General features: G+C 61.0%; 63 protein-coding genes and 1 tRNA gene (1 of these 64 cut by a window edge). 50 read left to right on the top strand and 14 right to left on the bottom strand.

Going from position 1 to position 54,689, the window contains the following annotated elements; translation table 11 throughout:
• Positions 1–179: 179 nt before the first annotated feature.
• Positions 180–425: a hypothetical protein gene (locus OSJ75_RS14025; protein ID WP_252597185.1), complete on the top strand. Its 246-nt coding sequence runs from the start codon at positions 180–182 to the stop codon at positions 423–425.
• Between the two features lie 511 nt (positions 426–936).
• Here OSJ75_RS14025 and OSJ75_RS14030 read toward each other — a convergent pair.
• A complete protein-coding gene (locus OSJ75_RS14030; protein WP_267228501.1) occupies positions 937–1,173 on the bottom strand; it encodes a hypothetical protein in 237 nt (78 codons plus the stop codon).
• Positions 1,174–1,522: 349 nt separating this feature from the next.
• Between OSJ75_RS14030 and OSJ75_RS14035 the strand changes: the two genes are divergently transcribed.
• The 32 genes from OSJ75_RS14035 (at position 1,523) to rplQ (ending at position 22,593) form a co-directional block, all read left to right on the top strand.
• A complete protein-coding gene (locus OSJ75_RS14035; protein ID WP_267228502.1) occupies positions 1,523–2,644 on the top strand; it encodes a SagB/ThcOx family dehydrogenase in 1,122 nt (373 codons plus the stop codon).
• A 1,225-nt stretch (positions 2,645–3,869) separates the two neighbouring features.
• Complete coding sequence (gene rpsL, locus OSJ75_RS14040; protein WP_008121760.1) at positions 3,870–4,241, top strand: 30S ribosomal protein S12; 372 nt, start codon at positions 3,870–3,872, stop codon at positions 4,239–4,241.
• A gap of 57 nt (positions 4,242–4,298) precedes the next feature.
• On the top strand, positions 4,299–4,769 hold the full coding sequence (gene rpsG / locus OSJ75_RS14045) for a 30S ribosomal protein S7 (protein ID WP_250020288.1): 471 nt from the start codon (positions 4,299–4,301) through the stop codon (positions 4,767–4,769).
• A 33-nt stretch (positions 4,770–4,802) separates the two neighbouring features.
• Positions 4,803–6,890 carry an elongation factor G gene (fusA, locus tag OSJ75_RS14050; RefSeq protein WP_250020289.1) on the top strand — a complete coding sequence of 696 codons (2,088 nt, stop codon included), beginning with the start codon at positions 4,803–4,805 and terminating at the stop codon, positions 6,888–6,890.
• Between the two features lie 62 nt (positions 6,891–6,952).
• Positions 6,953–8,128: an elongation factor Tu gene (gene tuf, locus OSJ75_RS14055; protein WP_252597184.1), complete on the top strand. Its 1,176-nt coding sequence runs from the start codon at positions 6,953–6,955 to the stop codon at positions 8,126–8,128.
• A gap of 60 nt (positions 8,129–8,188) precedes the next feature.
• Positions 8,189–8,497 carry a 30S ribosomal protein S10 gene (rpsJ, locus tag OSJ75_RS14060; protein WP_008124902.1) on the top strand — a complete coding sequence of 103 codons (309 nt, stop codon included), beginning with the start codon at positions 8,189–8,191 and terminating at the stop codon, positions 8,495–8,497.
• A 25-nt stretch (positions 8,498–8,522) separates the two neighbouring features.
• A complete protein-coding gene (gene rplC / locus OSJ75_RS14065; RefSeq protein WP_250018574.1) occupies positions 8,523–9,269 on the top strand; it encodes a 50S ribosomal protein L3 in 747 nt (248 codons plus the stop codon).
• Entirely contained in the window at positions 9,269–9,889 is a 621-nt protein-coding gene (rplD, locus tag OSJ75_RS14070; RefSeq protein ID WP_250018575.1) for a 50S ribosomal protein L4, read from the top strand. The genes rplC and rplD overlap by 1 nt, the downstream gene beginning before the upstream one ends.
• Positions 9,886–10,179, top strand: a complete 294-nt coding sequence (locus tag OSJ75_RS14075) for a 50S ribosomal protein L23 (RefSeq protein WP_250018576.1) — start codon at positions 9,886–9,888, stop codon at positions 10,177–10,179. The genes rplD and OSJ75_RS14075 overlap by 4 nt, the downstream gene beginning before the upstream one ends.
• Before the next feature lie 20 nt (positions 10,180–10,199).
• A complete protein-coding gene (gene rplB / locus OSJ75_RS14080; protein WP_250018577.1) occupies positions 10,200–11,033 on the top strand; it encodes a 50S ribosomal protein L2 in 834 nt (277 codons plus the stop codon).
• A 15-nt stretch (positions 11,034–11,048) separates the two neighbouring features.
• Positions 11,049–11,327 (top strand): 30S ribosomal protein S19, encoded by a 279-nt coding sequence (gene rpsS / locus OSJ75_RS14085; protein ID WP_008124912.1) that lies wholly within the window; start codon positions 11,049–11,051, stop codon positions 11,325–11,327.
• 2 nt (positions 11,328–11,329) lie between these two features.
• Positions 11,330–11,719 carry a 50S ribosomal protein L22 gene (rplV, locus tag OSJ75_RS14090; RefSeq protein WP_250018578.1) on the top strand — a complete coding sequence of 130 codons (390 nt, stop codon included), beginning with the start codon at positions 11,330–11,332 and terminating at the stop codon, positions 11,717–11,719.
• Positions 11,719–12,426, top strand: a complete 708-nt coding sequence (rpsC, locus tag OSJ75_RS14095; RefSeq protein ID WP_250018579.1) for a 30S ribosomal protein S3 — start codon at positions 11,719–11,721, stop codon at positions 12,424–12,426. Before rplV ends, rpsC begins: the two co-directional genes overlap by 1 nt.
• A 41-nt stretch (positions 12,427–12,467) precedes the next feature.
• Entirely contained in the window at positions 12,468–12,881 is a 414-nt protein-coding gene (gene rplP / locus OSJ75_RS14100; protein WP_099999160.1) for a 50S ribosomal protein L16, read from the top strand.
• Between the two features lie 11 nt (positions 12,882–12,892).
• Positions 12,893–13,093 (top strand): 50S ribosomal protein L29, encoded by a 201-nt coding sequence (rpmC, locus tag OSJ75_RS14105; RefSeq protein WP_250018763.1) that lies wholly within the window; start codon positions 12,893–12,895, stop codon positions 13,091–13,093.
• Between the two features lie 11 nt (positions 13,094–13,104).
• Positions 13,105–13,347, top strand: coding sequence for a 30S ribosomal protein S17 (rpsQ, locus tag OSJ75_RS14110; RefSeq protein ID WP_250018580.1), 243 nt, complete (start codon positions 13,105–13,107; stop codon positions 13,345–13,347).
• Between the two features lie 79 nt (positions 13,348–13,426).
• Complete coding sequence (rplN, locus tag OSJ75_RS14115; protein WP_008124924.1) at positions 13,427–13,795, top strand: 50S ribosomal protein L14; 369 nt, start codon at positions 13,427–13,429, stop codon at positions 13,793–13,795.
• Between the two features lie 10 nt (positions 13,796–13,805).
• Complete coding sequence (gene rplX / locus OSJ75_RS14120) at positions 13,806–14,117, top strand: 50S ribosomal protein L24 (RefSeq protein ID WP_250018581.1); 312 nt, start codon at positions 13,806–13,808, stop codon at positions 14,115–14,117.
• Positions 14,110–14,667 carry a 50S ribosomal protein L5 gene (rplE, locus tag OSJ75_RS14125; RefSeq protein WP_250018582.1) on the top strand — a complete coding sequence of 186 codons (558 nt, stop codon included), beginning with the start codon at positions 14,110–14,112 and terminating at the stop codon, positions 14,665–14,667. The genes rplX and rplE overlap by 8 nt, the downstream gene beginning before the upstream one ends.
• A gap of 25 nt (positions 14,668–14,692) precedes the next feature.
• A complete protein-coding gene (rpsN, locus tag OSJ75_RS14130; RefSeq protein ID WP_099999155.1) occupies positions 14,693–14,998 on the top strand; it encodes a 30S ribosomal protein S14 in 306 nt (101 codons plus the stop codon).
• A gap of 12 nt (positions 14,999–15,010) precedes the next feature.
• A complete protein-coding gene (rpsH, locus tag OSJ75_RS14135) occupies positions 15,011–15,409 on the top strand; it encodes a 30S ribosomal protein S8 (RefSeq protein WP_250018583.1) in 399 nt (132 codons plus the stop codon).
• A 38-nt stretch (positions 15,410–15,447) separates the two neighbouring features.
• Complete coding sequence (gene rplF, locus OSJ75_RS14140; RefSeq protein ID WP_250018584.1) at positions 15,448–15,981, top strand: 50S ribosomal protein L6; 534 nt, start codon at positions 15,448–15,450, stop codon at positions 15,979–15,981.
• Between the two features lie 12 nt (positions 15,982–15,993).
• On the top strand, positions 15,994–16,356 hold the full coding sequence (gene rplR, locus OSJ75_RS14145) for a 50S ribosomal protein L18 (RefSeq protein WP_250018585.1): 363 nt from the start codon (positions 15,994–15,996) through the stop codon (positions 16,354–16,356).
• 77 nt (positions 16,357–16,433) lie between these two features.
• A complete protein-coding gene (rpsE, locus tag OSJ75_RS14150) occupies positions 16,434–16,997 on the top strand; it encodes a 30S ribosomal protein S5 (RefSeq protein ID WP_091922984.1) in 564 nt (187 codons plus the stop codon).
• Positions 16,998–17,063: 66 nt separating this feature from the next.
• Positions 17,064–17,264, top strand: a complete 201-nt coding sequence (rpmD, locus tag OSJ75_RS14155; RefSeq protein WP_250018586.1) for a 50S ribosomal protein L30 — start codon at positions 17,064–17,066, stop codon at positions 17,262–17,264.
• 16 nt (positions 17,265–17,280) lie between these two features.
• A complete protein-coding gene (gene rplO, locus OSJ75_RS14160; protein ID WP_250018587.1) occupies positions 17,281–17,757 on the top strand; it encodes a 50S ribosomal protein L15 in 477 nt (158 codons plus the stop codon).
• 134 nt (positions 17,758–17,891) lie between these two features.
• A complete protein-coding gene (gene secY, locus OSJ75_RS14165; protein ID WP_250018588.1) occupies positions 17,892–19,232 on the top strand; it encodes a preprotein translocase subunit SecY in 1,341 nt (446 codons plus the stop codon).
• A complete protein-coding gene (locus OSJ75_RS14170) occupies positions 19,229–19,879 on the top strand; it encodes an adenylate kinase (protein WP_250018589.1) in 651 nt (216 codons plus the stop codon). The genes secY and OSJ75_RS14170 overlap by 4 nt, the downstream gene beginning before the upstream one ends.
• A 206-nt stretch (positions 19,880–20,085) precedes the next feature.
• Positions 20,086–20,454: a 30S ribosomal protein S13 gene (gene rpsM / locus OSJ75_RS14175; protein ID WP_267228503.1), complete on the top strand. Its 369-nt coding sequence runs from the start codon at positions 20,086–20,088 to the stop codon at positions 20,452–20,454.
• 129 nt (positions 20,455–20,583) lie between these two features.
• Positions 20,584–20,973, top strand: a complete 390-nt coding sequence (gene rpsK, locus OSJ75_RS14180) for a 30S ribosomal protein S11 (protein WP_008124952.1) — start codon at positions 20,584–20,586, stop codon at positions 20,971–20,973.
• Between the two features lie 109 nt (positions 20,974–21,082).
• Positions 21,083–22,096, top strand: coding sequence for a DNA-directed RNA polymerase subunit alpha (locus tag OSJ75_RS14185; protein WP_250018591.1), 1,014 nt, complete (start codon positions 21,083–21,085; stop codon positions 22,094–22,096).
• A 68-nt stretch (positions 22,097–22,164) separates the two neighbouring features.
• A complete protein-coding gene (gene rplQ, locus OSJ75_RS14190; protein WP_250018592.1) occupies positions 22,165–22,593 on the top strand; it encodes a 50S ribosomal protein L17 in 429 nt (142 codons plus the stop codon).
• A 98-nt stretch (positions 22,594–22,691) separates the two neighbouring features.
• Here the strand turns inward: rplQ and OSJ75_RS14195 are convergent, their stop codons facing one another.
• A complete protein-coding gene (locus OSJ75_RS14195; RefSeq protein ID WP_267228504.1) occupies positions 22,692–23,306 on the bottom strand; it encodes a LysE family translocator in 615 nt (204 codons plus the stop codon).
• A gap of 72 nt (positions 23,307–23,378) precedes the next feature.
• Entirely contained in the window at positions 23,379–24,161 is a 783-nt protein-coding gene (locus tag OSJ75_RS14200; protein ID WP_267228609.1) for an AraC family transcriptional regulator, read from the bottom strand.
• 183 nt (positions 24,162–24,344) lie between these two features.
• Between OSJ75_RS14200 and OSJ75_RS14205 the strand changes: the two genes are divergently transcribed.
• The 4 genes from OSJ75_RS14205 to OSJ75_RS14220 all read left to right on the top strand — a co-directional run bounded on the left by OSJ75_RS14205 (position 24,345) and on the right by OSJ75_RS14220 (position 30,092).
• Positions 24,345–25,769 carry a DegQ family serine endoprotease gene (locus tag OSJ75_RS14205; protein ID WP_371929511.1) on the top strand — a complete coding sequence of 475 codons (1,425 nt, stop codon included), beginning with the start codon at positions 24,345–24,347 and terminating at the stop codon, positions 25,767–25,769.
• A 1-nt stretch (position 25,770) separates the two neighbouring features.
• Positions 25,771–27,081, top strand: a complete 1,311-nt coding sequence (locus OSJ75_RS14210; protein ID WP_267228505.1) for a replication-associated recombination protein A — start codon at positions 25,771–25,773, stop codon at positions 27,079–27,081.
• 136 nt (positions 27,082–27,217) lie between these two features.
• The gene (gene thrS, locus OSJ75_RS14215) at positions 27,218–29,212 is read left to right on the top strand and encodes a threonine--tRNA ligase (protein WP_267228506.1); all 1,995 of its coding nucleotides are present in this window, start codon (positions 27,218–27,220) and stop codon (positions 29,210–29,212) included.
• Between the two features lie 19 nt (positions 29,213–29,231).
• Positions 29,232–30,092 carry a lysophospholipid acyltransferase family protein gene (locus OSJ75_RS14220; RefSeq protein ID WP_267228507.1) on the top strand — a complete coding sequence of 287 codons (861 nt, stop codon included), beginning with the start codon at positions 29,232–29,234 and terminating at the stop codon, positions 30,090–30,092.
• A gap of 15 nt (positions 30,093–30,107) precedes the next feature.
• On the opposite strand, the gene OSJ75_RS14225 is transcribed toward OSJ75_RS14220, so the two are convergent.
• Complete coding sequence (locus tag OSJ75_RS14225; RefSeq protein ID WP_267228508.1) at positions 30,108–31,124, bottom strand: hypothetical protein; 1,017 nt, start codon at positions 31,122–31,124, stop codon at positions 30,108–30,110.
• 147 nt (positions 31,125–31,271) lie between these two features.
• Here OSJ75_RS14225 and OSJ75_RS14230 point away from each other — a divergent pair, with 147 nt between their 5' ends.
• Positions 31,272–31,859: a nitroreductase gene (locus tag OSJ75_RS14230; protein WP_250018765.1), complete on the top strand. Its 588-nt coding sequence runs from the start codon at positions 31,272–31,274 to the stop codon at positions 31,857–31,859.
• Between the two features lie 16 nt (positions 31,860–31,875).
• On the opposite strand, the gene OSJ75_RS14235 is transcribed toward OSJ75_RS14230, so the two are convergent.
• Both OSJ75_RS14235 and OSJ75_RS14240 read right to left on the bottom strand, forming a co-directional pair.
• Positions 31,876–32,739 carry an HpcH/HpaI aldolase/citrate lyase family protein gene (locus OSJ75_RS14235; RefSeq protein WP_267228509.1) on the bottom strand — a complete coding sequence of 288 codons (864 nt, stop codon included), beginning with the start codon at positions 32,737–32,739 and terminating at the stop codon, positions 31,876–31,878.
• The gene (locus OSJ75_RS14240; RefSeq protein ID WP_267228510.1) at positions 32,739–33,194 is read right to left on the bottom strand and encodes a MaoC family dehydratase; all 456 of its coding nucleotides are present in this window, start codon (positions 33,192–33,194) and stop codon (positions 32,739–32,741) included. The genes OSJ75_RS14235 and OSJ75_RS14240 overlap by 1 nt, the downstream gene beginning before the upstream one ends.
• A gap of 396 nt (positions 33,195–33,590) precedes the next feature.
• On the opposite strand from OSJ75_RS14240, the gene OSJ75_RS14245 reads away from it, so the two are divergent.
• The 4 genes from OSJ75_RS14245 to lpdA are packed head-to-tail and all read left to right on the top strand — an operon-like array spanning position 33,591 to position 38,553.
• Positions 33,591–34,823 (top strand): 3-methyl-2-oxobutanoate dehydrogenase (2-methylpropanoyl-transferring) subunit alpha, encoded by a 1,233-nt coding sequence (locus OSJ75_RS14245; protein WP_267228610.1) that lies wholly within the window; start codon positions 33,591–33,593, stop codon positions 34,821–34,823.
• A gap of 3 nt (positions 34,824–34,826) precedes the next feature.
• Positions 34,827–35,840: an alpha-ketoacid dehydrogenase subunit beta gene (locus OSJ75_RS14250; RefSeq protein ID WP_267228511.1), complete on the top strand. Its 1,014-nt coding sequence runs from the start codon at positions 34,827–34,829 to the stop codon at positions 35,838–35,840.
• Between the two features lie 11 nt (positions 35,841–35,851).
• Complete coding sequence (locus tag OSJ75_RS14255; protein ID WP_267228512.1) at positions 35,852–37,156, top strand: dihydrolipoamide acetyltransferase family protein; 1,305 nt, start codon at positions 35,852–35,854, stop codon at positions 37,154–37,156.
• A gap of 5 nt (positions 37,157–37,161) precedes the next feature.
• On the top strand, positions 37,162–38,553 hold the full coding sequence (gene lpdA / locus OSJ75_RS14260; protein WP_267228513.1) for a dihydrolipoyl dehydrogenase: 1,392 nt from the start codon (positions 37,162–37,164) through the stop codon (positions 38,551–38,553).
• A gap of 109 nt (positions 38,554–38,662) precedes the next feature.
• Here lpdA and trmFO read toward each other — a convergent pair whose 3' ends face one another.
• Positions 38,663–40,072 (bottom strand): methylenetetrahydrofolate--tRNA-(uracil(54)-C(5))-methyltransferase (FADH(2)-oxidizing) TrmFO, encoded by a 1,410-nt coding sequence (gene trmFO / locus OSJ75_RS14265; RefSeq protein ID WP_267228514.1) that lies wholly within the window; start codon positions 40,070–40,072, stop codon positions 38,663–38,665.
• Positions 40,073–40,330: 258 nt separating this feature from the next.
• On the bottom strand, positions 40,331–40,477 hold the full coding sequence (locus OSJ75_RS14270; RefSeq protein ID WP_250018606.1) for a DUF1127 domain-containing protein: 147 nt from the start codon (positions 40,475–40,477) through the stop codon (positions 40,331–40,333).
• Positions 40,478–40,695: 218 nt separating this feature from the next.
• Between OSJ75_RS14270 and OSJ75_RS14275 the strand changes: the two genes are divergently transcribed.
• The 7 genes from OSJ75_RS14275 to OSJ75_RS14305 all read left to right on the top strand — a co-directional run bounded on the left by OSJ75_RS14275 (position 40,696) and on the right by OSJ75_RS14305 (position 45,524).
• Entirely contained in the window at positions 40,696–41,802 is a 1,107-nt protein-coding gene (locus OSJ75_RS14275) for a DUF2157 domain-containing protein (RefSeq protein WP_267228515.1), read from the top strand.
• Entirely contained in the window at positions 41,799–42,368 is a 570-nt protein-coding gene (locus OSJ75_RS14280) for a GDYXXLXY domain-containing protein (RefSeq protein WP_250018608.1), read from the top strand. Before OSJ75_RS14275 ends, OSJ75_RS14280 begins: the two co-directional genes overlap by 4 nt.
• A 131-nt stretch (positions 42,369–42,499) precedes the next feature.
• Positions 42,500–42,582 (top strand) — tRNA-Leu (locus tag OSJ75_RS14285).
• Positions 42,583–42,734: 152 nt separating this feature from the next.
• Positions 42,735–43,061 carry a hypothetical protein gene (locus tag OSJ75_RS14290; RefSeq protein WP_267228516.1) on the top strand — a complete coding sequence of 109 codons (327 nt, stop codon included), beginning with the start codon at positions 42,735–42,737 and terminating at the stop codon, positions 43,059–43,061.
• Positions 43,062–43,184: 123 nt separating this feature from the next.
• Positions 43,185–44,405: a helix-turn-helix domain-containing protein gene (locus OSJ75_RS14295; RefSeq protein ID WP_267228517.1), complete on the top strand. Its 1,221-nt coding sequence runs from the start codon at positions 43,185–43,187 to the stop codon at positions 44,403–44,405.
• A 40-nt stretch (positions 44,406–44,445) separates the two neighbouring features.
• Complete coding sequence (locus OSJ75_RS14300; protein ID WP_267228518.1) at positions 44,446–45,084, top strand: glutamine cyclotransferase; 639 nt, start codon at positions 44,446–44,448, stop codon at positions 45,082–45,084.
• Between the two features lie 110 nt (positions 45,085–45,194).
• Entirely contained in the window at positions 45,195–45,524 is a 330-nt protein-coding gene (locus OSJ75_RS14305) for a GCG_CRPN prefix-to-repeats domain-containing protein (protein WP_267228519.1), read from the top strand.
• 199 nt (positions 45,525–45,723) lie between these two features.
• Here the strand turns inward: OSJ75_RS14305 and OSJ75_RS14310 are convergent, their stop codons facing one another.
• The 3 genes from OSJ75_RS14310 to OSJ75_RS14320 all read right to left on the bottom strand — a co-directional run bounded on the left by OSJ75_RS14310 (position 45,724) and on the right by OSJ75_RS14320 (position 50,405).
• Positions 45,724–45,861, bottom strand: a complete 138-nt coding sequence (locus OSJ75_RS14310) for a hypothetical protein (protein WP_267228520.1) — start codon at positions 45,859–45,861, stop codon at positions 45,724–45,726.
• Between the two features lie 177 nt (positions 45,862–46,038).
• Complete coding sequence (locus tag OSJ75_RS14315; RefSeq protein ID WP_250018615.1) at positions 46,039–49,203, bottom strand: efflux RND transporter permease subunit; 3,165 nt, start codon at positions 49,201–49,203, stop codon at positions 46,039–46,041.
• The gene (locus tag OSJ75_RS14320; protein ID WP_371929498.1) at positions 49,200–50,405 is read right to left on the bottom strand and encodes an efflux RND transporter periplasmic adaptor subunit; all 1,206 of its coding nucleotides are present in this window, start codon (positions 50,403–50,405) and stop codon (positions 49,200–49,202) included. Before OSJ75_RS14320 ends, OSJ75_RS14315 begins: the two co-directional genes overlap by 4 nt.
• Positions 50,406–50,970: 565 nt before the next feature.
• Here OSJ75_RS14320 and tig point away from each other — a divergent pair.
• Positions 50,971–52,392 carry a trigger factor gene (tig, locus tag OSJ75_RS14325; protein WP_250018616.1) on the top strand — a complete coding sequence of 474 codons (1,422 nt, stop codon included), beginning with the start codon at positions 50,971–50,973 and terminating at the stop codon, positions 52,390–52,392.
• Between the two features lie 47 nt (positions 52,393–52,439).
• Here the strand turns inward: tig and OSJ75_RS14330 are convergent, their stop codons facing one another.
• The 3 genes from OSJ75_RS14330 to map form a co-directional block, all read right to left on the bottom strand.
• Entirely contained in the window at positions 52,440–53,162 is a 723-nt protein-coding gene (locus OSJ75_RS14330; RefSeq protein WP_267228521.1) for a 3-keto-5-aminohexanoate cleavage protein, read from the bottom strand.
• 91 nt (positions 53,163–53,253) lie between these two features.
• The gene (radC, locus tag OSJ75_RS14335; protein ID WP_267228522.1) at positions 53,254–54,060 is read right to left on the bottom strand and encodes a RadC family protein; all 807 of its coding nucleotides are present in this window, start codon (positions 54,058–54,060) and stop codon (positions 53,254–53,256) included.
• Between the two features lie 12 nt (positions 54,061–54,072).
• Positions 54,073–54,689: the 3' portion of a type I methionyl aminopeptidase gene (map, locus tag OSJ75_RS14340; RefSeq protein ID WP_267228523.1), read on the bottom strand. 214 nt of this gene lie beyond the right edge of the window; only the last 617 of its 831 coding nucleotides appear in the window; the start codon falls outside the window, past its right edge — the gene reads right to left on this strand; the stop codon is at positions 54,073–54,075.

Here is a 54,689-nt window from a genome sequence, read left to right on the forward strand (position 1 = left end):
GCGGGTGAATTCGAGGGCGACGCTGATGGAAACGGTGCGCGCCAGCCGGTCGCGCAGCGCGGACAATGCGCTCATTCCGCCCCTGATCCACGAACTGATCGCCCGGCAGAGCGCCAATCTCATCGACTCGCTGCGCCGCGAGCTTGGTCGCTGAGCTCGCCGCCAGAGTGGAAATCCGGGTGCGATTTCAGGCCGCCACGAACGCGATGCTCGGCGGCTATGCCATGGTGCATACGCCCAATGGCTGGTCATTCGCCTCGATCATCGTGCAGCGGGTGAATTCGAGGGCGACGCTGATGGAAACGGTGCGCGCCAGCCGGTCGCGCAGCGCGGACAATGCGCTCATTCCGGGCCCGATCCACGAACTGATCGTCCGGCAGGGCGCCAATCTCATCACACCGCTGCGCCGCGAGCTTGGTCGCTGAGCTCGCCGCCAGGCTGGAAATCCCGGTGCGATTTCAGGCCGCTGGCGCCCCGTGTCGCCAAGGCATTTCGTGGCAGGGCGTTGCGAACTGGCGCGGGCTCTGCATGCCAAGGCGCTTTCTCTGCCTCCGTGCCGCTCCGGCTATACGCACTTTGGCTTCAATCGCGCTTCGGACGCAATTATAGGCGAATTCAGCAGCCGGCCTGGCCGCCACGCTGGAGGTCCGTGCCATTCAAACTGATGACAGCAAACTGATGACAGCAAATGCCTTCAGCCGGTTCGTGGCAGGGCGCCCGGAGCCTCCGGCTTACGCGCCTGTCTCTACCATGCACCGCATCGCAGATGCCAATCCGGGTTCAGAGGCCTCCATCTACTTATATCCCCGTCTCCTTATGTTCCGTCTCCTTATATCAGGGGTGTTCTATGCTCCCGAAGCCACTTCGAGTCTCGGAGCATCGCCGCCGCGAGGCCTCATCCCTCGGCAATTTCGGCCGAGATCATCCTCGCCAATCCTACTGCTGGATGTCCATCTCCTCGGTGGCGCAGCCCTGCGCCTGGAGCAACGCCATTTCCAAAAGATAGCTCAGCGGGGCATTCCCGCGCGCCTTCGACATCGACACCATCCATCGCAATAGCTCTACCATGCAACCATGCTCATTGGCTTGAGCGCCCAACATGCCGTCCTCGGCTTCGGCAGGATAGCGTAAAGGAATCTCGATGCGCCGCTTCGAATCGGAATTGCTGTCCATCACAGGTCCTCATGAACGGTATTATCAGCGCCAGTCTATACACTATTCTATATATAGCAACATTATATATTCATATAAATCAATTTATAGGACATTAAACTTCAGAAGCTTAAGGTAATAAGCTAATTAAGCTAGGTCATGTTGTAGAAAGTGGCGAATCTATACTTTAATCCTATATTATAATATCGCCGGGCGTGGTAGCGTTCCCTTGTCACGTTAAGGAGGCATTTCATGCAGAACAAATCTCCCAAGACCATTGGCGCGAAGCCCGATCTTCGCGTTTCGATCGCTGTGCGCAAGCCGTTCATCACCGTTGGAATGAGTTTCCGTCCCGAATAGCCCACCGGCCATGCGATTGCGCTGCGCCAGGACACTCATCTTCCATATAGGCGATGGCGGCCTGATAGGGTGCAACTTCCTGGGCAGGTCGGTCTTCAACTGCGCGCCTGATCTGCTTGCCTTCCTCTGCCGGCTGGAGGAATGGGCCGATGAGGGCGAGGTGGCGGAGTTGATGTCGGCGTTGGACGTCGTAGAGGCGGCGGTGATATTACGCGATCTGCTCGCAGCTGGCGCGCTCGTCGCGGAACATTCGGAACTCGCTGTCCGCGAGGCGGCTTATGCGGGCAGCTGGCGCTGGGGCATTCCGGCTGCCGCCATGCATTTCTGCGTGCAGGATGCGGATTTCATGTCGCTGCAGGAGGCGAGGGCGCTGCAGCTGGAACGTCTGGAGCAGGAGGGATCGATCGCTCTATTCGAGGTTCACGGTGCCGAGAGCGGTGAGCATCGTGACGCCTTGCGGCGTTCTATTATGCAATTGCCGAAAGTGCGTCATTCCTCGGCATTGCTTGAGCTCATGGCGCGGCGGCGGTCATCGCGCCTTGCGTCGGGGCGGCCGTTGCAGCTCAGATCGCTTGCCGAATGCCTGTTTGCCGGATTGGGCATCACCGGGAGGATCAGCACTGCGGCGGGCGATCTGCCGCTGACGATGACGCCGTCTGGCGGGGCGCGCAATCCATATGAGGCCTATGTCTTGGCGCGCAATGTCGAAGGGCTCGTAGCCGGAATCTACCATTACTCCGCGGCGCAGCACAGTCTCGCGCGCCTGGATGTCGACGACCAGCCTGCCTATTCGCTGCTCACTGGCGGGCAGGAATGGGTGGACACCATGCCATGCCTGGTGGTGCTCTGCGCGCTGATGGATCGTACCATGTGGAAATATGTCGATGCGAACGCCTATCGCGTCGTGTTGATGGAGGCGGGCCATATAGGCCAGAACATCATACTGGCCGCTACAGCGCGTGAGCTTGCCGCGTGCCCGACGGCGGCGCTTGCGCATTCGCGCCTCGCCAAGCTGTTCGGACTGACCAACCCTACCCACGCGCCCATCTATGCCGTTGCCATCGGCAATCGCGAACCGCACGCCGGCAAGATCCTGAACGGCGAGCCGCATCTGGCTGATGTCCCGCCATGACGAAAAAGCGCCGACCACGGGAGGAGGCGGCAACGACCACAATCGCCTGGGCTGCTCGGACCTGATTATTCAAACCTATATTCGCTCGGGGCGATAGGTGGTGATGGTCGCTCCGCTCTTCGGCCAGGATTGCATCCTAGGCGCACACGACACGTGCGAGTTGCAGATGGCGGGGGTTTTTGCTGGGCCAAGCTGGATCAAGCCGATGATCGCTGTGAAGGGCGCCACGCCGGCGTTGGAACCAGCCAAACGGCGAGCCGCATCTGGCTGACGTCCCGCCATGACGAAAAAGCGCCGACCGCGGGAGGGAGGCGGCAACGACCACAATCGCCCGGGCCGCTCGGACCTGATTATTCAAACCTATATTCGCTCGGGGCGATAGGTGGTGATGGTCGCTCCGCTCTGAGGCCAGGATTGCATCCTAGGCGCGCACGACACGCGTCAGTTGCACATGGCGGGGGTTTTTGCTGGGCCAGGCTGATCAAGCCGACGATCGCTGTGAGGGGCGCCACGCCGGCGTTGGAACCAGCCAAACGGCGAGCCGCATGGCTGACTTCCGGCCATGACGAAGAAGCGCCCGGCGCTGGAACCGATCGCCACCGCTGACTACACGTCGGCTGCACCGTGGCCCGGGAACTGGATCCCGATGAGAATCCCAGTGAGCGGTAACGCTCGTCGCTGGAACCGGCGGCACCATGACCTAAATCTCGAAGCTCATCCCTCGGACGGGGAACGCGATGGCTGAAACGGGCTGAACGGCGAGCCGGATCCGGGCGATGATTCCCTCCGGCAGGGAATCGCCGGCCCTTGGACCCCGCTGCCGCGTGGAAAATTGTGCAATGATTGAAATATTTCTTGATTCCGGACCGCTGCGGCGAAACTATCGCTCATCGAGGCGGGCGAATGCCCCGGAAATGCTGTGTTCCTTAATAATATTTGACCTTCAGGCTTGACGAAAGCCCGGGGACAAAGTATCAGCAGCCCATCTGAGCCGATGTGAGATTGGCGGTTTCGGAGCGACACGCTCTGGAGTTCATCTCAAACAGGGTTCGTTTTACGATCGAAATGCAATTTGCAGGTCGCATGAAGCTCAGTCGGCTTCCTCTGCTTTCAATCGGGCAACCACCCGCGAGGGTGGTCTATTTGCCCGAATTCGTGCATGAGCATGGCGCTGAAACGGCCCTGACGGGCGAAGATACGAGATTTGTGAAAGAGGGAAGGTTGAATGCCTACCGTAAACCAGTTGATCCGCAAGCCGCGCACTGCGCCGGTAAAGCGCAATAAAGTCCCTGCTCTGCAGGAAAACCCGCAGAAGCGCGGCGTTTGCACACGCGTCTATACGACGACCCCGAAGAAGCCGAACTCGGCTCTCCGTAAGGTCGCCAAGGTGCGCCTGACCAACGGCTTCGAGGTCATCGGATATATTCCGGGTGAGGGTCACAACCTTCAGGAACACTCCGTCGTGATGATCCGCGGCGGCCGTGTAAAGGATTTGCCCGGCGTTCGTTACCACATCATCCGTGGTGTTCTGGATACGCAGGGCGTCAAGAACCGCAAGCAGCGCCGTTCCAAGTACGGTGCGAAGCGTCCGAAGTAAGTTTTATCCGGTTCCAGGCTTCAACCGCCGGACCGAACAAGCGAAGAGACAGAAGATATGTCCAGACGCCATAGTGCAGAAAAGCGTGAGATCAACCCGGATCCCAAGTTCGGCGATCTCGTTCTGACCAAGTTCATGAATGCCGTCATGCTTCATGGCAAGAAGTCGGTCGCAGAGCGTATCGTTTACGGTGCGCTCGAATCCGTCGAGACGAAGAGCAAGCAGGAGCCGGTGGCCGTGTTCCATCAGGCTCTCGATAACATTGCGCCGCACGTCGAAGTGCGTTCGCGCCGTGTCGGTGGTGCGACCTACCAGGTGCCGGTCGACGTTCGTCCGGAGCGCCGCCAGGCTTTGGCCATCCGCTGGCTGATCAACGCCGCTCGCGGCCGCAACGAGTCGACCATGGTCGACCGTCTGTCCGGCGAACTTCTCGATGCCGCCAACAATCGTGGCTCGGCCGTCAAGAAGCGCGAAGACACGCACCGCATGGCGGAAGCCAACCGCGCATTCTCGCATTACCGCTGGTAATCGTCGAAACCCTATTCTTGAAGGCAGCTTATCATGGCCCGCGAATATAAAATCGAAGACTACCGTAATTTCGGTATCATGGCGCATATCGACGCCGGCAAGACGACGACCACCGAGCGTATCCTTTACTACACCGGCAAGTCGCACAAGATCGGTGAAGTTCATGATGGCGCCGCCACGATGGACTGGATGGAGCAGGAGCAGGAGCGTGGCATCACGATCACTTCGGCTGCTACCACCACCTTCTGGAAGGGTCGTGACGGCAAGATGCGCCGTTTCAACATCATCGACACCCCGGGCCACGTCGACTTCACCATTGAAGTCGAGCGTTCGCTGCGCGTTCTCGACGGTGCAATCGCGCTTCTCGACGCCAATGCCGGTGTCGAGCCGCAGACCGAGACCGTCTGGCGCCAGGCCGAGAAGTATCATGTCCCGCGCATGATCTTCGTCAACAAGATGGACAAGACCGGCGCCGATTTCTATCGCTGCGTCGACATGGTCAAGACCCGTCTCGGTGCGAAGGCGCTTGTCATGCAGCTGCCGATCGGCGCCGAAAGCGATTTCAAGGGCGTCGTCGACCTGATCGACATGAACGCTCTCATCTGGCGCGACGAGTCGCTCGGTGCGCAGTGGGATGTCGTCGAGATCCCTGCCGACCTCAAGGAAAAGGCCGAGGAATATCGCGAGAAGCTGATCGAGACCGCCGTAGAGGTCGAAGAAGAGGCGATGGAAGCTTATCTGGAAGGCAACATGCCCGACAATGACAAGCTGCGCCAGCTGATCCGCGTCGGTACCTGCCGCGTCGATTTCCATCCGGTATTCTGCGGTTCGGCGTTCAAGAACAAGGGCGTTCAGCCCCTGCTCGACGGCGTCGTCGAGTATCTGCCTTCGCCGATCGACGTACCGGCGATCAAGGGCATCGACCCGAAGACCGAAACCGAAACGACGCGCAAGTCCTCAGACGAAGAGCCGCTGTCGATGCTGGCATTCAAGATCATGAACGACCCGTTCGTCGGTTCGCTCACCTTCTGCCGCATCTATTCCGGCAAGCTCGCCAAGGGCGTTTCGCTCGACAATACGGTGAAGAACAAGCGTGAGCGCATCGGCCGCATGCTGCAGATGCACTCCAACTCCCGCGAAGACATCGAAGAAGCCTATGCCGGCGACATCGTTGCGCTTGCAGGCCTCAAGGAAACCACGACTGGCGATACGCTTTGCGATCCGCTGAAGCCGGTTATCCTGGAGCGCATGGAGTTCCCCGATCCGGTCATCGAGATCGCGATCGAGCCGAAGACCAAGGCCGACCAGGAAAAGATGGGCATTGCGCTCAATCGCCTCGCTGCCGAGGATCCTTCCTTCCGCGTCAAGTCGGACGAAGAATCCGGCCAGACCATCATCGCCGGCATGGGCGAACTTCACCTCGACATCCTCGTCGACCGCATGCGTCGCGAGTTCAAGGTCGAGGCCAATGTCGGCCAGCCGCAGGTTGCCTACCGTGAATCGATCACCCGCGCCGCGGAAATCGATTACACCCACAAGAAGCAGTCCGGTGGTTCGGGCCAGTTCGCCCGCATCAAGGTTATCTTCGAGCCGCATGAAGGTGATGATTTCATCTTCGAATCGAAGATCGTCGGCGGTGCTGTTCCGAAGGAATACATTCCGGGTGTTCAGAAGGGTATCGAAAGCGTCATGGGTGCGGGTCCGCTCGCAGGCTTCCCGATGCTGGGCGTGAAGGCCACGCTCATCGACGGCGCCTACCACGATGTGGACTCTTCGGTGCTCGCCTTTGAAATCGCAGCCCGCGCTGCATTCCGCGAAGGTGCGCAGAAGGCCGGCGCCCAGCTGCTCGAGCCGATCATGAAGGTCGAGGTCGTGACGCCTGAGGATTATGTCGGTGACGTTATCGGCGATCTGAATTCGCGTCGCGGACAGATTTCCGGCACTGAAGCACGTGGTATCGCCACGGTCGTCAATGCAAACGTGCCGCTGGCCAACATGTTTGGCTACGTCAACACGCTGCGTTCGATGAGCCAGGGTCGTGCACAGTACACGATGCAGTTCGATCACTATGAGCCGGTGCCGACAGCTGTCGCGCAGGAAATTCAGAAGAAGTTTGCGTAACCAAGGGGTTACGCGGGAAATTTAAGACGCCTGAGCAGGCGAACATGTAACGGAGAGCTCAGATGGCTAAGAGCAAGTTTGAACGTAACAAGCCGCACGTTAACATTGGCACGATTGGTCACGTCGACCATGGCAAGACGTCGTTGACGGCAGCGATTACGAAGTATTTTGGTGAGTTCAAGGCGTATGACCAGATTGACGCTGCGCCTGAGGAAAAGGCTCGCGGCATCACGATCTCGACGGCGCACGTCGAATACGAGACGGAGAACCGCCACTACGCCCACGTCGACTGCCCCGGCCACGCCGATTATGTTAAGAACATGATCACCGGCGCTGCGCAGATGGACGGCGCGATCCTGGTCGTTTCGGCTGCCGATGGCCCGATGCCGCAGACGCGCGAGCACATTCTTCTCGCCCGCCAGGTTGGCGTTCCTGCGATCGTGGTTTTCCTGAACAAGGTCGACCAGGTTGACGATGCCGAGCTTCTGGAGCTGGTCGAGCTCGAGGTTCGCGAGCTGCTGTCGAAGTATGATTTCCCGGGCGACGACATTCCGATCATCAAGGGTTCGGCGCTTGCCGCGCTGGAAGATTCCGACAAGACGATCGGCGAAGATGCGGTTCGCGCGCTGATGGCTGAAGTCGACAAGTACATCCCGACGCCGGAGCGTCCGGTCGACCAGCCGTTCCTGATGCCGATCGAAGACGTTTTCTCGATCTCCGGCCGTGGTACGGTTGTGACGGGCCGCGTCGAGCGTGGCATCGTCAAGGTTGGCGAGGAAGTCGAGATCGTCGGCATCCGTCCGACCTCGAAGACGACGGTTACCGGCGTTGAAATGTTCCGCAAGCTGCTCGACCAGGGCCAGGCTGGCGACAACATCGGTGCGCTGCTGCGCGGTGTTGACCGTGAGGGCGTCGAGCGCGGGCAGATCCTGTGCAAGCCGGGTTCGGTCAAGCCGCACACGAAGTTCAAGGCGGAAGCCTACATCCTGACCAAGGACGAGGGTGGCCGTCATACGCCGTTCTTCACCAACTACCGTCCGCAGTTCTACTTCCGCACGACGGACGTGACGGGTGTGGTGACGCTGCCGGAAGGCACGGAAATGGTCATGCCGGGCGACAACATCGCCGTCGACGTGACGCTGATCGTGCCGATCGCCATGGAAGAGAAGCTGCGCTTCGCTATCCGTGAAGGCGGCCGCACCGTCGGTGCCGGCATCGTCTCCTCGATCATTGAATAAGTTAAGGTTTTATGCGGGAGACGCTGATAAAGCGTCTCCGCTAAACAAGGAAAAGATGAAATGAACGGTCAAAACATCCGCATTCGCCTCAAGGCGTTTGATCATCGGATCCTTGACGATTCGACGCGGGAAATCGTGTCGACTGCCAAGCGTACCGGTGCCAATGTGCGCGGACCGATCCCGCTTCCCACGCGGATCGAGAAGTTCACGGTTAACCGCTCGCCGCACATCGACAAGAAGAGCCGCGAGCAGTTCGAGATGCGCACTCACAAGCGTCTTCTCGATATCGTAGACCCAACCCCGCAGACTGTAGACGCGCTGATGAAGCTCGATCTTTCCGCTGGTGTTGATGTCGAGATCAAGCTGTAAGGCTTGAGGACGGAAGGACGAACCGATGCGTTCAGGTGTAATTGCACAGAAACTGGGCATGACTCGCGTCTATAACGACGCTGGCGAGCATGTGCCGGTCACAGTTCTCCGGATGGAGAATTGCCAGGTCGTGGCTCAGCGTACTGTTGAGAAGAATGGCTATACAGCCGTTCAGCTCGGCGTTGGGCTGGCCAAGGTAAAGAATACGACGAAGGGCTTGCGCGGTCATTTCGCGGCGGCTTCTGTCGAGCCAAAGGCGAAGGTCGCGGAGTTCCGCGTCTCGGCTGACAATCTTCTCGATGTCGGCACCGAGATCACCGCCGATCATTATGTTGCCGGCCAGAAGGTCGATGTGACGGGTACTTCGATCGGTAAGGGTTTTGCCGGTTCGATGAAGCGCCACAATTTCGGCGGTCACCGCGCAACGCATGGTAACTCGGTTACCCACCGCGCACACGGTTCGACTGGTCAGCGCCAGGATCCGGGCAAGGTGTTCAAGGGCAAGAAGATGGCTGGTCACATGGGTCAGACCCGCGTGACGACGCAGAACATCGAAGTTGTTTCGACTGATCTGGACCGTGGCCTCATCCTTGTTCGCGGCGCCGTTCCCGGCTCGAAGGGTGCTTGGATCCTCGTACGCGATGCCGTCAAGGTAGCGCTGCCCGAGAACGCTCCGAAGCCCGCAGGCCTTCGCGTATCGAACAATGACGCAAAAGCCGCACCAGCTGTGTCTGATGCAGAAGCAGCGCAGACAACAGAGGGAGCCGAATAATGGATCTCAAGATTACAACCCTTGAAGGCGTTGACGCCGGCAAGCTGAAACTCTCCGAGGAGATTTTCGGGCTCGAGCCGCGCGACGACATCCTTCAGCGCATGGTGCGCTACCAGCTCGCTCGTAAGCAGCAGGGTACGCACAAGGCGAAGGGACGTTCGGAAATCGCACGTACCGGCGCCAAGATGTACAAGCAGAAGGGCACCGGTCGCGCCCGCCATCATTCGGCACGCGCACCGCAGTTCCGCGGCGGCGGCAAGGCCCATGGTCCTGTGGTTCACAGCCATGAGCATTCGCTGCCGAAGAAGGTCCGCGCCCTCGCACTTCGCCATGCCCTTTCGGCAAAGGTAAAGGCCTCCGACCTGATCATCGTCGACGATCTGGCAGCGGCCGAAGGCAAGACGAAGATCCTTGTTTCGCAGTTCGCCAAGCTCGGACTGGAAAATGCGCTCCTGATCGGCGGTGCCGAGATCGATGCGAATTTCCGCCGTGCGGCTTCGAACATCCCGAACATCGATGTTCTGCCGATCCAGGGCATCAATGTTTATGACATCCTGCGCCGTGGCAAGCTCGTGCTTTCCAAGGCTGCAGTCGAAGCTCTCGAGGAGCGTTTCAAATGACTGATCTTCGCCACTATGACGTGATCGTCAGCCCGGTCATCACCGAGAAGTCGACCCTGGTTTCCGAAAACAACCAGGTCGTTTTCAACGTGGCCCGCAAGGCAACGAAGCCGGAAATCAAAGCCGCAGTTGAAGCGCTGTTCCGCGTGAAGGTGACTGCAGTCAATACTGCTGTGCGCAAAGGCAAGGTGAAGCGGTTCCGCGGCATCGTCGGGCGCCAGAGTGATGTCAAGAAAGCAATCGTGACGCTTGCCGAAGGGCAGTCGATCGATGTTTCGACTGGTCTCTGAGGGGCCGTGGAGTAAAGACAATGGCACTCAAACATTATAACCCAACCACGCCAAGCCAGCGCCAGCTGGTGATCGTGGACCGTTCGGAGCTCTACAAGGGCAAGCCCGTAAAGTCGCTGACCGAAGGTCTGTCGTCCAAGGGCGGCCGCAACAACACGGGTCGCGTCACCGTACGCTTCCAGGGTGGCGGTCACAAGCGCACCTATCGCTTCGTCGATTTCAAGCGCCGCAAGCATGATGTTGCTGCAAAGGTGGAACGCCTTGAATACGATCCGAACCGGACCGCATTCATTGCGCTCATCCGTTACGAAGACGGCGAACTGAGCTACATCCTGGCTCCGCAGCGCCTCGCCGTGGGCGACAGCGTCATCGCCGGCGCACAGACGGACGTCAAGCCGGGCAATGCGATGCCGCTGTCGGCAATGCCGGTCGGCACCATCATCCACAATGTGGAGATGAAGCCGGGCAAGGGCGGTCAGATCGCCCGTTCCGCCGGTACCTATGCCCAGCTCGTCGGCCGCGACCAGGGAATGGCGATCCTTCGCCTGAACTCGGGCGAGCAGCGTCTTGTTCATGGTTCTTGCTTTGCGACCGTAGGTGCAGTATCGAACCCGGATCACGGCAATATCAATCTCGGTAAGGCCGGTCGCAGCCGTTGGCTCGGCAAGCGTCCGCACAACCGCGGTGTTACCATGAACCCTGTCGATCACCCCCATGGTGGTGGTGAAGGCCGGACATCTGGTGGTCGTCATCCTGTCACGCCGTGGGGCAAGCCCACCAAGGGCAAGAAGACGCGCTCCAACAAGGCTACGGACAAGTTCATCGCTCGTTCGCGCCATCAGCGCAAGAAGTAAGAGAGGTAGTCTGAAATGGCTCGTTCAGTTTGGAAAGGCCCGTTCATCGATGGCTATCTTCTCAAGAAGGCTGAGAAGGTACGCGAGGGCGGACGCAGTGAGGTCATCAAGATCTGGAGCCGCCGCTCCACGATCCTGCCGCAGTTCGTCGGCCTGACCTTCGGCGTTTATAACGGCAACAAGCATGTCCCGGTGTCGGTCAATGAAGAAATGATCGGTCACAAGTTTGGTGAATTCGCTCCGACGCGGACCTATTACGGTCACGGCGCGGACAAGAAAGCGAAGAGGAAATAAAGATGGGCAAGGCTAAGGCTCCGCGCCAGCTTAAGGACAACGAGGCGAAAGCCGTTGCCCGCACGCTCCGCATCAGCCCTCAGAAGCTCAATCTGGTGGCTGCTCTCATCCGTGGCAAGAAGGTGAACGCCGCTCTTGCCGATCTGGAATTTTCGCGCAAGCGGATCGCAGGCACGGTGAAAAAGACGCTCGAATCAGCTATCGCCAACGCAGAAAACAACCATGACCTGGATGTTGATGCTCTGGTTGTTGCTGAAGCCTATGTAGGCAAGTCAATCGTGATGAAGCGCTTCCACGTACGTGGCCGCGGCCGGGCGAGCCGGATCGAGAAGCCATTCTCGCATCTGACGATCGTCGTTCGCGAGGCAGTGGAAAAAGGGGAGGCCGCATAATGGGCCAGAAGATTAATCCGGTTGGTTTCCGCCTCGGCATCAACCGCACCTGGGATTCGCGTTGGTATGCGAATACGGGCGAATACGGCAAGCTGCTGCATGAAGACCTCAAGATCCGCAAGTATCTGGTCGAGGAACTGAAGCAGGCTGCCATTTCGAAGGTCGTGATCGAGCGTCCGCACAAGAAGTGCCGCGTTACGATCCATGCGGCCCGTCCGGGCCTGATCATCGGCAAGAAGGGCGCCGATATCGAGAAGCTGCGTCGCAAGCTGTCGGAAATGACCAATGCGGACACAACGCTCAATATCGTCGAAGTCCGCAAGCCGGAGACCGATGCAACGCTGGTCGCTCAGTCGATCGCCCAGCAGCTCGAGCGCCGCGTCGCTTTCCGTCGCGCCATGAAGCGCGCCGTTCAGTCGGCGATGCGTCTTGGAGCCGAAGGCATCCGCATCAACTGCTCGGGCCGTCTCGGCGGCGCGGAAATCGCTCGTATGGAATGGTATCGCGAAGGCCGCGTGCCGCTGCATACGCTTCGTGCGGATATTGATTACGGAACTGCTGAAGCACATACCGCCTATGGCATTTGCGGCGTCAAGGTCTGGGTATTCAAGGGCGAGATCCTTGAACACGACCCGATGGCCTCCGAACGCCGCGCGGTTGAAGGCGACAGCAATCAGGGTTCGAACCGTCGCCGCGAAAACGCTTAAAATAGCGTCTTTCCGGATCGAGAATTTTGGAGTAGAGAACAATGCTGCAGCCTAAGCGCACAAAGTTCCGCAAGCAGTTCAAGGGCCGTATCCACGGCGCGTCGAAAGGCGGCACGGATCTTAATTTTGGTGCTTTCGGCCTGAAGGCCCTTGAACCGAACCGCGTAACCGCGCGTGAGATCGAGGCCGCTCGCCGTGCAATTACCCGTCACATGAAGCGTGCCGGTCGTGTGTGGATCCGGATTTTCCCGGATGTGCCGGTAACATCGAAGCCTACCGAAGTCCGCATGGGTAAGGGTAAGGGTTCGGTGGATTATTGGGCATCGCGGGTCGCACCAGGCCGCGTCATGTTCGAGCTCGACGGCGTGTCGGAAGAAATCGCTCGTGAGGCTCTTCGCCTCGGAGCGGCAAAGCTTTCGGTAAAGACGCGCTTTATTCAGCGCATCGCAGAATAAGGGTGGATGCTATGAAATCCGCAGAAGTCCGGGCCATGAGCCTCGATCAGTTGAATGAAGAATTGGGTTCGTTGAAGAAAGAGCAGTTCAACCTGCGCTTCCAGAAGGCGACCGGCCAATTGGAAAAAACCGCTCGCGTTCGGCAGATCCGCCGCGATATCGCGCGCATCAAGACGATCGCCCGCCAGAAAGCGGTCGAGAGCAAGGCTTAAGGAAGAAAACCATGCCTAAACGCATTCTGCAGGGCGTTGTCGTCAGCGACAAGAACGACAAGACCATTGTGGTCAAGGTCGAGCGGCGCTATTCGCATCCGCTCCTCCAGAAGACTGTGCGCCAGTCGAAGAAGTACAAGGCGCATGATGAAAGCAACCAGTTCAAGGTTGGCGATACGGTTTCCATTCAGGAATCCAAGCCGATTTCGAAAGACAAGCGTTGGGTAGTCGTAACGGACGCCCCGGCCAGTTAAATATCTGTATGTAAGTACGCAACAATCGCGAGGGGCAAGGAAAGCCCAGTCCGGTTGAACAAGAAGAAGGCGGCTAGTCATGATTCAGATGCAAACAAACCTCGACGTCGCGGATAATTCCGGCGCCCGTCGTGTCATGTGCATCAAGGTGCTGGGCGGCTCGAAGCGGAAATATGCTTCGGTCGGCGACATTATTGTCGTTTCGATCAAGGAAGCAATTCCGCGCGGCCGCGTTAAGAAGGGTGATGTGATGAAGGCTGTGGTTGTTCGCACGGCCAAGGACATCCGTCGCGCCGATGGTAGCGTTATCCGTTTCGATAAGAACGCTGCTGTTTTGATCGACAATAAGAAAGAGCCTATCGGCACACGTATCTTCGGACCGGTTCCGCGCGAATTGCGCGCCAAGAGCCACATGAAGATCATCTCGCTGGCTCCAGAAGTTTTGTAAGGAGCAGACGATGCAGAAGATCCGTAAAGGCGACCGCGTTGTCGTTCTGGCTGGTAAGGACAAGGGCCGCACCGGCGAAGTAATCAAGGTTTTGCCGAAGGACGGGCAGGCGCTCGTTCGCGGCGTCAATGTTGTCAAGCGTCACCAGAAGCAGACACAGAACCAGGAAGCAGGCATCATCTCGAAAGAGGCGCCGCTCCATCTGTCGAACATCGCTATTGCCGACAAGGATGGCAAGCCGACCCGTGTTGGCTTCAAGGTCCTCGAAGATGGCAAGAAGGTACGTGTAGCAAAGCGTTCTGGAGATCTGATCGATGGCTGATGCAAAGATCGAACCACGCTTGAAGAAGCAGTACCAGGAAGTGGTGCGTAAGGCTCTTCTCGAGCAGTTCAAATATGAAAACGAGATGCAGATCCCGCGCATCACCAAGGTCGTCCTGAACATGGGCGTCGGCGAGGCGACGGCAGATTCGAAGAAGCCGACAGTGGCTGCTGAAGATCTGGCATTGATTGCCGGCCAGAAGCCGGTTATTACGCGTGCCCGTAAGTCTATCGCGACTTTCAAGGTTCGCGAGCACATGCCGATCGGCACGAAGGTCACCCTTCGCAAGGAACGCATGTATGAATTCCTGGATCGCCTCATCACGATCGCGCTGCCGCGCGTTCGCGACTTCCGCGGTCTGAACCCGAAGAGCTTTGATGGTCGCGGCAATTATGCGATGGGCATCAAGGAACACATTGTGTTTCCGGAAATCAACTACGACAAGGTTGATCAGATCTGGGGCATGGACATCATCGTTTGTACGACTGCAAAGACGGATGATGAAGCACGCGCTCTCCTGCGCGCCTTCAACTTCCCGTTCCGCCAGTAACGGCAAGCGTAGCGAGGTATTTGAAATGGCAAAGACGAGCGCAGTCGAAAAGAACAAGCGCCGCGGGCTTCTGGTAAAGCGTTTCGCTGCAAAGCGCGCACGCCTGAAGGCTATCGTGATGAACCAGTCGCTTCCTCTGGATGAGCGCTTCCGCGCCACCATCCAGCTGGCAGAGCTGCCACGCAATTCCACGAAGGTTCGCATTCGCAATCGTTGCGAAGTGTCGGGCCGTCCGCGCGGTTACTACCGCAAGATCAAAATGTCGCGTATCGCATTGCGCCAGCTGGGTTCGCTCGGCCAGGTGCCCGGCGTCGTGAAGTCGAGCTGGTAAGGGAGAAGAGCGATGTCTATGACAGATCCTCTCGGCGATATGCTGACACGCATCCGTAACGCAATCATGCGCAAGAAGGGCAAGGTTTCGACCCCTGCCTCCAAGCTGCGCGCCCGCGTTCTGGATGTTCTTCAGGCTGAAGGTTATATCCGCGGATACAGCCAGGTGGATTTCGAGAACGGCAAGTCCGAGCTTGAAATCGAGCTGAAGTATTTTGAGAACGTACCGGTAATTCGCGAGATTACCCGTATTTCGAAGCCCGGTCGCCGCGTTTACGTGTCGGTCAAGTCGATCCCGCAGGTTGCCAATGGCCTTGGTATTTCGATCCTCTCCACGCCGAAGGGCGTCATGGCGGATCACGAGGCGCGTGAGCAGAATGTTGGTGGAGAGCTGCTCTGCCGCATATTCTAATGCGCGGGCTTAACAGGAAGAAACGGACAGGTTGAAAAATGTCTCGTATCGGTAAAAAACCCGTGGCCGTCCCGCAAGGCGTCACCGCCAGCGTGGAAGGTCAGACCATCAAGGCCAAGGGCCCGAAGGGTGAACTCACCTTCGTCGCCAATGACGATGTGGTGGTCAAGTTCGAGGATGGCGCCATCAGCGTCAATCCGCGTGACAACACCAAGGTCGCCCGTTCCAAGTGGGGCATGAGCCGCACCATGGTCGTCAACATCTTCACCGGTGTGAAGGACGGCTTCGAAAAGCGTCTTGAGATCAATGGCGTTGGTTATCGTGCGGCCATGCAGGGCAAGAACCTGCAGCTGTCGCTCGGCTTCAGCCATGAAGTGATCTACGAAGTGCCAGCCGGCATCACTGTTGCGGTTCCAAAGCCGACGGAAATCGTCGTGACCGGGATCGACAAGCAGCAGGTCGGCCAGGTCGCTGCCGAGATCCGCGAATATCGTGGTCCGGAACCCTACAAGGGCAAGGGCGTGAAATATGCGGGCGAGAAGATCGTTCGCAAAGAAGGTAAGAAGAAGTAAGGAATTCGTGTCATGGCATCGCCGAAAGAAATCATTCAGCGTCGCGCATCGCGTGTTCGCCGCCAGATCAAGGCGGTTGCCGGTGACCGTCCGCGGCTCAGCGTCCACCGTTCTTCGAAGAATATCTACGCGCAGATCATCGATGATGCGCGTGGACACACAATTGCATCTGCATCCACGCTCGAAGCCGACCTCAAGGGCAAGCTGAAGACCGGTGCGGATTCCGATGCAGCAGCACTCATTGGCAAGCTCGTAGCCGAGCGCGCCGTGAAGGCCGGAGTCAAGGAAGTCATCTTCGATCGTGGTGCCTATATTTACCACGGCCGTGTGAAGGCGCTTGCCGAGGCCGCCCGCGAAGCTGGCCTCAGCTTCTAAGGTTGTAACGGAAGCCCGGACAATAGCCGGGCTTCGCTATCATTCGTGCTACCGGAAAAGAAAAAGGAATTAGGAGCATGGCACAGGAAAAGAGAAGCCGCGAAGATCGCGGCCGCAACGAAGAGCGCGACAGCGAATTCGTTGACAAGCTCGTACACATCAACCGCGTCGCCAAGGTCGTCAAGGGCGGTCGGCGTTTCGGTTTTGCTGCTCTCGTCGTCGTTGGCGATCAGAAGGGCCGCGTCGGTTTCGGTCATGGCAAGGCGCGCGAAGTGCCGGAAGCCATCCGCAAGGCAACTGAATCTGCCAAGCGCGAGATGATTTTCGTTCCGCTGCGTTCGGGCCGTACGCTTCATCACGATGTCGAAGGCCGTCATGGCGCCGGCAAGGTTCTGCTTCGCGCGGCAACTGCCGGTACGGGTATCATCGCCGGTGGCCCGATGCGCGCCGTTTTCGAGACGCTCGGCGTCCAGGACGTCGTTGCAAAGTCGCTCGGCTCGTCGAACCCGTACAACATGGTTCGCGCCACGTTCGATGCGCTCAAGCACCAGATGCACCCCAAGGACATCGCTGCCCAGCGCGGTATCAAGTATTCGACACTGCAGGCTCGCCGCCGCGACGTGGTCGGTTCGGAAGAATAGGCCAGATTGTGGCGCAGTAGGGCAGGGACCATGGTCCCGCCAACTGTAGACTAAAGGACAAAAGTCATGGTTGAGAAGAAGAAGGGTAAGACGCTGACCGTCGAACAGATCGGCAGCCCTATCCGCCGTCCGGCAGAACAGCGTGCAACGCTGGTTGGCCTGGGCCTCAATAAAATGCATCGCCGCAGCACGCTTGAAGATACGCCTTCGGTCCGCGGTATGATTGCCAAGGTTCAACATCTCGTCCGCGTTGTGGACGAGGCTTGAGACCGGAGACAGAAAAATGAAACTCAATGATCTGAGTGAAAATCCAGGCGCAACCAAGGCGCGCAAGCGCGTCGGTCGCGGTATCGGCTCCGGTTCGGGCAAGACTGCCGGCCGTGGCGTGAAGGGTCAGAAGTCGCGTTCGGGCGTTGCCATCAACGGTTTCGAAGGCGGCCAGATGCCGCTGTACCGCCGCCTGCCGAAGCGCGGTTTCACCAACATCTTCGCCAAGAACTTCAACACGGTTTCTGTTGGCCGCATTCAGGCTGCCATCGATGCCAAGAAGCTCGACCCGAAGGCTGCGGTCACCATCGAGACGCTCAAGGCTGCCGGCGTCATCCGCCGCGCCAAGGACGGCGTTCGCCTCCTGTCGGACGGCGAGATCAAGACTGCCGTGACGTTCGAGGTTTCGGGCGCATCCAAGGCCGCGATCGAGAAGATCGAAAAGGCCGGCGGCAGCGTCAAACTGCCTGAAGCACCAGCTGCTGCAGAATAATTACGCCAGTTCAGGCGGCGATCTTCGTGATCGCCGCTTGTACCTTTTTGCAAAGGCACATATCTGGATAGGACCGTCGATTCCCGCTATCGGGCCAAGGACGGAGCTCCTTGGAGCCCAGACCGGAGACAATAATGGCCTCAGCCGCTGAACAGCTCGCGTCAAATCTCAATTTCTCTGCCTTTTCCAAAGCCAGTGAGCTCAAGAAGCGTATCTGGTTTACGCTCGGCGCATTGCTGGTTTACCGGCTCGGCACCTACATCCCCCTGCCAGGCATCAATCTGAACGCCTTCGCCCAAGCCTTCAACAACCAGGCCCAGGGCATTCTCGGCATGTTCAACATGTTTGCCGGTGGCGCGGTCGAGCGCATGGCGATTTTCGCTCTCGGCATCATGCCGTATATTTCCGCTTCGATCATCGTGCAGCTGATGACTTCGGTCATTCCGGCGCTCGAGCAGTTGAAGAAGGATGGCGAGCAGGGCCGCAAGGTCATCAATCAATATACGCGCTACGGAACCGTGCTTCTGGCGACGGTGCAGGCCTATGCCATTGCGGTCGGTCTGCAGGGCAGCCAGGGCATCGTCACCGATCCTGGCCCGTTCTTCCTCTTCTCGACGGTCATCACGCTCGTCGGCGGCACCATGTTCCTGATGTGGCTCGGTGAGCAGATCACGGCGCGCGGCATCGGCAATGGTATCTCGCTGATCATCTTCTCGGGCATCGTCGCCAACCTGCCGCAGGCTATTTCGGGCACGCTCGAACTCGGCCGCACCGGCGCGCTGTCGACGGCGATCATCCTCGCCATCATCGTCCTGACCGTTCTCGTCATCGGCATCATCGTATTCGTCGAGCGTGCCCAGCGCCGGCTGCTGATCCAGTATCCAAAGCGCCAGGTCGGCAACCGCATGTTCCAGGGCGATACTTCGCACCTGCCGCTGAAGCTCAATACGGCCGGCGTCATTCCGCCGATCTTCGCTTCGTCGCTGCTGCTGCTGCCTGCGACCATTGCCGGGTTCGCGCAGACGACAGAAATGCCGGCATGGGCGACGACGATCCTGTCTTCGCTCGGCCATGGCCAGCCTGCCTACATGCTGTTCTACGCCGCGATGATCGTGTTCTTTGCCTTCTTCTACACGGCCCTCGTCTTCAATCCGAAGGATACGGCCGACCAGTTGAAGAAACATTCCGGCTTCATCCCCGGCATCCGTCCCGGCGAGCGTACCGCGGAGTATATCGACTACGTTCTTACCCGCATCACGGTTCTCGGCGCGATCTATCTCGTGGTCATCTGCATGCTGCCCGAGTTCCTGATTTCCTGGGCCGGCGTTCCCTTCTATCTCGGCGGCACTTCGTTGCTGATCGTGGTGAGCGTCACGCTCGATACCGTCGCGCAGATCCAGGGCCACCTGATTGCGCATCAATATGAAGGACTGATCAAGAAGTCGAAGCTCCGTGGGGGGAAACGCAACAGATGAGATTAATACTTCTCGGACCACCGGGGGCAGGTAAGGGAACTCAGTCTCAGCGCTTGGTAGAAAAGTTAGGCATACCGCAACTCTCGACTGGGGACATGTTGCGAGAAGCGGTGAGTGCAGGCTCGGAAGTCGGCCGCAAGGCCAAGGCCGTCATGGATGCGGGCAACCTCGTCTCGGACGACATCGTCAATGCGATCGTCTCTGAGCGCATCGACCAGCCGGATGCGGCCAATGGCTTCATTCTCGACGGCTATCCGCGCACGCTGGTGCAGGCCGATGCCGTCGAGCGCATGCTGGCGGACAAGGGCCTCAAGCTCGATTGCGTCGTCGAGCTCGAAGTGGATGACAATGTCCTCGTCGAGCGGATTTCCGGCCGCTACACCTGCGCCAAATGCGGCACGGGCTATCACGACACCAACAAGAAGCCCAAGGTGGCGGGTGTCTGCGACAAATGCGGCTCGACCGAATTCAAGCGGCGTCCCGACGACAATGCCGAGACCGTGCGGACCAGGCTGGAAGCCTATTACAAGCAGACTTCGCCATTGATCGGCTACTACTACGCCAAGGGCAAGCTGCGCAAAGTCGATGGCATGGCGGACTTCGAAGAGGTCACCGCCGCAATCGAAAAAGTTCTGTCGGATCTATAGTCTGACAAAAATCTATCGGAGGAGTTGACTTTTCGAGCCGATTCCTTCAAGTACGGCGCAAATTCGCTTGAATATGAAGCGGTCGGCGCCGATCCGGTAAAGCAGGTTCGGGGCTGATCGTTTGTGTTTGTCCCGAATAGTATTTTCATCCCGTCATCTGGCCGCCATTGGTCGTCCAGCTCTGCCGGTCAACAAGGAGAACAGACGTGGCTCGTATCGCTGGCGTCAACATCCCGACGAACAAGCGCGTTGTCATCGCGCTTCAGTACATTCACGGGATTGGTCAAAAGTTTGCGCAGGAAATCGTCGAGAAGGTCGGCATTCCTGCAGAGCGTCGTGTTAATCAGTTGACCGACGCTGAAGTGCTGCAGATCCGCGAAGCAATCGACCGCGACTATCAGGTCGAGGGTGATCTGCGTCGCGAAGTATCGATGAACATCAAGCGCCTGATGGATCTTGGTTGCTATCGCGGCCTGCGCCATCGCCGTTCGCTTCCGGTCCGCGGCCAGCGCACGCATACCAATGCGCGCACCCGCAAGGGACCTGCCAAGGCAATCGCCGGCAAGAAGAAGTAATTACATTCCGGCGCAGTTCGCTGCGCCGGTTCTGCTTTCGCAGAGACCGGTGCCGGTTTCGCACCTTAAATGAAACCAGGTGGAGCCTCTGGAAATACGGAGGCGTCGAGATCAATTGAAAGGACTACCATGGCCAAGGAAGCCACGCGCGTTCGCCGCCGCGAACGGAAAAACATTTCGTCGGGCGTTGCCCACGTCAATTCGACATTCAACAATACGATGATCACCATCACGGATGCGCAGGGCAATGCGATTGCCTGGTCGTCCGCAGGTGCCCAGGGTTTCAAGGGCTCGCGCAAGTCGACCCCGTTTGCCGCCCAGATGGCTGCAGAAGATTGCGCCAAGAAGGCGCAGGAACATGGCATGCGTTCGCTGGAAGTTGAAGTTTGCGGACCCGGCTCCGGCCGTGAGTCGGCACTGCGCGCTCTTCAGGCGGCCGGCTTCACCATCACTTCGATCCGTGACGTGACGCCAATTCCGCACAATGGCTGCCGCCCGCGCAAGCGTCGCCGCGTATAGTCTTTTTTGCTGCAGAATAATCGCATGAGCCTTTATGGGCTCCTCTGCGGTTTCCACGCCTCAATGCCACGATTGGATGGTGGTACAGGCAAGGATAAGGGAAAATTAGATGATCCAGAAGAACTGGCAGGAATTGATCAAGCCGAACAAGGTCGAGTTTCAGACCTCCGGCTCGAAGACCAAGGCAACGGTCGTCGCCGAACCGCTGGAACGCGGCTATGGCTTGACGCTGGGCAATGCCCTTCGCCGCGTGCTGTTGTCTTCGCTGCGCGGCGCTGCCGTGACGGCTGTTCAGATCGATGGCGTTCTGCATGAATTCTCGTCGATTCCGGGTGTTCGCGAAGATGTCACCGACATCGTCCTGAACATCAAGGAAATCGCGATCCGCATGGAGAGCGACGGTCCGAAGCGCATGGTCGTCCGCAAGGAAGGCCCGGGCGTCGTAACGGCCGGCGATATCCAGACTGTTGGCGATGTCGAGATACTCAATCCGGACCACGTGATCTGCACGCTGGACGAGGGCGCTGAAATCCGCATGGAATTCACCGTCAACACCGGCAAGGGCTACGTCCCGGCTGATCGCAACCGCGCCGAAGATGCGCCGATCGGTCTTATCCCGGTCGACAGCCTCTATTCGCCGGTCCGCAAGGTGTCTTACAAGATCGAGAATACCCGCGAGGGCCAGGTTCTCGATTATGACAAGCTGATCCTCTCGATCGAGACCGACGGGTCGATCACGGGCGAAGACGCCGTTGCCTATGCGGCACGCATCCTTCAGGACCAGCTGGCGATCTTCGTCAATTTCGACGAGCCGCAGAAGGAAGTTCAGCAGGAACAGGTTACCGAACTTGCGTTCAATCCTGCCTTGCTCAAGAAGGTCGACGAACTCGAGCTTTCGGTTCGTTCTGCGAACTGCCTGAAGAATGACAACATCGTCTACATCGGCGATCTCATTCAAAAGACTGAAGCGGAAATGCTCCGCACGCCGAATTTTGGTCGTAAGTCGCTGAACGAAATCAAGGAAGTTCTGGCTTCCATGGGGCTCCATCTTGGTATGGAAGTGCCCGCATGGCCGCCGGAGAACATCGAAGATCTCGCCAAGCGTTACGAAGACCAATATTAAGAACAACCGGGTTAGAAACCCGATAACAATCCGGGCAATGAGCCCGAAAGAATTGAAGGAGAAGGCTCATGCGCCACGGTAATTCAGGCCGCAAGCTTAACCGGACTGCCAGCCATCGCAAGGCGATGTTTGCCAATATGGCTGCATCGCTGATCGAGCATGAGCAGATCGTGACAACGCTGCCCAAGGCCAAGGAAATTCGTCCAATCGTTGAAAAGCTGGTCACGCTCGGCAAGCGCGGCGACCTGCACGCTCGTCGCCAGGCCATTTCGGCCATCCGCGACGTCAAGCTGGTTGCCAAGCTGTTCGACACGCTGGCGCCCCGCTATGGCCAGCGCAATGGCGGCTACATCCGCATCATGAAGGCAGGCTTCCGCACCGGTGACAATGCACCGCTGGCAGTTGTCGAATTCGTCGATCGCGATGTGAATGCCAAGGGAGCCGGTGATCTGGCTCGCGTCGAGGCAGAACGCGCAAGCGAAGCCGAAGCCGCTTGATCGGCAGTTGATATGTTTGGAAGAGGGGGCTTTTCAGCCCCCTTTTTCTTTGCGCCCATGCAAGGCGCACCTCGCACGATCGGGTTCCAGGTCCGACGTCAGCGCCCGGCAAAGGCCAGCTTGATGCCGAGCGCCACGAAAGCCGCCGCGAAAGAGCGGCGCATCCAGGCGAGAATATGCGGGCGCGACACCACCCGCTCGCGCACCGCTGCGGCAAACAATCCATAGATCGCGAATACGACGAAGGTCATGATCATGAAGATCGACCCGAGCTCCAGCATGCGGCGCAACGGGTCCTCTTCGGTTGGCATGATGAATTGCGGCAGGAAGGCGAGGAAGAAGATCGACAGCTTCGGATTGAGAATATTGATGAGGAAGGCGGTCGTCGCAGTCCTGAGGTGCGAGGTGCCTCCCGCCGATTGCCCGTCAATGTTCAGCACCCCGTCTTCGCGCAATGTGTTCCAGGCCATATAGATCAGATAGGCGACGCCGAGGATCTTGAGCGCATTGAAGGCGGTGGCGCTTGCGTGCATCACCGCCGCGAGGCCGCCAATGGCGGCGGCGAGGTGCGGAACAATGCCGATTGTGCAGCCGAATGCGGCGGCAATGCCGGCGCGTGCCCCGCGCGCGAGGCCCGTGGCCAAAGTATAGACGACGCCTGTGCCCGGCGAGACGACGATGATGAACGAGGTGATGAGATATTCCGGTTCCATGCTCTGCTCCAGTTTGGATCGTGCATGAAATGAACCGGAAACCCCGCCGCCCGTCTTGAACCGGATTGCAGCTCAGCCCCGAATTCTCGCATAATCGCCCGGCGAGATGCCGTATTTGCGGATGAAGACCCGCGTCATATGGCTCTGGTCGGCAAATCCGCTCGCCGCGGCGGCATCCGCCAGGCTGTTGCCGCCAAGGATGAGGCGCCGTGCGAGATCCGCGCGGCGCTGCATGAGATAGGCATGGGGCGTCAGGCCGAGCGCCGCCGCAAATCCCCTCAGCAACTGAAACCGGCTGAGACCGGCGACAGCCGCCAGTTCGGCCAGGGTGAACGAGGCGGCGGGATCGTCGTCGATCATGGCTCGCGCCGTGCTGACCGGCGGTGGGACCGCGCGGGCGGCGGTTCGCCGTTCCATGGCTGCCGGCAGCAATTCGGCCAGCAGTTCATCGCGCAGCAGCGGCATCGCTGATGTCGTTGGCGTCGCCATGGCCAGGAACAGCCGGTGGAACAGCGCCGGGTAGCGATCGCCGTCGAACACCGGACGGATGAATTCCGCCGGGCGAACCTCGTCGTCGATCTGCCCGGCGAGGATTTCCATGACGAATGGCGGATCGAGATAGATCATGCGCCAGCAGCGGCCCCGGTCATCGATCGGAGCGCCATCATGGACCTCGCCGGGATTGACGGCAATGATCTGGCCGGCGCCGGCTTCGACCATGCCGCGGCCGCTGAACGAGCGTTGCGCGCCCTGATAGATCAGGCCGACGCCATATTGCTCATGGGAATGGCGCGGAAAGACGTGGTTGCTCCGGGCTTCGACCAGATGAATTCGGCGGTCGGCAGCTGGGTGCATCTTGAATTCGGATTTTCGCTTCAACGTCTTTCCCCTCCGGCCTAGTATAACATTGTCGTCGGCCGCGGAAATGGCCGCCATGCCGCAAATTTGCTGCGTTTGACGGCTGGTATTGCTGGCGATAATCACCACATTGGATCAAGCAGATAAGTGATTCACCGGACGGAGTTGGATATGAGATTGATGATGGCTGCATCGGCGCGTGCGCTACTGGTTTGCACATCCATCCTCGCCGGCGTCCTGGCTGGCGCGGCTGTGCCGGCCTTCGGCCAGACGGCGCCTGCCGAAAAGGAACTGCCGCAGACGCGCACCGAATTGCAGCTGTCCTTTGCGCCTCTCGTCAAGCAGACCGCCGGCGCCGTGGTCAATGTCTATGCGGCCCAGGCCGTTCAGAGCACGTCGCCCTTTGCAGGCGATCCGTTTTTCGAGCAGTTCTTTGGCCGGCGGTTCAACGGGCCGCCGCGCGTGCAGTCTTCGCTCGGTTCCGGCGTCATCGCCGACAGTTCCGGCATCATCGTCACCAATAATCACGTTATCCGCGATGCGGATACGGTGAAGGTGGCGCTCTCCGATGGGCGCGAATTCGAGTCCAAGGTGGTTTTGAAGGATGAATCGACCGATCTCGCCATCCTGAAGATCGAGGCGGGCGAGCCTTTGCCGTTCGTCAAGCTCGCCGATTCGGACAAGGTCGAAGTCGGCGATCTGGTGCTTGCCATCGGCAACCCGTTCGGCGTCGGGCAAACCGTGACGAGCGGCATTGTCTCGGCACAGGCGCGCACGCGCGTCGGCGTGTCGGATTTCGATTTCTTCATCCAGACGGATGCTGCCATCAATCCGGGCAATTCCGGCGGCGCGCTCGTCGACATGAATGGCGAACTCATCGGCATCAACACCGCCATCTATTCCCGGTCCGGCGGTTCTATCGGCATCGGCTTTGCGATCCCCGCCAATATGGTCCGCGCCGTGGTCGAGACGGCAAAGGGCGGCGCCGACACGTTCCAGCGGCCCTATATCGGCGCGTCGTTCCAGAGCGTGACGCCGGATGTGGCGGAAAGCCTCGGCATGAAGCAGCCCTATGGCGCACTGGTAACGTCGGTGACGAAGGATGGCCCGGCGGCGAAGAGCGGTTTGCAGGTCGGCGATGTCGTGTTGAACATCGACGGCGTGCGTGTCGATAATCCCGATACGCTGGGCTACAGGATGACGACGGCCGGTATCGGCAAGACGGTCACTTTCGACGTTCTGTCGCGGTCCAAGCAGAAATCGCTGCCGGTGACGCTGCAGAAGCCGGACCCGGATTCGCCGGACAACCAGTTGATGATACAGGGCAAGAACCCGCTTTCCGGTGCTCTCGTGGTGAAACTCTCGGCTGCAAGCGCCCGCCGCCTCGGCCTGCCGGACGATACCGAGGGTGTGGCGGTGGAGAAGATCTATCCGGAATCGCCCGCCGCGCGGATCGGCCTTCGTCCGGGCGACATCGTGCGCGGCGTCAACGGCGCCAAGATCGCGAGTATCAGCGATCTCAGCACGGCCATGTCGGACAGCCCGATATTGTGGCGGTTCGAGTTCGAACGCGGCGGCACCGTCATTCGGCAGATAATCCGCTAAGATGGCCGATCTCTTTTCCGCCAGTGACGATCCGGCCGCCGACAGGAACCGCCCCTTGGCGGACCGGCTGCGTCCGCGATCGTTGAAGGAGGTCACCGGGCAGGATCATCTGACCGGGCCGGAAGGTGCGCTGACCCGCATGATCGACTCCGGCTCGCTCGGCTCCATGATCTTCTGGGGCCCCCCGGGTACGGGCAAGACCACGGTCGCGCGCCTGCTGGCGAACGAGACCAATCTGGCCTTCGAACAGATTTCCGCGATCTTTTCCGGTGTCGCCGACCTGAAAAAGGTCTTCGAGATGGCGCGCTCGCGTCGCATGTCCGGGCGGCAGACCCTGCTTTTCGTCGACGAGATCCACCGTTTCAATCGGGCCCAGCAGGATTCCTTTCTTCCCGTGATGGAGGATGGAACGATCATCCTCGTCGGCGCGACCACAGAAAACCCCTCATTCGAACTCAACGCCGCCCTCCTGTCGCGGGCGCGCGTGCTTGTGTTTCATCCGCATGATGCGCAGAGCCTCGTCGCCTTGCTCGAGCGCGCCGAGCAGCATGAAGGCAAGGCACTGCCGCTCGACGAGGAAGCGCGCGCCAGTCTCGTTCGCATGGCCGATGGCGATGGCCGCGCCATCCTGACGCTGGCCGAGGAGGTTTGGCGGGCGGCACGCCGCGACGAGATATTCGATGCGCGGCAGCTGCAGGAAGTCGTGCAGCGGCGCGCGCCAGTCTATGACAAGAGCCAGGACGGCCACTACAATCTCATATCGGCGCTGCACAAGGCCGTGCGCGGCTCCGATCCCGATGCTGCGCTCTATTATCTCTGCCGCATGTTCGATGCGGGCGAAGACCCGCTTTATCTCGGACGGCGGCTGGTGCGCATGGCCAGCGAGGACATTGGGCTTGCCGATCCGCAGGCGCTGGTGATCTGCAACGCCGCCAAGGATGCCTATGATTATCTCGGCTCGCCCGAAGGCGAGCTGGCACTGGCGGAGGCATGCGTCTATCTCGCGACCGCACCGAAATCCAATGCGGTCTATACCGCCTACAAGGCCGCGATGCAGGCTGCGAAGCAGCATGGCTCGCTCGTGCCGCCGAAGCACATTCTCAATGCGCCGACCAAATTGATGAAGGGCGAGGGCTATGGTCAGGGCTACGCCTATGATCATGACGAGCCCGATGCCTTTTCGGGGCAGGACTATTTCCCTGAAGCGCTGGGCCGGCAGACTTTCTACGAACCGCCGGACCGCGGCTTCGAGCGGGAGATACGCAAGCGCCTCGATTATTGGAACAAGCTCCGGCAGGAACGCAGCCGATAGAGCTTCAGGCGCGGCGTCATGCGGCATTTCAATACTTTACCTCGGCGCGAACACGTTTTATGAGTCCGCGCGCTGGAACGGTCCAGCGCAGGTAACACCACCCGCAATCGTTGGCGGGACTGGATAGGAGCAGATCATGTCTCAAGCAGTTGCAAAAACTGTCTCAATGCAATTCCCCGATGGCTCGAAGCGCGAATACGACGCTGCCATGACCGGCGCGGAACTTGCCGAATCGATCTCGAAATCGCTGGCCAAGAAAGCTGTCGCCTATGTGGTCGATGGCACCGTGCGCGACCTTTCGGACCCGCTCGGCGCGTCCGGCGCGGTCGAGATCTTGACCCGCGAGGACCCGCGCGCGCTGGAACTGATCCGGCATGATTGCGCCCACGTCCTGGCGGAGGCCGTGCAGGAGCTGTTTCCCGGCACACAGGTGACGATCGGGCCGGTCATCGAGAACGGTTTCTATTATGATTTCGCCCGCAACGAGCCGTTCACGCTCGACGATCTGGCGCTGATCGAAAAGAAGATGCGCGAAATCATCGCCCGCAACAAACCCTTCACCAAGGAAATCTGGTCGCGCGAGAAGGCCCGCAAGGTTTTCGCCGAGAAGGGCGAGATCTACAAGGTCGAGCTGGTCGATGCGATCCCCGAAGGGCAGGACCTGAAGATCTACGCGCAGGGCGACTGGTACGACCTGTGCCGCGGCCCGCATATGGCTTCGACGGGCCAGATCGGCAATTCCTTCAAGCTGATGAAGGTTGCCGGCGCCTATTGGCGGGGTGACAGCAACAATCCGATGCTGAGCCGCATCTATGGCACCGCCTTTGCCAATGATAACGACCTGAAAGCCTATCTCCATATGCTGGAGGAGGCCGAGAAGCGCGATCACCGGCGGCTCGGCCGCGAGATGGACCTGTTCCATTTCCAGGAAGAGGGCCCCGGCGTCGTGTTCTGGCATGCCAAGGGCTGGCGGATGTTCCAGAACCTGGTGAGCTATATGCGCCGCCGCCTGGATGGCCACGGCTATAGCGAAGTCAATGCGCCGCAGGTGCTGGACAAGTCGCTCTGGGAGACGTCGGGCCATTGGAGCTGGTACCGGGACAACATGTTCAAGGTCACGGTGGCGGGCGACGATACGGATGACGACCGCGTATTCGCGCTGAAGCCGATGAATTGCCCGGGCCATGTGCAGATTTTCAAGCACGGCCTCAAATCCTACCGCGACCTGCCGGTACGGCTCGCCGAGTTCGGCAATGTCCATCGCTACGAGCCTTCGGGCGCGCTGCATGGACTGATGCGCGTTCGCGGCTTCACGCAGGACGATGCCCACGTATTCTGCACCGACGAGCAGATGACGGCGGAGTGCCTGCGGATCAACGATCTGATCCTCTCGGTCTATCGCGATTTCGGCTTCGAAGAAGTCACGATCAAGCTTTCCACGCGGCCGGAAAAGCGCGTCGGGTCGGACGAGCTCTGGGACCGCGCCGAAAGCGTCATGATGGGCGTGCTGGACCAGATCCAGCGCCAGTCGAACGACATCAAGACCGGCATATTGCCGGGCGAGGGCGCGTTCTACGGGCCGAAGTTCGAATATACGCTGAAGGACGCCATCGGCCGCGAGTGGCAATGCGGAACGACGCAGGTGGATTTCAACCTGCCGGAGCGTTTCGGCGCGTTCTATATCGACTCCACCTCGGAGAAGAAGCAGCCGGTGATGATCCATCGCGCCATTTGCGGCTCGATGGAGCGGTTCCTCGGCATCCTCATCGAGAACTTCTCGGGCCACATGCCGCTCTGGTTCGCGCCGGTGCAGGTCGTCGTCGCCACCATAACGACCGAGGCGGACGATTATGGCCGTCAGGTCGCAAAGCGGCTGAAGGCTGCCGGCCTGCAGGTGATCACCGATTTCCGCAACGAGAAGATCAACTACAAGGTGCGCGAGCATTCATTGCAGAAGGTCCCGGTCATTCTCGTCTGCGGCATGCGCGAGGCCGAGGAGCAGTCGGTGAACATTCGCCGGCTGGGCTCGCAGGCCCAGACGTCGCTGTCGCTCGACGAAGCCATCCGGCAACTGGTTGCCGAAGCGACCCCCCCGGATCTTGCCCGCATCGCGGCAGGTATGGACGAATAGGCGGTTTCATCAAACTGTCATGCGGATGCGCGAAAATCGCGCATCCAATCTGCCGGGGATCATCGTGCAATTCTCAGAACTCTCCTATGCCAACGAGACGCAGCATCGGTTGACGCAGTGGTTCATCCGCTCGATCGAAACCATCTCCGGGCGCAATCATTTCGTCGAACTATACGAGATCTGGCGCAGGGAGATCGTGCCCGCGGGCCGCAACGTGTTCCGCGACATGCTCGAGCTGATCGACATCCGTCTCGAAGGCCCGGACCAGTGGCCGCCTGCAGATCTGCCGCGCGATCCCATCGTGATGATCGCAAACCATCCTTTCGGCATTGGCGACGGCATTGCGGCGCTGGCCCTCGCGGAACAGCTCGGCCGCCCGTTCCGCGTGCTGATCCACAATGACCTCTTGCGCGTGCCGGAAATCCGCCCCTACGCCTTGCCGATCTGTTTCGACGAGACGAAGGAAGCGCTGGCAATGAACATGGCCACCCGCCACGAGGCGGCGCGCCTGCTGAAGGAGGGCGTGACCATCGTCATCTTCCCCGCGGGCGGCGTGGCGACGGCAAGGAAGGGTTTCGGCAAGGCGCAGGACCTGCCGTGGAAGATGTTTCCGGCAAAGCTCATCCGCCAGGCGCAGGCCTCGGTCATCCCGGTCTATTTCCACGGGCAGAATGGCTGGCTCTTCCACCTCGTGAGCAAGTTTTCCATGACATTGCGCCTGTCGCTGCTCATCCGTGAATTCCGCCGGCTCTCGGGCAAGGCGATCAGGGTGCAGATCGGCGAAATTTTGCCCTGGGACGAGCTTGAGAAAATCCGCGACCGGCAGGCCTTGCTCCAGCATCTTCACGATGCGGTATTCGCGCTCGGCTCCAGGCGCTGACGGCCTGTAGCTGGATCAATCCAGCGGTTCTTCGCCTTCGGCCGGACGATTGGCGCTGGCCGTCGTGCCGCCGCCTTCGGCGGCGATGACCTCGACATCCTGATTGCGGCCCGCAGCGACCTTGTAGTCGCGCTGGTAGATGCGGTCCTTGTTCTTGGCGACGATCACATAATCGCCCTCCGCGAGCACCATCGAGGCGAAGGCGCCGACGCTTTCGCGCACGATGTCGCCGGATGTCGTCAGCACCGACCATGCGGTGTCGGCCAGGGCCTCGCCGCCGGCTTCCCGGACGAGCTTCAGCGTGAGGAGGGCGGCCCGGTGTTCGACGGTCGCCTCGGTGATCTTGCCCGCCTCGACGCGGATGTCGGACCGGATGACGGCATTGGCGGTGCCGTAATTCGAGACGATCTGGTAGGTGCCGGTGTTCAGCCGCACGACGGTGTCGGGCTTCACCGCCGGGATGATCAGCGCGCGCTCGCCACTCGCATCTTCATGATCCTCATAGATGGAGAATCGCAGGCGCTCCGGCGGTATGCGGCCGCCACCCGACAATACGGCGTTCAGCTTGATGCCGCCGGCGTCGAGAATCATCGTTTCGCTGCGCTTGGCGCGCGTCATGGAGATCCGTTTTGTCGCTCCGGCGCGGCCGAAGGCAACGTGGATGAGGTAGCTTCCCGGCGCAAGCTCGAACGAGGTCGAGCCGCCCTTGGCGGTCGCCAGCAGCGCCAGCTTGCCGTCGGCGCCGGGCTCGGGCGAAAAGACGCGCCAGACCAGTCCGCGGCCGATCGAATCGCCGTCCTCGGTCAGTTTCGCCGATAGCGTGAGATTGGACGTGTTCTGGCTCGCCAGCGGATTATTGGCCGGCGCTGCCGGATCGGCATATTCGTTGAGCTGCGGAATGCTCGGCAGGTTGCCGAGCGGTTCGGTTGCCGGAAAGTCGGGCGCCAGCTGTTGCGCCGCCACCGGGCCGGCCAACACGCAGACGAAACCCGCCGCCATGGCAGCACGAAAAACCGTGCTGAATTTCCGCATCCTGTTCTGGAACTTCCCCATGTTGTCGTTTGATCCGAAGCCGGTGGCAATTTCAAGGCTTTTTATTGCCAATGGGGTTTACTGCCGTGCTTAACCGGCACATTGTCGCCACCCAATGAGAACAGATTGCAAACCGATATCATGAACATGTCTTCTCCCAACCCCTTCATCGATTTTCTTTCCACGCGCAGTTCGACGCCCATTTCGGCCATTGGCCAGCCGGGCCCCTCCGACGACGAAATCCGGACGATCGTCCGGATTGCATCGCGCGTGCCCGATCATGGCCGGCTCACGCCGTGGCGCTTCATGCTCTACCGGGGCGACGCGCGGGTGGAAGTCGGGAAATATCTGGCGGATCTGGCGGAAGAGCGGGAGGGGCCGCTGACGGAGCAGCGCCGCGAACAGGAGCTGAAACGCTTCGCGCGCGCGCCGCTGGTCATTGGCGTGATCTTCACCCCCGTCGAGCATCACATCCCCGAATGGGAGCAGTTTCTGTCCTCCGGTGCGGCGGCGATGAAGCTCTGCCTTGCCGCCAATGCGCTCGGCTATGCCACCAACTGGATCACCAACTGGTATTCCTCGGACGAGAAAGGCCGCCAATTGCTGGGCCTCGCTCCGCATGAGCGGGTAACGGGCTTCGTCCATATCGGCAGCTGCGGCCAGAAGGTGCCGGAGCGCCCGCGGCCGGAGATCGATGCGATCCTGTCCGAATATGGCGGCCCCTGGAAGGGCTAGGGTTCAGGGCTAGGGTTCAGCCCGCGCGCGCCAGAAGGCGTTCCGCGCGCCGCAGATGCGGCCGGTCGAACATCTTGCCGTCTATGCCGATGACGCCGGCGGAAGGATCGGAGGCAAAGGCCGCCACGATCTTGCGGGCTTCCTCGACCGCCTGCGGCGAGGGCGTGAACATCTCGTTTATGACCGGCACCTGTGCCGGATGAATGGCGAGTTTGGCGGTAAATCCATCCCTCTCGGCATCGGCGCATTCCCGGCGCAGGCCCTGTTCGTCGCGGTAGTCGACAAAGACGGTATCGATGGCGGTCGTCTGCGCGGCAGCCGCGCCAAGGATCGTCAGGGCGCGGGCCAGCCTGAAGACATCCGTGTAGGTACCTGTTTCGTCCCGTGCGCTGCGCGCGCCGATCGCCGCCGAAAGATCTTCCGCGCCCCAGCTCAGGCCTGCGAGCCTTGCCGAGGAGCCGGCATAGGTGGCGGTGGACAAGGTGCCGAGCGCCGTTTCCGTGATGATGGCGATGATTTCAGTGACGCCCTCGTCGATCCCGGCCCGCGCCTCGTGCAAATTGAGCTTGGCGGCCAGCCGGGTCACGTCGCGTCCGCTCTCGGCCTTGGGCAGGAGAATGCCGTCGGGGCCCGCCGCGACCAGCGCCGCGAGGTCGTCATCGGCCAGCCCGCTCTCAAGATCGTTGATGCGCACGAAGAGCCGCTGCGATGCCGGCCTCTCCAGCCCGCGCAGGAAGCTGCCGGCGATCTCGCGCGCCACCGATTTTCGCTCCGGGCTGACGGAATCCTCGAGATCGACAATCAGGACGTCGGCCCCGCTCGCGAGCGATTTCTCGAGTTTCCTTTCAGAATCGCCGGGCACGAACAGCAGCGAGCGCATCAGGCGGCGCTCCGCGACCGCATCATCGCCTGCCGGGTGCATTTGGCGACGAGCACGCCATGCTGGTTGAACGCCCGGTGTTCGAACTCGACAATGCCGCGGTCAGGCTTCGACTTCGATGCGCGCGCCGAGATCACCTGCGTCTCGACCCTCACCGTGTCGCCATGGAACAGCGGCGAGGGGAATGTGACATCGGTCATGCCAAGATTGGCGATGGTGGTGCCGATGGTGGTGTCGTTGACGGAAATTCCGATCATCAGGCCGAGCGTGAACAGCGAATTGACCAGCGGCTGTCCCCATTCGCTCTTGGCGGCAAAATCGAAGTCTATGTGCAGCGGTTGCGGGTTCAGCGTCATGGCGGAAAAGAGCACGTTGTCGCTCTCCGTCACGGTCTTGCGCAACGGGTGCTGGAAGGTCCGGCCAATCTCGAAATCTTCCAAATATAGTCCTGCCATGTTCTGTCCTCCGCCGAATCCGCGAAAGACTAGAGCAAATTTCGTTTTAAAGCAGCTTCTTGTGTTCCGCCGACCATGATGCAACGGCCCGTAGCGTGAACAGACCGCCCGGCGCCGGCATTTTATTACAAAATCGGGCAGCGCTTTGAATAATTCCGTCTGCCGTTTCGCCCGCATCGGCGCGACATTGCTTTTTTGTCCGTTCCGAAACGCTTCGTCGCCGCATGGTGGAGTGAAAACGCCAGTCTTAATAACGTCTTAGCCAGACAAGCCGGCAGCCCGTGTTCACGGATGGCCCGCTTTGCCTGCCCAAACGGTCATTGCCGTTCCGCATGCCATTCATGCTACTATGTGGCGGGAAATGGAAGCGGGAGGTGCCATATGTCGAACGATGCTGTGCCAACAGCGGGCGGGCTTAGCCTGCATGTGCCGGAGCCGGATGTTCGTCCGGGCGGGGTACCCGACTTTTCCAATGTGAAGATCGCCGAGGCCGGCTCCGTGCGCCGACCCGACGTCGATGCAAATCCCGAGGATTTCAGGGATCTGGCCTATTCCATCATCCGCGTGCTGAACCGCGACGGCGAGGCTGTCGGCCCATGGTCCGGGCTGCTCACCGACGAAGAGCTTGTCGCCGGCCTGCGCCATATGATGACCTTGCGCACCTTCGACGCACGCATGCAGATCGCCCAACGCCAGGGCAAGACCTCGTTCTACATGCAGCATCTCGGCGAAGAGGCGGTGAGCTGCGCCTTCCGCAAGGCGCTGCAGCCGGGCGACATGAATTTCCCTACCTACCGGCAGGCAGGGCTGCTCATCGCCAACGATTATCCGATGGTCGAGATGATGTGCCAGATCTACTCCAACGAGCGCGACCCGCTGAAGGGCCGGCAATTGCCCATCATGTATTCGTCCAAGGAGCATGGCTTCTTCTCGATCTCCGGCAATCTGGCGACGCAATATATCCAGGCCGTCGGCTGGGCCATGGCATCGGCGATCAAGAACGACACGAAAATCGCCGCCGCATGGATCGGTGACGGTTCCACCGCTGAATCCGACTTCCACGCGGCGCTGGTCTTTGCTTCGACCTACAAGGCGCCTGTGGTGTTGAATATTGTTAATAATCAATGGGCTATATCGACATTTCAAGGTATTGCACGAGGCGGTTCCGGTACTTTCGCAGCGCGAGGCCTCGGTTTCGGCATTCCGGCACTGCGCGTCGACGGCAATGATTATCTTGCGGTCTTCGCCGTGGCGCAGTGGGCGGTGGAGCGGGCCCGGCGCAATCTTGGCCCGACCCTGATCGAATATGTCACCTACCGCGTCGGCGCGCATTCCACCTCGGACGATCCCTCCGCCTATCGCCCGAAGACGGAATCCGACGCCTGGCCCCTGGGCGATCCCGTCATCCGCCTGAAGAACCACCTCATTGGCCGCGGCGCGTGGTCGGAGGAGCGCCATGTGCAGGCGGAGGCGGAGATACTGGATACGGTCATAGCGGCGCAGAAGGAAGCGGAAAGCTTCGGCACGCTTCATGCCGGCGGCAAGCCCTCGGCGCGTGACATGTTCGAGGGGGTCTACGAGGAAATGCCACCGCATCTCCGTCGTCAACGCCAGCAGGCGGGGGTCTGATACATGGCACGCAAGACGATGATCGAAGCCATCCGCGACGCGATGGATGCAATGATGGAACGCGACGACAATGTGGTCGTCTTCGGTGAGGATGTCGGCTTTTTCGGCGGTGTTTTCCGCTGCACCCACGGGCTGCAGGCGAAATATGGCCGCACCCGCTGCTTTGACGCACCGATCAGCGAGTCGGGCATCGTCGGCGCCGCGATCGGCATGGCGGCCTACGGCCTGCGGCCCTGCGTCGAGATACAATTCGCGGATTACGTCTATCCGGCCTATGACCAGATCGTTTCGGAGGCCGCGCGGCTGCGCTATCGCTCCAATGGCGGCTTCACCTGTCCGATCGTCGTGCGCATGCCGACCGGCGGCGGGATATTCGGCGGCCAGACCCACAGCCAGAGCCCGGAGGCGCTGTTCACGCATGTGTCGGGGCTGAAGGTCGTCGTTCCGTCCAATCCCCATGATGCGAAGGGGCTGCTGATCGCGGCGATCGAAGATCCGGACCCGGTGATCTTCCTGGAGCCCAAGCGCCTCTATAACGGGCCCTTCGACGGCCATCATGATCGGCCCGTCACGCCCTGGTCGAAGCATGATCTCGGCGAGGTGCCGGATGGCCACTACACCGTTCCGCTCGGCAAGGCCATCAGGCGCCGCGAGGGATCGCAGCTGACGATCCTCGCCTATGGCACCATGGTCTATGTCGCCGAGGCGGCAGCGGAGGAGCATGGCATCGATGCCGAGATCATCGACCTGCGGACGCTGTTGCCGCTCGATCTCGACACGATCGTCGAGTCGGTGGCCAAGACCGGGCGCTGCGTCGTCGTCCATGAAGCCACGCTCACATCCGGCTTCGGCGCCGAGCTTGCCGCGCTGGTTCAGGAACATTGTTTCTACAAGCTCGAAGCTCCGGTCGCCCGCGTGGCCGGCTGGGATACGCCCTATCCGCATGCGCAGGAGTGGGACTATTTCCCGGGCCCGACGCGGCTGGGGCGGGCGCTGTTGGAAACGCTGGAAAGCTAGGAGGCAGGTCGATGGGTGAGTATGTCATTAAACTGCCCGATGTCGGCGAAGGCGTCGCCGAGGCCGAGCTGGTGGAATGGAACGTCAAGATCGGCGACCTCATACGCGAAGACATGGTGCTTGCCGCCGTCATGACCGACAAGGCGACGGTCGAGATACCGTCTCCGGTCGATGGCGAGATCATCTGGCTGGGCGGTGAGATCGGCGACGTGATCGCCATCGGATCGCCGCTGGTCCGCCTGAAGGTCGAAGGCGAGGGACATGCCGTCCCCGCCTTGGAGAGGGAGACTGTCGCCAAACCGGCGCCGGAACAGCCGCCCGTGGCTGCCGAGGAAAAACCCGCCGCGCCGAAGCAGCAGCGGGAGCCGGCGACAAGACCGGCAGCAGCACCGAAGGATGTGGCCTCAAGGCCGGGTTTCGCGGCCGGCACCCCGCGCAAGGAGGGCGACAAGCCGCTCGCATCGCCGGCGGTCAGGCAGCGGGCGCGCGAGGCGGGGGTCGATCTGCGCCAGGTGCCGGGCACCGGGCCGGCAGGCCGTATCACGCATGAGGATCTCGAGGCGTTTTTCGCCCATGGGCCGCAGAAGCAAGGCGTTTCCGCCCTTTCGCCCAACAATCAGGTGCAGGAAATCAAGGTCGTCGGGCTGCGCCGCAAGATCGCCGAGAAGATGGCGCTCTCCAAGTCGCGCATACCTCACATCACCTATGTCGAAGAGGTTGACGTGACCTCGCTCGAGGAGCTGCGCAGCAGGCTCAATGCCAGCAAGCGCGCCGATCAGCCGAAACTGACGCTGCTGCCCTTCCTGATGCGCGCCATGGTCAAGGCCATCGCGGAGCAGCCGCAGCTCAACTCGGTCTATGATGACGAAGCCAACATCATCCATCAGCATGGCGGCGTGCATATCGGCATCGCCGCCCAGACCGGGAACGGCCTTGTCGTTCCGGTCGTCAAGCATGCCGAAGCGCGGACGCTGTGGGATTGTGCCGCGGAGGTCAATCTCCTGGCCGAGGCGGCGAAGACGGGTACAGCGACGCGCGAACAGCTGACGGGCTCGACCATCACCATCACCTCGCTCGGCAGCATGGGCGGTGTCGTGACGACGCCGGTGATCAATCATCCCGAGGTCGCCATCATCGGCGTGAACAAGATCATGATGCGTCCGGTCTGGGATGGCACCAATTTCATCCCGCGCAAGATGATGAACCTGTCGTCGAGCTTCGACCATCGTGTCATCGATGGCTGGGATGCCGCGGTCTTCATCCAGCGCATCAAGACGCTGCTCGAAACGCCTGCCATGATTTTTGTCGAGGGTTGAAAACGATGAAGGATATCTCGTGCAAGCTCCTGGTGATCGGCGCCGGCCCCGGCGGCTATGTCTGCGCGATCCGCGCCGGGCAGCTCAATGTCGATACGGTGATCGTCGAAGCCGGAAGGGTGGGCGGCACATGCCTGATGGTGGGCTGCATCCCCTCCAAGGCGCTCATCCATGCAGCCGACGAATTTGCCAAAGTAGCGCGATTTGCGGCGGGAAAGACGCCGCTCGGCATTGGGGTTGCGCAACATTCGCTCGATTTTACGCAGACGATCGCCTGGAAGGATGGGATCGTCAGCCGCTTGAACAATGGCGTCGCGGGCCTCCTCAAGAAGGCGAATGTCAAGATCGTAACCGGCCGGGCACGGTTTCGCGACGGCAAGACCGTGGAGGTCGAGACGCTGACCGGCCTGCAGATCATCCGCGCCGAGAATATCGTCATTGCCACGGGTTCGGCGCCCGTCGAGGTGCCGTCGCTGCCCTTTGGCGGCAATGTCATATCTTCGACCGAGGCGCTGTCGCTGGAAAGCGTGCCGGAAAGGCTGGCCGTGGTTGGCGGCGGCTATATCGGGCTCGAGCTTGGCACGGCCTATGCGAAGCTCGGTTCGAACGTCACGGTGATCGAGGCGATGGACAGGATATTGCCGCAATATGATGCGGAGCTGACCCGCCCGATCGTCAAGCATCTCAATGGCTTGGGCGTGAAACTTGTCACGGGGGCCAAGGCAAGGGGCGTCAAGGGCGATGTCTTGCTGATCGAGACTGCCGATGGCAAGGATCAGAGAATAGCTGCCGACAAGATCCTCGTAACCGTTGGCCGCAAGCCGGTGACGACGGGCTGGGGTTTGGAGGAGATCGATCTCGACATGGACGGCCGCTTCGTGCGGATCGACGAGAAATGCCGCACCTCGATGCGCGGCGTCCATGCCATCGGCGACGTCACGGGCGAACCGATGCTGGCGCATCGGGCCATGGCGCAGGGCGAAATGGTTGCCGAGATCGTCGCCGGGCAGAACAGGGCATGGGACAGGCGCGCCATCGCCGCCGTATGCTTCACCGATCCCGAAATCGTCGCGGTCGGCTTGTCGCCGGACGAAGCGAAGAAGGCCGGTCATGAGATCAAGGTCGGGCTGTTCCCCTTCGCGGCCAATGGCAGGGCAATGACGCAGGAGGGCGAGGATGGTTTCGTCCGCGTCGTCGCGCTGGCCAGCAACCATCTGATCCTTGGCATCCAGGCGGTCGGAAGCGGCGTATCGGAGCTTTCGGCGAGTTTTGCGCTGGCACTGGAAATGGGCGCGCGGCTGGAAGATATCGCCGGCACCATTCATGCGCATCCGACGCAGAGCGAAGGCTTCCCCGAGGCTGCATTGAAGGCGCTGGGCCACGCGATCCATATCTGACCCCGCGTGGCTGGGCCATGCAAATCGTATCAACCGTGTGGCGCTAAGCCACGCAACCGCGCGGGTGGGCCACGCAGGGATGGTTCAGGCAACTCTGATGGAGTGACGCTTACTCGGCGGCTTGCGAGATCGCCGGCAGGCCGAGCCAGGCCCGGCAATCGCTGAGCGCCCGCGCGCTCATCGCCTGCTTCTTGGCGTTCGACTTTTCCTTGCCGCGCAGCCGTTTGCCTTCCTGCTTCGGTGCCTCGATCGGCGGGAACAGGCCGAAATTGACATTCATCGGCTGGAAAGAGCGCTTGCCCGGTTCTTCGTCGCTGACGATATGCCCGCCGGTGATGTGGCCGAGCAGCGCGCCGAAGGCGGTCGTCACCGGGGGCGGCGTCGCCGATCCGCCCAGACGCTCGGCCGCGGCAAACCGGCCCGCGAGCAGGCCGATGGCGGCGGATTCGACATAGCCTTCGCAGCCGGTGATCTGGCCGGCAAAGCGCAATCCGGGCCGGGATCTGAGCTGCAGGGTCGGGTCGAGCAGGATGGGCGAATTGAGGTATGTATTGCGATGCAATCCGCCGAGACGGGCGAATTCGGCGTTCTGGAGCCCCGGAATGAGACGGAATATCTCCGTTTGCGCTCCATATTTCAGCTTCGTCTGGAACCCGACCATATTATAGAGCGTGCCGAGGGCATTGTCCTGGCGCAGCTGCACGACCGCATAGGGCTTGACCGTCGGATTGTGCGCATTGGTGAGGCCCATCGGCTTCATTGGTCCGTGACGCAGCGTCTCCGGTCCGCGCTCGGCCATCACCTCGACCGGCAGGCAGCCGTCGAAATAGGGCGTTCCTTCCCATTGCTTGAACTCGGTCTTGTCGCCGTCGATCAGAGCCTGGATGAAGGTTTCGTACTGCTCCCTCGTGAGCGGGCAGTTGATATAATCCTTGCCATTGCCGCCGGGCCCGACCTTGTCGTAGCGCGACTGGAACCAGCACACGTCCATATTGATGGAATCGAAATGGACGATGGGCGCGATCGCATCGAAGAAGGCGAGGGCGTCCGTTCCGGTCTGCTCGCCGATAGCCGCGGCAAGCGACGGCGCGGTCAGCGGCCCGGTGGCTATGATCGTCTTGTCCCAGTCTTCCGGCGGCAGGCCGGTCACTTCTTCGCGCATGAGCGTGATGAGCGGGTGCGCTTCGAGCCTGGCGCTGACGGCCTGGGCAAAGCCATCGCGATCGACCGCCAGCGCGCTGCCCGCGGGGACCTGATTGGCATCGGCGGCGGCCATGATCAGCGAATTGGCCAGGCGCATTTCCGCATGCAATACGCCGACGGCATTGGTCTGGGCGTCGTCAGAACGGAACGAATTGGAACAGACGAGTTCCGCCAGATGATCGGTCTTGTGCGCATCCGTGCCGCGGACGGGCCGCATTTCATGGAGGATGACCGGCACGCCCGCTTCAGCGAGTTGCCATGATGCTTCGGAACCGGCAAGGCCGCCGCCGACGATATGAACTGGTTTGATGGACATGCCTTCCCATAGCTCTTTTGCCGCGCCGCTTCAACGGCAAGCCCGGCATGCAAGCGGAAATATATGGAGCGGGGAAGATTCGGGCGCGAGGGGCGCGCTGTGGCGATGGGAAGCTACCTCCAGAAACAACAACACCCACCGCGGGAGGAGGTGCGGTGGGTGTCGTTAAGTAAAGACCGGCTGGGAGGAGGAGTGCCGGGCTTTGATCGCAGGAGGCTTTGGGAGGAGGAGAAGCCTCAGCGATATTCCTTGCCGCTATTAGCGGATTGCGGACTTCTTCGCTACGAACGGGATGTCCGAACGGGCAATGCCCAGGTCGCTCAGTTCGCGGATCGAAAGGCGGTTCAGTTCGGTTACCGTCTCGCGGTAACGGCGCCAGTTGCTGTAGGAACGGATAAGGTTCATGTCATTCACCACTTCGGTTGTTGTCTCGTTGATCACTCTTGATCGTTGAGCTGAAGATAGTCGAAGCGGCCTCGAACTTGCAGAGACAAGTTTGCATTTCAGCTATGCAATTGTTGCATTGCGTCATAATGGGCGCAGAATGCTGCGCTGCACAAAAATACCCGAGATTGCCTTTTCAGCCGCAGTCGAGTTAGCTGCTTGCATTGGAGACTCAGTCATTGGCGGTATCTTTCGGAATCAATAGGCACATCTCCCGTTGGGAATCGAAAGGCATAATCGACTCCGATACGGCGGCGCGCCTGCGCAGCGATGTGGAGACCAGCCGTTCCGGCTTCGGTCTCGGCGGCATCCTTGCGGTGCTGGGAGCCGTATTGCTCGGCGCCGCCATCCTCTCGTTGATTGCCGCCAATTGGGAAGTGATGCCGAGGCTGGTGCGCCTCGTCCTGATCGTCGCGGTCATCTGGGCGGGCTATCTCGGCGGCGCATGGCGCGTCAGCCGCGGCGAGCGCATGCTGGGCGAAGCCTTCTACCTTATCGCCGCCATCACCTTCGGTGCCGGCATCGCGCTGGTCGGCCAGATGTATCACCTCGCCGGTGAACCCGCCGAAGCGGTGCTGCTGTGGGTCGCGGGCGTCATGATCGCCGCGCTGCTCCTGCGCTCCGAGATACTTGCTTCGGGAAGCGTGGTGCTGACCGGCCTGTTCCTGTTTCTCGCCCTCGATGATGGCGGCCGCTTCGGCTATTCGTGGCTGCTGCCAATTCTCCTGCTCCTTTGCGCCGGCCTTGCCTGGTACACGGGCGCGAGGGCTGCGCGGCACCTGATCGCCATCCTCGCCATCGTCTATGTGTTCGTGCTGCGCATCGATCTCGACGAGGCGGCGATATTCTGGCCGGCGGCCCTTGTGGGCGGCGGATTGTTCCTCGTCGATGCCTTGCGCCATCCCCTGCTGGAGCGTTGGAGCGGCTGGTCCAAGGCCGTCGGAGCCTATGGCTTCTCCACGCTGCTATTGGTCCTGATCTTCCTGCAGTTCGACGAGTTCGAGGGCACGGTGCGCGGCGAGGTGATGGCCGGCTTCCTTATCCTCGCCTGCTCGGTCGCCGGGCTGTCGCTGTCCGGCTACCGGAATCCGGCCGTGCGCTGGATCGCCTATTCGGTCTTCTCGTTCGAAGTCATCTATCTCGCCTTCAAGACCATCGGCACCATGATCGGAACCGCCGGCTTCTTCCTCAGTGCCGGCGTTCTCGTGCTGCTTCTCGCCGTATTCGTCATGCGGATGGAACGGCGGCTCAAGCAAAGGGCGCAACTGACGGAGGCCACGCCATGAAGGGCAAGCGCCGCATCCTGTGGCTGGCCGCTGCCGTGGCGCTGCTTCAATCCGGCGTCCTGTTCGCCATGGTCGAACAGCGCGCCTCGGCACTGCGCAGCGCCACCGACATCACCCTCCTGACCCATCCGGTCGATCCGCGTGATCTGCTGCGCGGCGAATATGTTGCGCTTGGCTATGATATTTCGGCCATCCCCACCAGCTCCATCGAAGGAACGGCGCCGAAGAACGGGCCGGCCGATGTTTTCGTCACGCTGCGCCCCGACGCATCGGGCAAATGGGCCTTCGCCAGGGCTTCGTGGCAGCGGCCGAGCGAAAGCCCCGACGGCGAGATCACCTTGCGCGGCAGGATAGGTGCATTGCGCGACCTGACGATGTTCACAACGGTGCCCGTCACCTATGGCATCGAGCGCTATTATGTGGCGGAAGGGCAAGGACGGGTACTCGAAGACCTGCAGCGCAAGCAGCAGATCGAGGCGGTCGTTGCGGTATCCCCCGACGGCGAAGCGCAAGTCCGGGCGCTCAGGGATGGCGACAAGGTGCTGGACGAGCAGCCTTCATACTGACTGCCATAGTGACCGACACACTGACTGTCAGGGTGGACGCGAATTGCGCGGCCGCGCCGTCCGGCTTTTTCCTTTGACGCTGCGAGATGGGATGCTATAGAGGCCGCGCCCGAGGCGAGAGCCAGGGCCATGCGGATATGGCGAAATTGGTAGACGCACCAGATTTAGGTTCTGGCGGGAGACCGTGGGGGTTCGAGTCCCTCTATCCGCACCATTCATTCCTGAACACTTCTCCCTAAGTGCTTGAATTGGCGGGCTCAGCGCCAGTTCGCGGCCAGCTGCAGCCATGGCCCGGAATGGAAGACAGCCATCAGCAGGTACATCAGCGTCATTCCGCTGATCGGCGAAGCGGCGGTGGTGCAGATCATGTCCGCACCGCCCTCCGCCGACGACAGCAGCGCCATGGACGCGAATGTCGGCGTCGCGGCAAGGGCCAGCCAGCGCGTTGCCGCCTGTACCGTCATTGCCGATGAAGACGGGGCCGATGACGACGAGGCCGATGAGGACGAGGCATTACTTGCGGGGTTCGATGGCTTGGCCATGGTCTTCCACTCCGTGCTGATCGCTGGAACGAGTGTCCATCGCCGCGCTGCTGCGCGCCGAGACGTTCATCAGACCCGATCCGCGCGGCGCGCTTCGAACGCCTTCCGCCCGATCCGGGTGACAATTGCACACTTGCTGCGCGCTCTTTAGACTATTGTCCATGAAGTTCTCCTCGGCGTTGTTCGATCGCCCGGCGCCGTGCGCTTGCCGGTCATCAGGCAGGATAGAACCGGATGCCGGAACCGGGAGAGTGACAAGTGTGACGGGATTTGCATGGATTCCTTGATTACTGCCGCCGCCCGGGCCCTTGCGGCGGGCGATGCGCTGGGCGCGTTGAAGCGGGTCGCCTTGCGCGAGGATGCGCCGGCGCTGGCCTTGCGCGGCATTGCCATGGCGCAACTCGGCGATCTCGTCCGCGCCAAGTCGCTTCTGCGCCGCGCCGCTGCCGCGTTCGGCCCGAGGGAAGCGGTGGCGCGCAGCCGCTGCGTCGTCGCCGAAGCGGAAATAGCGCTGGTGTCGCGCGATCTCGGCTGGCCGGTGAAGAAGCTCGAACAGGCCCGCCTGACGCTGGAGCGCCGGGGCGACCGGATCAACGCGGCCCATGCGCGACATCTCGAGGTGCGCCGCCTGCTGCTGATCGGCGCGCTCGACGAGGCGCAGCGCCGGTTGGGCGAACTCGACCCGGCAGACCTGCCGCCGGCCTCGCGGGCTGCCTATGATCTCGTTCTGGCCGGCATTGCCATTCGTCGTCTCAGGACAAGACAGGCGCGCGAGGCGCTGGCCCGTGCCGTCGAGGCAGCCCGCGAGGCCGACATTCCGGCGCTTTCGGCCGAGGTGGAAGAGGTCGGCCTGGTGCTGCGTCGGCCGGCGGCCCGCCTGATCCAGGGCGATGGGCAGCGTCCGCTTCTGCTCGACGAGGTCGAGACGCTGTTCTCGTCGGACCTGCTCGTCGTCGATGCCTGCCGCAATGCGGTGCGCAGGCAGGATGAGGTCGTATCGCTGGCGACGCGGCCGGTGCTGTTCGCGCTTGTGCGTGCGCTGGCGGAGGCCTGGCCCGGCGATGTCTCGCGCGAGCAATTGCTGATATCGGCGTTCGGCGCGAGACATGCGGACGAGTCGCATCGGGCCCGGCTGCGGGTGGAGATTGGCCGGCTGCGCGCCGAATTGCGGCCGCTTGCCGACATTGGGGCTACCGGGCGCGGCTTTGCGCTGAAGCCCAGGCACGATGGCGGCGTTGCCGTGCTTGCGCCGCCTGTCGACGAGAAACATGCGGCCTTGCTCGCGCTGCTTGCCGATGGCGAGGCCTGGGCGAGTTCCGCGCTGTCGATTGCGCTCGGCGCCAGTGCCCGCACGGTGCAGCGCGGGCTCGAACAGCTTGCGGCGGCCGGAAAGGTGCAGGCGCTGGGCAAGGGCAGGGCGCGGCGCTGGACGGTGCCTGTGATTGCCGGTTTCCCGACGGTGTTGTTACTCCCGGGTCCATTGCCGAGCGACTAGATTGCCGGGGAACCGAACATCGAACAGCAGGAGTCGAGCCATGAAGACGAGCACCGCCGAGATCATCCGCGAATATGGACCATTTCCCGATGTCGAACAGGTCCACGGCCTGACCTATGATGGCAGCCAGGTCTGGTTCGCATCAGGCGACAGGATCAATGCCATGGACCCCGAGGACGGTGCGATCACCCGTTCGATCGACGCGGCCGCCCATGCCGGGACGGCGTTCGACGGCCGCCATATCTTCCAGATCGCCGAGACTGTCATCCAGAAGATCGACCCGAAGAACGGCGCCGTGGTGGCGACGATACCCGCGCCCGGCAATGGCGGCGATTCCGGCCTCGCCTGGGCCGAGGGCTCGCTCTGGGTCGGGCAGCACCGGGGCCGCAGGATCCATCAGGTCGATCCTGAAACGGGCAAGGTCCTGCGCACCATCGAATCCAGGCGCGTGGTCACCGGCGTCACCTGGGTCGATGGCGAGCTCTGGCACGGGACGTGGGAGGGCGACGAGAGCGATGTCAGGCGGATCAATGTCGCGACCGGCGAGGTCCTCGAGGTCATCGAAATGCCTGCCGGTTGCGGCGTGTCCGGGCTTGAGTCGGACGGCAAGGACCGCTTCTTCTGCGGTGGCGGCGGAAGCGGCACGATCCGCGCGGTGAAGAAGCCTCGGCGCGATTAGCCCTTGCGGTATCGCCGGCGCACCGGCAATTGCCGACAATTTATTGTGGCAGTCCCGGCCTATTGGAGTTATTTTTCCTCCCATGGAATATCTTCATGGGAGGAAGTTCTATGTCATCATGGAAAATCGGTCTTTCTGTACTCGTCCTGATCGGCGGACTGTTTGCCATGGCTGCACCGGCCGGAGCGTCGCCCGCAGCGCCGGCTCGCAGCAATTCGATCGAACTGTCGCAGGTGCTGGAGCAGGTCGGCTGGCGGTGCGGGCGTGGCTGGCACGTCAATCGCTGGGGACGGTGCGTGCCAAATCGCCGGATCGCGCGCTGCGGCCCGGGTCGCCGGCTCAATCGCTTTGGTGAATGCGTGCGTATCCGCCCGGCCTACAGGGCGTGCCCGCGCGGCTTCCATCTTTCACGCCGGGGCTATTGCGTGCGCAACTGGTAGGCGGACAGTGGACGAACCATTATCGTCCGCCATGTGACGAGCCGTCATAGACTGGCGGCTCGTAGGTCCTCGGGTCCGGTGGCCGGAAATTGGGATCGCTCACGCAGCCGGCCAGTGGTATCGAGATTGCGACAGTCAGGAAAACCAGAAAGAGTCTCGGCATCGGCGTTCCGTTCAGGGTTTGCCATCCATCGGCGGATCACGATGGCGCGTCGATGGACGGGATGATCTGGCGGCTCGAATTGGGTCCCGCATCGTCTCTGGAGTGCATCGCCACCAGCCCAAGCAAGCCGAACAAGACTATAAGGACGCCGATAACGGCGCATTGGTGCTTCATATTGCTCTCCGTTCGTTGCGACCGGAGCAGGCCATTCGCAAACTTTAAATCCCGCCGGAACGGAACGACTTCGACGACAGTCTGGAGAACATGGCGGCGCGGGTCAACCTTGGCAGGCCAATATCCGGGCTACTGTGGAAAAGAAAAAGGCGTGGAGGTGATCCACGCCTTTCGTTGCTAGTGCGCCGCCGCTTCTTCGGCCGCCGGCTTTCGCCTTCGTCCGAAAGAGCGCAGGGCCACATAGAAGACGGGTGTGAGGAACAACCCGAAGAATGTGACGCCCAGCATGCCCGAAAACACCGCCGTTCCCAGCGACTGGCGCATTTCGGCGCCGGGGCCCGTGGCGATCATCAGCGGCACGACGCCGAAGATGAATGCGAAGGCCGTCATCAGGATCGGACGCAGGCGCAGGCGGCTTGCCTCGATGGCCGCCTCGATCGGATCGGACCCCTGTTCCTCGTGTTGGCGGGCGAACTCCACGATCAGAATCGCGTTCTTCGCCGCCAGCCCGATCAGCACCACGAGGCCGATCTGCGTCAGGATGTTGTTGTCCATGCCGCGCAGCCAGACGCCGATCAGGGCCGCGAGCACCGCCAGCGGAACGATCAGGATGATGGCCAGAGGCAGCACCCAGCTTTCATACTGGGCGGACAGGGCAAGGAACACGAACACCACCGACAGCGCGAAGATGAACACTGCCGTATTGCCCGTATTGCGCTCCTGGAAGGCAAGTTCCGTCCAGTTGAACGTCGTGCCCTGCGGCAAAGTCTTGGCCGCAAGCGCCTCCATCGAGTCGAGCGCCGCACCCGTCGAGACGCCCGGCGCAGCGCTGCCCTGCAAGGGCACCGATACGTACATATTGTAGCGCTGGACCAGCGACGGGCCGGTCGTGTCCCTGATTTCCACCAGCGTGCCAAGGGGAACGAGCGCACCGCTGGCCGATCTGACCTTGAGTGCGAGAATATCGTCCCGCTCGACGCGGAACTGCTGGTCCGCCTGTGCCCGGACTTGATAAACTCGTCCGAAGGCATTGAAATCGTTCACATAAGACGTGCCAAGGTTGGTGGCAAGGCTTTCGAAGATGTTCGGTATGGGAACGTTCAGCGCCCGCGCCTTGTCGCGGTCTATCTCAAGGAAATATTGCGGGCTGGAGGCAGAGAAGGTCGTGAACACGCCGGTCAGGCCCGGTGTCTGGTTGGCTTCGCCCATCATCTGGTAGGCCAGCGCCAGCACGCGGCGCATGTCGGAACTGTCGCGATCGAGCAGCTGCATCTTGAAGCCGCCCGACGTGCCGATGCCGTTGATGGGCGGCGGCGGCACGGCAATGATGAATGCCTCCTGTATGCTCTGCAGCGTGCCGTAGAGCTGGCCGATGATCGAATTCGCATCCTGGCCGTGTTCAAGCCGTTTCTCGAAATCGTCGAAGGTCGCGAACACCACGCCCGAATTGGAAGCATTGGTGAAGGTTGCGCCGCTGAAGCCCGAGAAGGCGACGGCGTTCTTCACGCCCGGTGTCTTGCGCACCAGTTCGGTCGCCTTCTGGATCGCGGCATCCGTTCGTGACAGCGACGCGCCGTCGGGCAATTGCACGACGACGATGGCATAGCCTTGATCCATGAGCGGTATGAAGCCGCGCGGGATGGAGGTCGCCATGAACCAGGTGGCGCCGAGCAGGGCGACGAACACCAGCAGCGACGCGACGATGCCGGTCGCCGAACTGACCAGATGGCGGATCACCCAGGAATAGCCAGACGCCATCTTGTCGAAGCCCCGGTTGAAGCCGTTGGCCAGCGACCGGCCGACCCTCGCCAGCGGATTGTTCGACTCCTTGTGCCCATGCGGCCGCAACACGATTGCCGCCAGGGCAGGCGACAGCGTCAGCGAATTGAGCGCCGAAATGGCCGTCGCAACCGCGATCGTGATGGCAAACTGGAGATAGAACTGGCCAGTAATGCCCGGTATGAAGGCGGTTGGCACGAAGACGGCGATGAGGACGAGCGAAATCGCGATGACCGCGGTGCCGACTTCGTCCATCGTCACATGCGAGGCTTCCTTCGGCGTCATCCCCCGCGCCAGGTTTCGCTCGACGTTCTCCACGACCACGATGGCGTCGTCGACCACGATGCCGATGGCGAGCACCAGGCCGAACAGCGTCAGCATGTTGAGCGAGAAGCCGAAGGCGAGCAGGATGGCGAGCGTGCCGATCAGCGATACCGGGATCGCCACGATGGGGATGATGGCCGTTCGCCAGGATTGCAGGAATACGAGAACGACGAGCGCCACCAATATGACGGCCTCGATAATGGTCTTGTAGACCTCGTTGATGGATTCCGCGATGAACTCCGTCGGATTGTAGACGATGTCATAGGTCAGGCCATCGGGGAAATCCTTGGAGAGCTCCTCCATGGTGCTGCGGATGGAGGCCGCGGCGGCGAGGGCATTGGTGCCCGGCCGGCTGAATATGCCGAGCGCAACAGCCGGACTGCCGTTGAGATAGCTGTTGGTGACATAGTCCTTGGCGCCGAGCTCGATCCTGGCGACATCCTGCAATTGCACGAGACGGCCGGACTGGCTCGCCTTGACGATGACATAGCGGAACTGCCTTGCATCGCTGAAGCGGCCCTCGGTCGTCACGGTATATTGGAACGCATTGTTGCCGGAGGTCGGTGGTCCGCCGATCGAGCCGCCGGAAACCTGCACGTTCTGGTCACGCAGGGACTGGACGACATCGTCCGAGGTCATGCCATAGGCGGCAAGCTTTTCCGGGTCGAGCCAGATGCGCAGCGAATATTCGCGTTCGCCGAAGATGATCAGGTCGCCGACGCCATCGAGGCGCAGGAGCACGTCCCGCACCCGGCTGCGCGCGTAGTTGGAGGCGTAGAGCTGGTCATATCTCCCGTTGGGCGAGAGAATGTGAACCACCATCATCAGGTCCGGAGAGCTTTTGGTCGTCGTGATGCCGAGGCGGCGCACTTCCTCGGGCAGCCGCGGTTCGGCTATCGAAACGCGGTTCTGCACCAGGACCTGGGCCTTGTCGAGATCGGTGCCGAGCCGGAAGGTGACGGTCAGCGCCATGGAGCCATCGGCGGTCGAATAGGACGACATGTAGAGCATTCCCTCCACGCCGTTGACTTCCTGTTCGATGGGCGTCGCCACCGTATTGGCGATCGTCTCGGCATCGGCACCGGGATAGGAGGTGCGGATGACGATCGTCGGGGGTGCGATTTCCGGATACTGCGCCACGGGCAGCTGGGTATAGGCGATGCCGCCGACGATCAGCAAAACGATTGAAAGGACCGTCGCAAAGATGGGACGGTCCACGAAGAAATGTGCAAATCTCATTGCGCGGTCTCCGGAACAGGGGCATCGGCGGCCGCCGCGGACGAACTGTCCGCGGTGACGGCCTCCGGCGGCAATTCCGTCATTTCAGGCTTTACCTTGACGCCGGGCCGGATGCGCATGAGGCCGTTGACGACGATGGTCTCGTCGCCCGTCATCCCGGAGCGGATGACGCGATAGCCATAGAGCTTCGGCCCGATGCGGACGGGCTTCGGCGTGACGGTGCCATCCTCGGTGACGGTGAATACGATCCGCTCGTTCTGGTCCGATCCGATGGCCTCGTCGGGAACGAGAATGCCCCGGTAGCTGTTGGATGCCGCCACGTCGACACGGCCGAAGAGGCCGGGCTGCAGGACGAAATCCGGATTGGCGAACCGCGCCCGGACCCGGACCGTGCCGGTCTCGCTGTCGATCCGGTTTTCGGCAAAGTCGACAGTCCCCTTGAAGGGCTTTTCATTGGCGTCGGCCACCCGCACTGTGACCTCGATGCCGCCGCCGCCTTCCTGCAGGTTGCTGCCGCGCTCGCGGGCGGTCTTGGCGTAGGAGAGCAGGTTTCTCTCGTCCACGTCGAAATAGAAATCGATCGGATCGAGCGAGACGATGGTGGTGAGGATGGTCTGGTCCGGCTGGACGAGATTGCCGACGGATATCAGCCGCCGGTCGATCCGGCCGCTGAGCGGCGCAGTGATCCTCGTATATTCGAGGTCGAGCCTGGCGCGGGCGAGGGCCGCTTCGGCGCCGCGGACATTTGCCTGCGCCGAAATGAAGTCCCGGCGCCGGTCGTCGAGCTGCGATGCCGACAATGTGCCGCTGCTGGCGAGCGACTCCGTGCGCTTGAACTGCGCCTCGGCATAGATGAGGGTGGTCTTGGCGACTTCCAGCGAGGCCTCGGCCTGCGACAGCGCAGTGATGTAGGGCCGCTGGTCGATCGTGAACAACGGATCGCCCTGCTTTACCAGGGCGCCGTCCTTGAACTCGATCTTGTCGAGATATCCGGCGACGCGCGACCGGATGGAAACCTGGTCGACGGCCTCGAAACGGCCGATGAACTCGTCGCTATCGACGACGTCGCGTACGACAGGCTTTGCGACCGTGACCGGAGGGGGCGGGGGAGGAGATGCCGCTTCCTGGGCAAAGGCCGAAGTGCAGGAAAACAGAAGGGCGGCGATGCCGGCCTTCAGGGTAGAATTCAAACTGGACGACAAAGGACAGGTCTCCATACAGTGAAACGTCCCGACGATTGGGCGACATCATTCTGATACAGATAAAAATGCTAGAACGAACTTCGCGAACGATCAGGTCGAGTAGTACAAATTCGGATTAAGCTAAGGTGCATGCGGGGAGATAGGACATAGCAGGGCAGCGCCATGAAAGGTTGCACGAGTTAGATTGACACTAGTCTCAAATCCCCATGCGGGCAGATTTGCACAGTTCCCGACGATTGTCACCTCGCAATCTGGAGTGGTATTGTGCGCTCCTGTCAATTTTGCGCGCCAGCCTGGCTCCACCATTGATTTTTGCGACCGAGCCGAGTAAAGGGAGCGACCAGTCGGTGACGGTGCGATTTCCAACCCAGTTTTGTGCTGCGGCATGTATTACGGCGAGGGCACAAATCGGAAGTCGAGTTGGAACAGGATTATATAATCAATGTGAAGACGAGCGAGGCTCGTCCATCCGCTTCCCGGAACCACGAAGGCAACAGTTTTCTTCCCGCAATTTGGCAAGAGTGCCGGTAACGGCGGGGCAAATGTTAGAAGTGAAGGTTTGGATATGCAGGTTACTGAAACGCTCAATGAAGGACTGAAGCGCGAGATCAAGGTCGTCGTTCCGGCCAAGGATCTGGAAGCAAAGCTTTCCGAACGCCTCCAGGGTGCCAGCGCCAAGGCGCGCATCAACGGATTTCGTCCCGGGAAGGTGCCTGTAAGCCATCTGCGCAAGGTATATGGCAAGTCGTTCATGGCGGAAGTCGTCAACGAGATCCTCAGCGATTCCTCGCGCACCATTCTCTCCGACCGCAACGAGAAGTCGGCGACCCAGCCTGAAGTCGTCATGACGGAAGACGAGAAGGAAGCCGAGAAAGTATTGAACGGCGAGGCCGATTTCGAATTCTCGCTCAACTACGAAGTGCTGCCGGAAATCGAGCTCAAGGACGCGTCGAAGATCAGCGTTACCCGCGAAGTCGTCGAAGTCACCGATGAGGAAGTCGAGGAGCAGGCCAAGCGCATCGCGAGTTCCGCCCAGACGTTCGAGCCCAAGAAGGGCAAGGCCGAAAGCGGCGATCGCGTCACCATGGATTATCTCGGCAAGGTCGACGGCGTTCCCTTCGACGGCGGCGCCGACACGGATGCGACGCTGGTGCTTGGTTCCGGCCAGTTCATTCCGGGCTTCGAAGACCAGCTGATCGGCGTCAAGGCCGGTGACGAGAAGGAAATCAAGGTCACGTTCCCCGAGCAGTACCAGGCCGCGCACCTCGCCGGCAAGGATGCCACCTTCGACATCAAGGTCAAGGAAGTGGGCAAGCCGGGCGAAATCGTGATCAATGACGAGACTGCCCAGTCGCTTGGCCTCGAGAATGCCGAGCGCCTGCGCCAGCTGATCCGCGAGCAGATCGAGAACCAGTACAAGTCGTTCTCCCGCCAGAAGGTGAAGCGCCAGATCCTCGACGCTCTCGACGGCGAGTACAAGTTCGAGTCACCGCAGCGCCTCATCGATGCGGAGTTCAACAACATCTGGTCGCAGATCACGCAGGATCTGCAGACCGCCGGCAAGACCTTCGAAGACGAAGAGACGACCGAGGAAGAGGCACGCGAGGAATATCGCAAACTCGCTGAACGTCGCGTTCGTCTCGGCCTCGTCCTTTCCGAGATCGGCAACAAGGCCGGCGTCGAAGTGACGGAAGAAGAGCTGCAGCGCGCCGTCTACGATCAGGTTCGCCAGTATCCGGGCCAGGAGAAGCAGATTTACGACTTCTTCCGCAACACGCCGGACGCGATCAACGGCCTGCGCGCCCCGATCTTCGAAGAGAAGGTCGTCGACCACCTGCTCGAAAGCATCAAGGTGACGGACAAGACCGTGACCAAGGAAGAGCTGATGGCGGATGACGAGACCGACACCAAGGCGGAAGCCAAGAAGCCGGCCAAGAAGGCCGCGCCGAAGAAGGCTGCAAAGAAGAAGACCGACGACGAGGCTTGATCTCGTCTCGACCATGTCTCGAACGGGCCGCCTTGTGCGGCCCGTTTTCATTTCAGGCTGTGTGCAAGCTCGACCGCGGCCCTGATCAGTTCGGCATTGCCCGCAGCCGGTTCGCCGTCCGGCAGGCAATTGTCGTCCTCGAGCCCGATGCGCGTATCATGCCCCATGATGATGGCCTGCCTGAACATCGGCCATGCGCTGGCCTGGTCGCCATGCAGCAATATCGGCAGCGACATGCCGCCGGCTTCGAGCACGGCCAGAATTCCCGTCGCCACCTGCAGTCCTTCCGTCACATCCTGCTCGTTCATCTCGATGAGCACGCGCAGGCAGGATCGCGCCTGCCGCAGGGCGACGAACCGCCTTGCATCTGCCACCGACCATAGTCCCGCCTCGACGGCGATGCCTTTCGACAGCACGAGAGCGATCATGTCGGCCGCGTCGGGCTCGATGAGGTTGATCGAGACATAATCCGGCAGCACGCTCCAGGCGGAGATGGAGCGCTGGCGCGCGAGGCCGCCCGGCGGGATGCGCCAATGGGTGGAAAGGCCGATCGGCACGCCCGGAACCGCCTGGCGGATTACGCCGATCGTCTCCGCCACCACATTCGGATCGAGCGTTTCGCGGCGCTGGCTGTCCCTCGGATGGATGTGCAACTCGTCCGCGCCGGCGGCAATGCAATCTCGCGCATCGGCGGCGAGCTCGGCCGCGGTGCAGGGCACCCTGGCGTGGAAATCCGGGTTGCGATCGCCGTTCAGGCAGGCTTGTAGCATGGTGCTCCTCCTCAAGAAGCCCGAAGTCTACACCCGATGGCCCCGACGTCGCCGCTATTCCTGACATCAGGGGCAGGAACGGGCGGCGATGTCAGAAGAGCTTCAGCCCCTTCATGCTGGCATGGCCCTTCTTGCCGATGATGATGTGGTCATGGACCGCGATTCCCATCTGCGCGCCGATGCCGGCAATCGTCTTCGTCATCTCGATATCGGCCTTGGACGGGGTCGGGTCACCGGATGGATGATTATGCACTAAAACCAGCGCGCTCGCCGATAGTTGCAGCGCTCGCGCAATCACCTCGCGCGGGTAGACCGGGGTATGATCCACCGTTCCCGTCTGCTGGATTTCATCGGCGATGAGGGCGTTCTTCTTGTCGAGGAACAATATCCGGAATTGCTCGCGCAGTTCGAATGCCATCGCGGCGACGCAGTAATCCATGACCTTGTTCCAAGAACTCAGCACCGTCTTTTCATGTATCTCGCTGCGGATGATGCGCTGGGCGAGGGCGGCGGCGAATTTCAGGTCGAACGCCGTGGCGGGACCGCAGCCCTTTACCTCGCGCAGGAGATTTTCCGGCGCTCCGAGCACCTCGCCAAGGGAGCCGAACCGCGCCAGCAGCGCTTTCGCCAGCGGCTTGGTATCGCCCTGGCGGATGGAGCGATAGAGCAGCATCTCCAGCATTTCGTAGTCGGCAAGACCCGCATGGCCCGAGCGCTGAAAACGCTCCTTCATGCGCTCGCGGTGCCCGAGATAGTGCGGCGTCGGCTCGGCGGCATAGGGAATATGCGGCTGCGCGTTGTGAACATCGCTACCGGCTTCAACGGCTGGTTGTTTGGAAGGGGGTGGGGCGGCTGTTTCGTTGAGGAAGAAAGGTTTTTTCTTGTCTTCTTCGCTCATAGCCACCCAGTTCTATTCGAGTTTCAGTCCCGGGGCGAACAGGCCCGCGGGCGACAATGTGAATACTTCGCAGCCATCCGCCGTGACGCCTACCGTGTGTTCGTACTGCGCGGTGAGCGAACGGTCGCGCGTGACGGCCGTCCAGCCATCGGCCAGCACCTTCACATGCGGCTTGCCGAGATTGATCATGGGCTCGATGGTGAAGATCATGCCTTGCCGCAATTCGATGCCTTCGTGCGGCGTGCCGTAATGGAGGATATTCGGCGCATCATGGAAGATCTGGCCGACGCCATGGCCGCAGAAATCCCTGACCACGGAGCAGCGTTCCGATTCCGCATAGGATTGTATGGCCGCGCCGATCGCGCCGGTGCGTGCGCCGGGGCGCACGGCCGCTATGCCGCGCATCAGGCTCTCATGGGTGACTTCCAGCAGGCGTTCGGCGGCGCGCTTGATCGTTCCGACCGGATACATGCGGCTTGAATCGCCATGCCAGCCATCGACGATATAGGTGACGTCGATATTGACGATGTCGCCCTCGCGCAGCGGCTTGTCGTCCGGGATGCCGTGGCAGACCACATGGTTGATCGAGGTGCAGCTGGATTTCGTATAGCCGCGATAATTCAGCGTGG

The organism is Phyllobacterium sp. 0TCS1.6A (genome assembly GCF_026420825.1).
Taxonomy (GTDB): Bacteria; Pseudomonadota; Alphaproteobacteria; order Rhizobiales; family Rhizobiaceae; genus Phyllobacterium.

Coding starts and splice junctions, on each gene's coding strand:
- OSJ75_RS14030 (WP_267228501.1), bottom strand. CDS start 1,173: ATGGACAGCAATTCCGATTCGAAGCGGCGCATCGAGATTCCTTTACGC.
- OSJ75_RS14035 (WP_267228502.1), top strand. CDS start 1,523: ATGCGATTGCGCTGCGCCAGGACACTCATCTTCCATATAGGCGATGGC.
- rpsL (WP_008121760.1), top strand. CDS start 3,870: ATGCCTACCGTAAACCAGTTGATCCGCAAGCCGCGCACTGCGCCGGTA.
- rpsG (WP_250020288.1), top strand. CDS start 4,299: ATGTCCAGACGCCATAGTGCAGAAAAGCGTGAGATCAACCCGGATCCC.
- fusA (WP_250020289.1), top strand. CDS start 4,803: ATGGCCCGCGAATATAAAATCGAAGACTACCGTAATTTCGGTATCATG.
- tuf (WP_252597184.1), top strand. CDS start 6,953: ATGGCTAAGAGCAAGTTTGAACGTAACAAGCCGCACGTTAACATTGGC.
- rpsJ (WP_008124902.1), top strand. CDS start 8,189: ATGAACGGTCAAAACATCCGCATTCGCCTCAAGGCGTTTGATCATCGG.
- rplC (WP_250018574.1), top strand. CDS start 8,523: ATGCGTTCAGGTGTAATTGCACAGAAACTGGGCATGACTCGCGTCTAT.
- rplD (WP_250018575.1), top strand. CDS start 9,269: ATGGATCTCAAGATTACAACCCTTGAAGGCGTTGACGCCGGCAAGCTG.
- OSJ75_RS14075 (WP_250018576.1), top strand. CDS start 9,886: ATGACTGATCTTCGCCACTATGACGTGATCGTCAGCCCGGTCATCACC.
- rplB (WP_250018577.1), top strand. CDS start 10,200: ATGGCACTCAAACATTATAACCCAACCACGCCAAGCCAGCGCCAGCTG.
- rpsS (WP_008124912.1), top strand. CDS start 11,049: ATGGCTCGTTCAGTTTGGAAAGGCCCGTTCATCGATGGCTATCTTCTC.
- rplV (WP_250018578.1), top strand. CDS start 11,330: ATGGGCAAGGCTAAGGCTCCGCGCCAGCTTAAGGACAACGAGGCGAAA.
- rpsC (WP_250018579.1), top strand. CDS start 11,719: ATGGGCCAGAAGATTAATCCGGTTGGTTTCCGCCTCGGCATCAACCGC.
- rplP (WP_099999160.1), top strand. CDS start 12,468: ATGCTGCAGCCTAAGCGCACAAAGTTCCGCAAGCAGTTCAAGGGCCGT.
- rpmC (WP_250018763.1), top strand. CDS start 12,893: ATGAAATCCGCAGAAGTCCGGGCCATGAGCCTCGATCAGTTGAATGAA.
- rpsQ (WP_250018580.1), top strand. CDS start 13,105: ATGCCTAAACGCATTCTGCAGGGCGTTGTCGTCAGCGACAAGAACGAC.
- rplN (WP_008124924.1), top strand. CDS start 13,427: ATGATTCAGATGCAAACAAACCTCGACGTCGCGGATAATTCCGGCGCC.
- rplX (WP_250018581.1), top strand. CDS start 13,806: ATGCAGAAGATCCGTAAAGGCGACCGCGTTGTCGTTCTGGCTGGTAAG.
- rplE (WP_250018582.1), top strand. CDS start 14,110: ATGGCTGATGCAAAGATCGAACCACGCTTGAAGAAGCAGTACCAGGAA.
- rpsN (WP_099999155.1), top strand. CDS start 14,693: ATGGCAAAGACGAGCGCAGTCGAAAAGAACAAGCGCCGCGGGCTTCTG.
- rpsH (WP_250018583.1), top strand. CDS start 15,011: ATGTCTATGACAGATCCTCTCGGCGATATGCTGACACGCATCCGTAAC.
- rplF (WP_250018584.1), top strand. CDS start 15,448: ATGTCTCGTATCGGTAAAAAACCCGTGGCCGTCCCGCAAGGCGTCACC.
- rplR (WP_250018585.1), top strand. CDS start 15,994: ATGGCATCGCCGAAAGAAATCATTCAGCGTCGCGCATCGCGTGTTCGC.
- rpsE (WP_091922984.1), top strand. CDS start 16,434: ATGGCACAGGAAAAGAGAAGCCGCGAAGATCGCGGCCGCAACGAAGAG.
- rpmD (WP_250018586.1), top strand. CDS start 17,064: ATGGTTGAGAAGAAGAAGGGTAAGACGCTGACCGTCGAACAGATCGGC.
- rplO (WP_250018587.1), top strand. CDS start 17,281: ATGAAACTCAATGATCTGAGTGAAAATCCAGGCGCAACCAAGGCGCGC.
- secY (WP_250018588.1), top strand. CDS start 17,892: ATGGCCTCAGCCGCTGAACAGCTCGCGTCAAATCTCAATTTCTCTGCC.
- OSJ75_RS14170 (WP_250018589.1), top strand. CDS start 19,229: ATGAGATTAATACTTCTCGGACCACCGGGGGCAGGTAAGGGAACTCAG.
- rpsK (WP_008124952.1), top strand. CDS start 20,584: ATGGCCAAGGAAGCCACGCGCGTTCGCCGCCGCGAACGGAAAAACATT.
- OSJ75_RS14185 (WP_250018591.1), top strand. CDS start 21,083: ATGATCCAGAAGAACTGGCAGGAATTGATCAAGCCGAACAAGGTCGAG.
- rplQ (WP_250018592.1), top strand. CDS start 22,165: ATGCGCCACGGTAATTCAGGCCGCAAGCTTAACCGGACTGCCAGCCAT.
- OSJ75_RS14195 (WP_267228504.1), bottom strand. CDS start 23,306: ATGGAACCGGAATATCTCATCACCTCGTTCATCATCGTCGTCTCGCCG.
- OSJ75_RS14200 (WP_267228609.1), bottom strand. CDS start 24,161: ATGCACCCAGCTGCCGACCGCCGAATTCATCTGGTCGAAGCCCGGAGC.
- OSJ75_RS14205 (WP_371929511.1), top strand. CDS start 24,345: ATGATGGCTGCATCGGCGCGTGCGCTACTGGTTTGCACATCCATCCTC.
- OSJ75_RS14210 (WP_267228505.1), top strand. CDS start 25,771: ATGGCCGATCTCTTTTCCGCCAGTGACGATCCGGCCGCCGACAGGAAC.
- thrS (WP_267228506.1), top strand. CDS start 27,218: ATGTCTCAAGCAGTTGCAAAAACTGTCTCAATGCAATTCCCCGATGGC.
- OSJ75_RS14220 (WP_267228507.1), top strand. CDS start 29,232: ATGCGGATGCGCGAAAATCGCGCATCCAATCTGCCGGGGATCATCGTG.
- OSJ75_RS14225 (WP_267228508.1), bottom strand. CDS start 31,124: ATGCGGAAATTCAGCACGGTTTTTCGTGCTGCCATGGCGGCGGGTTTC.
- OSJ75_RS14230 (WP_250018765.1), top strand. CDS start 31,272: ATGTCTTCTCCCAACCCCTTCATCGATTTTCTTTCCACGCGCAGTTCG.
- OSJ75_RS14235 (WP_267228509.1), bottom strand. CDS start 32,739: ATGCGCTCGCTGCTGTTCGTGCCCGGCGATTCTGAAAGGAAACTCGAG.
- OSJ75_RS14240 (WP_267228510.1), bottom strand. CDS start 33,194: ATGGCAGGACTATATTTGGAAGATTTCGAGATTGGCCGGACCTTCCAG.
- OSJ75_RS14250 (WP_267228511.1), top strand. CDS start 34,827: ATGGCACGCAAGACGATGATCGAAGCCATCCGCGACGCGATGGATGCA.
- OSJ75_RS14255 (WP_267228512.1), top strand. CDS start 35,852: ATGGGTGAGTATGTCATTAAACTGCCCGATGTCGGCGAAGGCGTCGCC.
- lpdA (WP_267228513.1), top strand. CDS start 37,162: ATGAAGGATATCTCGTGCAAGCTCCTGGTGATCGGCGCCGGCCCCGGC.
- trmFO (WP_267228514.1), bottom strand. CDS start 40,072: ATGTCCATCAAACCAGTTCATATCGTCGGCGGCGGCCTTGCCGGTTCC.
- OSJ75_RS14270 (WP_250018606.1), bottom strand. CDS start 40,477: ATGAACCTTATCCGTTCCTACAGCAACTGGCGCCGTTACCGCGAGACG.
- OSJ75_RS14280 (WP_250018608.1), top strand. CDS start 41,799: ATGAAGGGCAAGCGCCGCATCCTGTGGCTGGCCGCTGCCGTGGCGCTG.
- OSJ75_RS14290 (WP_267228516.1), top strand. CDS start 42,735: ATGTCCGCACCGCCCTCCGCCGACGACAGCAGCGCCATGGACGCGAAT.
- OSJ75_RS14295 (WP_267228517.1), top strand. CDS start 43,185: ATGGATTCCTTGATTACTGCCGCCGCCCGGGCCCTTGCGGCGGGCGAT.
- OSJ75_RS14300 (WP_267228518.1), top strand. CDS start 44,446: ATGAAGACGAGCACCGCCGAGATCATCCGCGAATATGGACCATTTCCC.
- OSJ75_RS14305 (WP_267228519.1), top strand. CDS start 45,195: ATGTCATCATGGAAAATCGGTCTTTCTGTACTCGTCCTGATCGGCGGA.
- OSJ75_RS14310 (WP_267228520.1), bottom strand. CDS start 45,861: ATGAAGCACCAATGCGCCGTTATCGGCGTCCTTATAGTCTTGTTCGGC.
- OSJ75_RS14315 (WP_250018615.1), bottom strand. CDS start 49,203: ATGAGATTTGCACATTTCTTCGTGGACCGTCCCATCTTTGCGACGGTC.
- tig (WP_250018616.1), top strand. CDS start 50,971: ATGCAGGTTACTGAAACGCTCAATGAAGGACTGAAGCGCGAGATCAAG.
- OSJ75_RS14330 (WP_267228521.1), bottom strand. CDS start 53,162: ATGCTACAAGCCTGCCTGAACGGCGATCGCAACCCGGATTTCCACGCC.
- radC (WP_267228522.1), bottom strand. CDS start 54,060: ATGAGCGAAGAAGACAAGAAAAAACCTTTCTTCCTCAACGAAACAGCC.